Below are 46,925 nucleotides of genomic sequence, written 5' to 3'. Positions count from 1 at the left end.
GGATGCCGCCGGCCATCCGCTGCTGAACCGCGTCGACCCGGCGCTGGGCCGACGCCTCGCGGCGCTGGGCTGCGAGCTGGTGTGGGCCACCACCTGGATGCAGGACGCCAACAGCTGCCTGGCGCCCTGGCTGGGCCTGCCCCCGCTGCCGGTCGTCGAGTGGCCGGACGAGGACGAGCCGCCGGGCCTCCTGCACTGGAAAACCCGCCCGCTGGTCGCCTGGGCGGCCGGCCGCCCCTTCGTCTGGGTGGACGACGAACTCACCGAGGCCGACCGCGCCTGGGTCGCCGCACACCATCCGGAACCGGCCCTCCTGCACCGCGTCGACCACCGCTACGGCCTGACGGACGCCGACTTCACGACCCTGCGGGAGTGGCTGGTCCGGGGCGGGTGCGGGGCCTCATAGGGCGCCGGGCCGGTGCGTCCTTGGACTGTCGGGGTGAACCCTTCGCGTGGCGTGGCGCACTCTTGCAAGCAGATGCTTGCAATTGTTAGCGGCGGTGGGGCAAGGTGGGGGGCATGGCATCGCTCAACGTCGGCAATCTCGGTGAGTACCTGCGCGAGCAGCGGCGCAACGCCCAGCTGTCGCTGCGGCAGCTCGCCGACGCCGCCGGGGTGTCCAATCCGTACCTGAGCCAGATCGAGCGCGGGCTGCGCAAGCCCAGCGCGGAGGTGCTCCAGCAGGTCGCCAAGGCGCTGCGCATCTCCGCCGAGACGCTGTACGTCCGCGCCGGCATCCTCGACGCCGAACGGGACCGGGACGAGGTCGAGACCCGCGCGGTCATCCTCGCCGATCCCACGCTCAACGAGCGGCAGAAGCAGGTGCTGCTCCAGATCTACGAGTCCTTCCGCAAGGAGAACGGATTCGGGGTCGGCGAAACGGCCGAGGACCTCGGTGAGGGGGCTGCGGAGGAACGGCCCGACGACACCGATGTCCCGAGCGACACCGCCGTACGCGGCACCCGCACGGCCGGCGGCAGTGATGCCGGTCCGCGGCGGACGGCCGGATAGCCGGACCAGGGCCCGGCCGCACACCGCGGACCACACCAACCTCAGCCGAACGCGAATCCGGGAGGACCATCACCATGGCCATCACCGACGACCTGCGCAAGACCCTCAGCGACCCGACCCCGCTCTATTTCGCCGCCGGCACCGCCGACCTCGCCCTCCAGCAGGCCAAGAAGGTGCCCGCCCTGGTCGAGCAGCTGCGGGCCGAGGCCCCGGCCCGTATCGAGGCCGTGCGCAACACCGACCCGAAGGCCGTGCAGGAGAAGGCCGCCGCCCGGGCCAAGGAGGCGCAGGCGACCCTGCAGACCAAGGTCAACGAGTTCGTCAGCACCCTCGACGTCGACCTGAAGAAGCTCGGCGAGAACGCCCAGGACCTCGCGCTGCGCGGGGTCGGCGTCGCCGCCGAGTACGCCGTCAAGGCCCGCGAGACCTACGAGAAGGTCGCCGAGCACGGCGAGCAGGCGGTGAAGACCTGGCGCGGTGAGGCCGCCGAGGAGATCGAGGAGCTGGCGATCACCGTCGAGGGCAGGTCCGAGCCGGCCGAGGGCGAGGAGGAGCCGAAGCCGGCCGAGGCCAAGGCCGAGCCCGCGGAGAAGAAGCCGGTGGCGAAGAAGGCCCCGGCCCCGCGCAAGGCCACCGGCGCGAAGAAGACGACCCCGCCGGCCAAGTGAGCATGGCCGACCAGGCAGGTACGGGCCGGGCACCTATGGGGTGTCCGGCCCGTTCTATGGGTACGGTGGCGGCGTACGGATCGGGAGAGAGCGGGCGGTGGACAGCATGCTGATGTTGGGCTTCGCGGGGTTCATGGGGATCTTGAAGATCGTCCTGATGGCCCTCGCCGCGTTCGGGCTCTTCGACGCCGCGTTCCGGCGCGAGGACGCCTTCCGCGCGGCCGACAAGCAGAACAAGGTCTTCTGGCTGATCATCCTCGGCATCGCGCTGGTGGTCAGCTATCTGTTCTCGATCCTGTCCATCCTGCCGATCGCCGGCGTGGTCGCGAGCATCGTCTACATCGTGGACGTACGCCCCGCGCTCAAGCAGGCCTCCGGCGGCAGCGGCTGGGGCCGCCGCCGCGGCGGAAGCAGCAGCGACGGCCCGTACGGGCCCTGGAACGGCGGCCGGTAACGGCGCCCCAAAGGGGCGCGGGGCTGTGTCTGATATGCGGCTCCGCCGCGTGAGCGCGATCAGCTACGGCGGACCGGCAGTCGGCCTACGGCGGATCCCTGAACGGCGGGTCTCCGCTCAGCCGGTCCGGTCCAGCAGGACCACCGCGACGTCGTCCGTCAGCTCGCCCCCGTTGAGGTCACGGACCTCGCTCACCGCGGCCCGCAGCAACTCCTCACCCCGCAGACCCTCGGAGAGCTGGCGGCGGATCATGTCCACCATGCCGTCCTGGCCCAGGCGCTCCCCGTCCGTGCCGACCCGGCCCTCGATCAGGCCGTCGGTGTAGAGCATCAGGCTCCACTCGGCACCCAGCTCCACCTGCATCCGCGGCCAGCGGGCGCCGGGGAGCAGGCCGAGGGCGGGGCCGTTGTTGTCGTACGGCAGCAGTTCGGCGATGCGGCCGGGGCGGGCGATCAGCGGGGACGGATGGCCGGCCAGGCACAGGCCCGCCCGGCGGCCGTCCGGGGCTATGTCCACCGTGCACACCGTCGCGAAGATCTCCTCGTCCGCGCGCTCGTGCTCCAGCACCTCCTGGAGCGTGCCCAGCAGCTCGTCCCCGGACAGCCCGGCCAGCGTCAGCGCCCGCCAGGCGATGCGCAGTTCCACGCCGAGCGCGGCCTCGTCCGGGCCGTGGCCGCAGACATCGCCGATCATGGCGTGCACGGTGCCGTCCGGGGTGCGGACGGCGTCGTAGAAGTCGCCGCCGAGCAGGGCCCGGGAGCGGCCGGGGCGGTAGCGGGCGGCGAAGCGCAGCGCGGAGCCCTCCAGCAGCGGCGTGGGCAGCAGCCCGCGCTCGAGGCGGCGGTTCTCCTGGGCGCGCAGCCGGCCCTCGGCCAGCCGCCGCTCGGCGGTGTCGGAGCGCTTGCGCTCGACCGCGTAGCGGATGGCACGGCTGAGCAGGCGGCCGTCCAGTTCGTCCCGGAAAAGGTAGTCCTGGGCGCCCACGCGCACGGCCTCGGCGCCGCGCTCGGCGTCGCCGGAGGCGGTCAGCGCGAGCACGGCGTGCCGGGGCGCGAGCTCCAGCACGTGCTTGAGCACGGCCAGCTCGTCGTCGCCCCCGCTGCCGCCGGGCGCCGGGAGCGCGAGGTCCAGCAGGATGCAGTGGACGTCGTCGGTGAGCAGCCGCTCGGCCTCGGTGAGGTTGCGGGCGGTGCGCACGCGGACCGGCTTGCCGGAGGGGTCCAGCAGTTCGGGCACGATCGGCGAGCCGGCCGGATCGTCCTCGATCAAGAGCAGGGTGAGAGTGGTGCCGTTGGCGGTACTGGCCGTGGCGCTCCGGTGAGCCTCTTCCTTGAGGGGGCCGCCTTGGGCGGCGGCCTGCGCCTGACCACTCTCCACGGCCGGGATGGCTCTCTGCCGCGGTATGGGTACGGGCATCGTCTTGGGTTCCTTCCCTCCCCCCGAGGGCATGGGCGGGGCGAGGGACCTCGACCCACCGTCGGGTGACCATAGCGGTACTGCCCACCCCGATGGAATGGTGTGAGCCGCGCCGCTCCCGCGCAGACCCCTGTCATATGCCGCGTTCCCTACCGCAGTTGGACAGGCTGCCCGGGGAGCGGGGATGACGAAGCTCACGTACCGCCCCGGTGGGGGCGGGGGTTGGGCGTGCGGTGGGTCACATGGCAGGGGCCGCCGCGGCGCGTGGGGGCCGTCACATGACCTGGCTCACGCGTCCGGCCGTACGAAGGTCACGCACACGGGCGCAGGACGCTCACGCGTCCGGCCGTACGACCCCCAGGATCGGCATCGAGCCTGCGCCCGCGACCGTGACCGTCCGCCCCGGTCGCGGGGCGTGGATGATCGCGCCGTCGCCCACGTACATCGCGACGTGGCTGGCGTCGTCGAAGTAGATGATGAGGTCGCCGGGGCGCATGTCCTTGATGTCGACGTGCTTGAGCTGCTTCCACTGCTCCTGCGAGGTGCGCGGGATGGGGTGGCCGGCCTTCTCCCAGGCCTGGGAGGTCAGGCCCGAGCAGTCGTAGGAGAGGGGCCCCTCGGCGCCCCACACATACGGCTTGCCCAGCTGGGCCGAGGCGAACTCGACCGCCTTCTTGCCCTGCTCGGAGGCCTTGGCGTTGATCTCCTTGAGGATGCCGGTGTCCAGCCAGGAGGTCTGCGCCTTGTAGGCGGCCTCCTGCTCCAGCTGGGCGAGCCGCTCCTTCTGCTTCTTCTCCAGCCGGGATTCGAGCTGCTCGGCCTCGGTGATCTGCTGCTCGACCTTCTTCTTGGCGGCCGCCTTGGCCTTGCGGCCCGCCTCCAGCTTCTGCCACTCGGCGGAGGCGTCGTCGGCGTAGCTCTGCAAGTCCTTCTGGGTGCGGGTCATTTCGGTGATCAGCTTGTCGGTCGCCCGCTGGCCGTTGAGCACCGTCCCGGCCCCGTCGATGAACTGCTGCGGGTCGTCGCTGAGCAGGAACTGGGCCGTGGGTGGCAGTCCGCCGCTGCGGTACTGCGCCCGGGCCGCCGCGCCCGCCTGGTCCTTGAGCTGCTCCAGCTTCTGCTGCCCCTCGACGATCTTCTTGGCCAGCGCGACGATCCGGGCGGACTGCTGCTTCGCCTTCTCCTCGGCCGCGTTGTAGGCGTCGGTGGCCACGGCCGCGTCGTGGTAGAGCTTGTCGAGCTTCTCGCGGACCTTCTCAAGATCCTTGTCGGGCGGGGGAGTCGGGGACGCGCTCGGCGTCGCGCTCGTACTCGGGGTGGGCTTCGGGGCGGCGAACGCCGTGCCGGGTGCGGCCAGCACGGTCACCGCGCAGACCACGGTCACGGCAGCCATGAGCAGGCCGCGCTTGCCCGTACCCATACGTCCCCCAAACTGATTTACCGTCAGTAACTTGTGGTCGCCTGAGGGATCGTGCCACGGACAGGCGCAAAGCGACAGAGGTCATCGGAAGTCGGATTTTCGCCCCGCCCGCTCCGCGCGCTTCCCCCTGCCCCCGCCGCCTACGACGATCACCTCGCCGATGTGACGTACCAAGCGGGGAGATCGTTCCCTCGGCTGGTGGCGGCCCCGGGTGCTCAGCGGGTGCCCGGCGCCAACGCCCCCCACGCCACGGTCACTTCCCCCTGCCGCCAGCGCGCCGGCGAGTCCGTCACCGGCCAGTCGGCCCTCAGGTCGCGCACCGCGCGGATCCAGCGCTGGCGGGCGCCGTAGGAGGCGTAGGGCGCGGCGGCGGCCCAGGCGCGGTCGAAGTCGCGCAGGAAGGTGTGCACCGGCTCGCCGGGAACATTGCGGTGGATCAGCGCCTTCGGCAGCCGTTCGGCAAGGTCCGAGGGGCGTTCCAGGGAGCCGAGCCGGGTCGCGAAGGTCACCGTCCGCGGTCCCTCCGGGCCGAGCGCCACCCACACGTGCCGCCGCCCGATCTCGTCGCACGTCCCCTCGACCAGCAGGCCCCCGCGCGAGCCGCCCGCGGCCGGGGCGAGCCGTGCGCACAGCCGCTGCCACACGGCGGCGACCTCGTCCTCGTCGTACTGCCGCAGCACGTTGGCGGCCCGCACGAGCAGCGGGCGCCCGGTGACGGGGACCTCGAAGCCACCGTGCCGGAAAGCCAGCCCGTCCCGCTCGTACGGCCGAGCCGCCGCGACCCGCTCCGGCTCGATCTCGACGCCGACCACTCGCGCGCGCGGGGCGACGGTACGCAGCCGGCCGAGCAGTTCGACGGCGGTCCAGGGCGCCGCCCCGTACCCGAGGTCGACCGCCACCGGATCCTGGGCACGCCTGAGCTCGGCACCGTGCGTGGCCGCGATCCAGCGGTCCATACGCCGCAGCCGATTGGGGTTGGTCGTCCCGCGCGTCACCGTTCCCACGGGGCGGGTCGTCGCGCGGGCTGTCATACGTACGAGGGTATGCGGACGCTGCCGGCCGGGCCGTTCGCCGGGTTTCGGCGAGGTGGGTGCAGCCGTCGACGGGCGCTGCTCGCCGCTGGTGTGGGGGCGGGCCGCCGGGTCCGTGCGGGCCGCGGGTGGATCAGTGCGAGTGGTGTGCTGCTTTGCGGCGCAGGGTGACGCCGTCGGCTGTGATCAGGGCGGCCGTGGTGCCCGCGATGGCCGGGGTGCTGTTGCCCGCGCGGGTTTCGGCGAGGTGGGTGCGGCCGGGGGCGGGTGACGGGGTGCTGCTTGCTGCCGGTGTGGGGGCGGGCCGCGGGGTCTGCGTGGGCCGTGGGCGGGTCAGCGTGTGCGGTGTGCTGCTTTGCGGCGCTGGGGGACGGCGATGCTGCCGTCGGCTGTGATCAGGGCGGCCGTGGTGCCTGCGATGGTCGGGGTGCTGTTGCCCGCGCGGGTTTCGGCGAGGTGGGTGCGGCCGCGGGCGGGTGACGGGGTGCTGCTCGCCGTCGGCGTGGGGTGGCCCGCGGGGTCTGCGTGGGCCGTGGGCGGGTCAGCGTGTGCGGTGTGCTGCTTTGCGGCGCAGGGTGACGACGATGCTGCCGTCGGCTGTGATCAGGGCGGTTGCGGTGCCCGCGATCGCGGTGGTCCGCTTTCCGGCCGGTCAAGCGACGGTCATGAGCATGCCGGTCTGTCCCCCGGCTGGACGCCTGGCGAGCCGGCCGGTCGCGTGACCCGGCATCGAACGGTTGAGCGATCAAAGGTCATGATTGAGTAAAGTCGCTTGTTCGGGAAATGGCGGGCACCCGCCCGCTGTTGCCTCCCTTCGGAGGGCGCGGACGGCCCTCCGGCCGGCATGCCCGCAGCAAGGAGGAACGCCACGTGAGCCAGTACGTCAGCAGGCTCGGGCGACGCTCTCCGGCGGCTCCCTCGCGGCTCAGGCTGCACCGCAGACCCCGCCGCGTCGCCATGCTCTCCGTGCACACCTCACCGCTCCACCAACCCGGCACCGGTGACGCCGGCGGCATGAACGTCTACATCGTGGAGCTGGCCCAGCGCCTGGCCGCGATCAACATCGAGGTCGAGATCTTCACCCGGGCGACCGCGGGCGGCCTGCCGCCCACGGTCCAGCTCGCCCCCGGCGTCCTCGTCCGGCACATCGACGCCGGCCCCTACGAGGGCCTCGCCAAGGAGGACCTCCCGGCCCAGCTGTGCGCCTTCACGCACGGCGTCATGCAGGCCTGGGCCGGCCACCGCCCCGGCCACTACGACCTCGTCCACTCCCACTACTGGCTCTCCGGCCACGTCGGCTGGCTCGCCGCCCAGCGCTGGGGTGTGCCCCTGGTGCACGCCATGCACACCATGGCCAAGGTCAAGAACGCCAACCTGGCCGACGGCGACACGCCCGAGCCCGCCGCCCGCGTCATCGGCGAGACCCAGATCGTCGCCGCCGCCGACCGGCTCATCGCCAACACCGCCGAAGAGGCCGACGAACTCGTCCGGCACTACGCGGCCGACCCCGCCAAGGTCGCCGTGGTCCATCCCGGCGTGAACCTCGACCGCTTCCGCCCCGCCGACGGCCGCGCCGCCGCCCGCGCCCGCCTCGGCCTCCCCGAGGACGCCCTGATCCCGCTCTTCGCGGGCCGCATACAGCCCCTCAAGGCCCCGGACATCCTGCTCCGGGCCGTGGCCGCCCTGCTGGACGAGCGTCCCGAGCTGCGCTCCCGGATCGTCGTACCCGTCGTCGGCGGCCCGAGCGGCAGCGGCCTCGCCAAGCCCGAGGGCCTGCAGAAGCTCGCCGCCCGGCTCGGCGTCTCGGACGTCGTACGGTTCCGCCCGCCGGTCGGCCAGGAGCAGCTCGCCGACTGGTTCCGGGCCGCGTCCGTCCTCGTCATGCCCTCCTACAGCGAGTCCTTCGGCCTGGTCGCCATAGAGGCCCAGGCGGCCGGGACACCGGTGCTCGCCGCAGCGGTCGGCGGCCTTCCGGTGGCCGTACGCGACGGCGTCACCGGCTTCCTCGTGGAGGGCCACAACCCGGCCGACTACGCGCGCGTGCTGCGCCGTCTCGCCGACGAACCGTCGTTGCCCGCGAGCATGGGTGCTGCCGCAGCCCGGCACGCGCAGTCCTTCGGCTGGGACAGGTCGGCGGCCGCCACCGCCGACGTGTACACGGCGGCGACGCAGTCGCACCGCCGTCGCGTACGCTCCCAGCATGGGTGATGTGGCGAAGGGCGCGCAGGTCGTCGAGGGTGTCCTGAAGGACGCCGAACTGGAGTGGGAGAGCCCGGAGCCCGGCAACTACGTCGTCAAACTCCCCGGCACCCGCAAGCTCTCCACGACCGTCAGCCTCCTGGTGGGCCGCCACACCCTCTCCCTGAACGCCTTCGTCATCCGCCACCCCGACGAGAACGAGGCGGGCGTCCACCGCTGGCTGCTGGAGCGCAACCTCAAGCTGTACAGCGTGAGTTACGCCGTCGACCGCCTCGGCGACATCTACGTCACCGCCCGCCTGCCTCTGACCGCCGTCACCGCCGAGGAGATCGACCGCCTCCTCGGCCAGGTCCTGGAGGCGGCCGACGGTGCCTTCAACACCCTGCTGGAGCTGGGTTTCGCCTCCGCGATCCGCAAGGAGTACGCGTGGCGGGTGTCCCGCGGGGAGCCGACGCGGAACCTGGATGCGTTCAAGCACCTGATCGAACGTCCGGCCGATCGCCCCGCGGACTGACGCGCTCCGCCCGCGCAGCCCCTCCACGGCTTTCCCCGCCTCACGGCTTTTTCACGCCGTCACGGCCTCACATCTTTCACGACTTAAACGGCTTAAACGACTTTCGCGGCCTCTCACGGCTTGGAAATCGGCCGATCGGTATGTGTGGCGTGCCGGGGCCGGCTCTTGGCCGAGATCTGGCCGACGAGTTCCCCGAAGCACACCAGAGCGGTGACCGGCGGAATTCCGTAGATCACTGACGAAAGCACGGCATGGGACGCGTTACTGACGCACAACGCCACGGCCATCGCGGAGGCGGTGACCACAACGCACCAGGAACGCCGCGCACTCCGCCGCTGAACGGTGGCCCGCAGAACGGAGAGAGCGGCCACGAACCACGGCCCGTACACCGTCAGCGGCCAGCATTGCGCCAATCTCATGGGCAGCACGGACGAGGCGATCCCGCGCAGTTGGCCGTAGGAATACGAGACGGACCATCCCAGCATGCACACCGCGCACAGCGAGACCATGGCGATCAGCAGCGTGACGTGAGCGGTGCGCCGGCCGCCGTCGAGGAGATGAGATTCCTGACGCAGGCGACGACGGCTGCTCCTGTGACGGGACGGCACGTCCGGTGGGGTGGGAGCGGGGGTCACGCTCGCCGTCGTGGACAGTATCTGGGCCAGCTCTTCGACCGGGTCCCAGTCGTTCGGCGGCGCGATGTCCGGCTCGGGGACGCTCCAGACGGGGTCGTAGAGACCGGTGTCGTCGTAAATCCTGTCCATCGATAATCCTCCGGATCCTCCGCGCTCTCCCTCAGGAGGCCCCGTACAAATCCGTCATCGCCCGCCGATATTCATTTTCCATTCTGTTGATCTTACTCAGGAAATCATGGAGCAGGTCGGAGCACGACTTGTGGTCCGCATCTCCGTCCCAGCGCAGTGCGGTCGTCGGATGATCTTCGGCTACGTGCCAGTCCAATCGCGTCACGGTCACCTAACGAAGGTGAGCGGACGCGCGGTTGTCGGGCATTCGGGGGAACATTCCATGAATATCGAAATTAAATGGTCGGTGCCGACCCGGCCTTGCCGCCCGTCAGAGTCCCCACCACCGCGTTCATGCGCTACGCCGACTCAGGCGGCTGGGGGGCTCACTGGAGGAGGCGGGGAGCGTTTCCTGCTCCCGTACGCCCCGTGCTCCTGGACGCGGATGCATCCGTGAACGGAATCTGCACAGGGTGTACGCAACTGGGCGCCGGGTGGGTTCCGTTGGTGCGGAGTTGTCCTGGTCGGCACCGCGGTGGCAAGAGCTGTGGCCTGCCTGTGTGGCGCGGCATGTAGAGGAACTGCCCCCAATACGTGAGCGTGCCCGCACGGATGAGTCACCGGACACTGCCAACTGGCCTGGAGCAAGTGGCGGTTGGCTGGATGCCCGGCGCTCTCCGTGATTTGATCGCTCGCGCCGTCGGGATCGCGCCAAGGTGTCCTGAAAAGGATGGCGCATGCCTGCGGCTGCGGCCGACCGTCTGTCCCCAGCGAGGCCGCTTCCCCTTGTGGACCACCCATGCGAAGGGCAGTTTCCCCATGAACTCCGCTCACCAGGTTCAGACCCTCGAGATCTCCGACGCCGAACTCGACAACGTCTCCGGCGGCCTGAGCCCCGAGGCCAGTGTCACCGCCGGCCCCACGACCCTCGGCAGCGCCGACCTGCTGTCCCAGCTCGACGCCGTCAAGGGCGAGGCGCTGGGCGCCCTCGGCCAGTACAACCAGGTCGGCTTCAGCGCCTCCTTCTGACCGCGCCGATCGCTGCACCGAGCCCCCTGCCGGCGGAGAATCCCCAGGCAGGGGGCTCGGTCATGTCCCATGGACGCCCTGGCTCCTCAGGTTGTGCATGAAGCCGAGCAGCGCGACGGAGCCGGCGGAGACGACCCTTCCTCCGGCGAGGGCCGCGGTGCGGGTAGCGCCATGTGCGCCGTCTATTCGGGTGCTTGTGTGCACGTCAGCGCTTCTCGCGTGTGGGCCGGCGGCATACCTCTGGCGATCACACACCGACCGACAAGGAGACGCTTATGCGTGCACCGACCGTGCTGGCCGCCATCGCTCTCGCCGGAACCGTTCTGCTCGGAGGCGCGGGCCAGGCCCTCGCCGACGGCCATGACGATACGAGTAACAGCGGATTCGATTTCGGGAGCATGTCGCCGAGCACTTCCGATTTCGGCAAGGGCATGACCAACTTCGGCCAGCCCGGGTCAGTTTTCGACCAGTCCGTCGGCCGCTGACGGCTGGCGTGCCTTCATCCCTGCCCCGCACCGTGATGGTCTCGGTGTGGGGGCAGGGGATCTTCTTCTTCACCGGTGGCACTCACAGCAGAGGTCTCGACCCAGGACCGCGCGATGAGCCACTGGCGGCCGAGGCCACCCGCGCGGGGCGGGCGGCCTCGGGTTCGGAGCGGCTTCAGACGTTCCAGGACCGGGAGGGGTCTTCCAACCATGCCCGCTGACCCTCGGGAGCGACAGTGAGCCCGAACCGCTCGACAGGGGGACGCCCTCGCTCGGTCCACCACGCGTAGACCGCCTCCACTTCGTCCCACAGGCGGCGGGGGCCGTACTGCCAGACGGTGTACAGGTCGGTGCCACAGGTGCCGTCCCAGTCGACGGCGGCCCATGACGTAGCGTCCGTGGTCGCCAGCCACAGGCGGACTTCGACACCCGGCACGTCCGGCTGCTCATGCCAGGCATGCCACACGTCCGGCAGCCGCAGCCCGACGGCGAACTGCGCTGCGGCGTCCTGGCCGGCGACAATCCACGGGTCAAGGCTCGTACTCGACTCGGCGGGCTCGTGCTCGTCCCGTACTACGTCGCGGTAGATCCGCAGGTCTGTGCGCTGTCCGCGCATCAGCATGAATGCGGAGTGCGGGGAGAAGCGGCCCGAGGCGATCCCGTCGCCGCCCACGTGCAGGCGCAGCAGCCCGTAGCAGAACCAGGGTGTTTCCCAGGGAGTGAGAATGAGTCCACCGGGCCGGGCCTGTTCCACCCACGCGTAGGGCAGGCGGCGAACGGAACACGTGGCGATAACCCGGTCGTACGGCGCCGACGGCGGGAAACCGCCCGCGCCGTCTGCCGCTGTCACTTCCGGCTGAAGACCGACAGCCTTCAGCGAACGTGCCGCTGGATCGGTGAGCATGGGGTCCACGTCCATGGTCGTGACGTTTTCGTCCCCGAGGAGAGCGGCGAGAAGACCGGCGTTCCATCCCGTACCGGTGCCGATCTCCAGAACTCTGTGCGCGGGGTTCAGGTCGAGCATCCGCAGCATGCGGAACACGATGGACGGCGCGGACGCGGACGAAGACGGCCACAGGTCGCCGTCTTCGGGGTCCTGGCCGTCGTTGACCTGGGTGACTACCGAAGCGTTGGCGTAGGCGGCCTCCAGCCACCGCGCGGGCTCCAGCTCACGGTCGCAGGGTGTCCAGTCGCCTTCATGGTCCAGCCACACCAGGCGGGGCAGAAACGTGTGGCGCGGGGCGCGATGGAAGGCTGCCTCCAGCTCGAGCCCGAGGGGGCCGAGTTCTTCCGAAACGGCGCGGAGCAGGCCACGCGCGGCGGCCTGCTCCTCGGTGCTCATGGCGCGCATGCTGAAGGTCAGCCCTTCTTGTGCTTCGGATCGGGCTTCGGCTGGCTGGTGTCCGAGGACGGCTTCGACGTTCCCGGGTCCTTGCCGCCGGCGTGTTTGCCGTCGCCGCCCGATCCGCCCTTACCGGTTCCCCATCCCATCGGGGTCCTCCTTGTCGTCGTGTCAGTTTCTGGTGCAGCGGCCCGCAGACCGCGTTTCACCCGTTCACCGGGATCGGCTGAGAGCCCGGTCCGCCGGCCGGGGACTGGATGGCTTGGGCGGCTTCGGCGGGGGCGGCGACGGAGGCTGTTTCCCCATAAGGCGGTCTCCCTTCCTTCGGGTGGGACCCGGCCGGGGCGTGATGTTGTGAACGAGCAGCGCGCCCCGGCCGGGCGCTTGAAGGCGCCGGGGAAGCATCGGGGGACGTGATCTCCGACGCCAGTTCCGGCCGGCTCGACCCGTCCAGGGTTTTCCGGCCGGAGATCTGTAGGGCGTCAGCCGACCGCGATCCGCTCTCTCACACCTGCGCCTTCGGGTGCGTGTCGGCCGTGATCGGCGCCGGGTCGGAGAGGGCACTCGGGGACGTCGCCCACTCGACGCCACCGCCTTCCGGTTGAAGCCACGCAACCGGCGGTTTCTTCGTCAACGCGCGGGAGGGAACCAGTTGAAGGCCGTCGGGCTCCGGTGCGATGGCGCGGAGAATTCCCCGGCGGCCGGTGACCGGGTCGGTGACGACCCGGCCCAGCCACGGGTGGGAGCGGTGCATGAGGCTCGTGGTCGTCACGACAGCCTCCGCGCGACCTGCCTGCGACGATGCCCTTCGGTCAGTTGCTGAAGCAGGATCCGGCGTCGTACGGCACGGGTTACTGGACCGCGGCCGTCGGTCAGGTGGATGGCCCTGGTGTTGCCCGCGCGGTCGACATAGTCACAGTGCTTGTTGGTCTCCCAGAACGCGCGGGCCATGCCGTACGGCGAGGGAGCGCGCACGAGGACTGTGTCGCGCAGGAGGTACTCGTCATGGAACGGGGCAACGATCAGTTCATGCATCAGTTCTCCAGCGGCTCAATGCCAGTCGTTGCGGGGGAGGGGTGTCGAATGGGCTACAGCCGGTTGTCGTCTTCCGGTTCACGCTCCGGGTCGTCCCCATCGCTGTCGGGCACTGGCAGTCGGGCCCCGCGGCTTTTGGCGACGCGAAGGACGTCCCGCAGGGACTCGGTCAATCGTGTGGAGAGGTACCGGAGTTCGACGGGTCCGGTTCTGGGATGGTTGATCAACGCCCGTGCATGCCCAAGTAGTTGATCGCCCATGCCCAGATGGATGGACTCCACGCTGTCGGCGAGTCGGGAGAGACGGCCGCCCCTGCTGTCGTCGGTGAGGAGGTAGCAGGGCTTGCCCTCGGGGCCGGACCAGGGCAGGAGACGGGTGGTGCGGCGTGTGGTGGGGGTGGTGGGGTTGTCCATTACGCGGCCACCCTTACGCCGTTGATCTCTTCACCCTTGATCTTCGCGCCGTGGATCAGACGGGGGCCGAGGTCGATGCCGTACACGGCGAGCCAGAGGGGGTGCCGACGCCGGCGCTGTTGCTGCCGGTGGCGCTTGAGGCAGTTCCACTCGGTGGCGGAGAGGACGTAGGGACGTACTAGGGGAGAGTCCTCGCCTCGGAAGCAGGGTGGGGCGGGCGGCTGGAGCCGTACGCGGGGCTCTGCGTGGGTGATTGTGGTGGACGGCTCCAGTGAGGTGCCGACGGAGCACGGAGCGGCGCGGTGCCGACCGCGCGGGGGCAGCAGCAGTCTCAGCAGCAGCGCGCAGAGGAGGGCGATACAGTGCGGCATGTCTACCTGCTTTCTTCAGGTGGGCCATGCCCCCGGGCCGTGTCAGCGGTCGCGGGGGTCTGTCGTGTTGTGGCGCCCCCAAGCGGCAGACGGTGACGGGAGGACGTTCAACTGACGTGCGTCGCAGGTCAGATCACGCCTGGTAGCGGCACGACTACGAGCATACTCGCAGATTCTCTGCGAGTTAAGAAACTCTGCTATTCGTAGCTGGATTGCGTACCTGACAGACTTGGCGCCAATGGAAGGAGTGCTCATGGGTGAAGGCTTCGGGCTGGTCGTGCGCTTCGAGCTGCGCGACCAGGAGGCGGCGACTGCCTTTGATGATCTGGCTGCTGAGACCTTGGAGGGGATCAAAGAGCAGGAGCCGGGCACGCTGACGTACGTCACTCACACGCCTGTCGGCGAGCCACTGATCCGCGTCTTCTACGAGCTGTACGCGGATCGTGCCGCGTTCGAGACGCATGAGGCTCAGCCGCACACCAAGCGGTTCCTCGCTGAACGCGAGCAATACCTGAGGGGCGTCGAAGTGACGTTCCTCAACGCCGTTGCGGGGAAGGTGGCGGCGTAGCAATGCCATTGGAGGGGCGCCGGGCCTTCGGGGCGCGCGTGGCCGAGCTGCGACGACAGCGTGACCTCACCCAGAGCGAACTGGCCGCAGCGATCGGGCGGACGGCGAGTTGGGTGTCGCAGGTCGAACGAGGCATCCAGCCGGTGAACCGGCTGGATGTTCTGCGGTTGCTCGCCGAAGGACTCGGCGTTCCTTTGCAAGTCCTCCAGCCCGAGGCTCCCGGTGCGGCGAGACCTGACATGGGGGTTACGGACGAGGCACTGCTCAATGATCTGGACCAAGCACGGCTAGTCATCTCCGGGCACTCGGCGCTGGACGTCGTCCTCGAGCCCCGGGAGGACTTCCGTGCTGATCTGCTCCACGAGCTGCGAGACGAGGTGGAGCGGGTCTGGAGGCTCGCTCATGGAGATCAGTTCGCAGAGCTGGGCAAGGCCCTGGGGACGTTGTTGCCTCGCTTGGAACGCGCCGCGCGAACCGCCCCCGGCGAATTCCGGCCGGAGATCCACCGGCTGTTGGCCCGCAGCTACCAAGCCCTGTCGGCAGCCTTTGTCCGGCAGGACGAGGCAGATGCCGCATGGCTGGCGGCAGACCGGGCGATCCGCGCAGCCGAACTCGCCGGCGACCGTCTTGGGGTCTTCGTCGGGGTCTTCCGGCTGGTCCACGCGTTCGTACGGCTCAAGCGTCTGGACCAGGCCGAGCACGCTGCCGCCACGGCGCTCAACACGCTTGCAAGGCACGCCGAAGCGGCGTCGACCCCCGTGGAGGAATTGTCGGTTGTCGGCTCACTTCACCTCGCGCTGGCGTCGGTGCATGCACGCGCTGGCGAACGATCCGCCGTTCGCGAGCAGATCGACAGGGCTCGAAACGTAGCTGCCCGCATGGGAGTTGACCGCAACGACTTCAATCTGGAATTCGGCCCTACGAATGTCGAGGTCCAGGCGGTCTCCACGGCGGTCGACCTCGGTGATGCAGGGGAAGCCCTTGACACGGCCAAGGATTTGGACATCGGCGCAATGTCCGTCGAGCGACAGGCCAGGCTGCTGATGGATCTCGGCCGTGCTCACCTGCAACGTCGGCAGTTCGGCGACGCGCTTGCGTGCTTGCTCAGAGCTGAAGAGATCGCGCCCGACCTGGTCAGAAGCCATATCGCGGCGCGCGGTGCCATCCGTGAGCTGATGCTGATGGGTGGACGCTCAGCCTCGCCTGAGCTGCGTGGTCTGGCTGAGCGCGCGGATGCCATGGGGTAGCGCGCGGATCGAATGGCTGAGGTTCGAGATGCTCCGGGCGGTGGGACACGGGAGCGTGAACACTGGTCAGGCGGCCTGCTCCGACGCGCGCGGCTGCAGTTCCGGCGCGGGGGCGGACGGATCCTCCTTCGGCAACCCCCGCATGAGCACCCCGTACCCGACCCCCGCGGCCGTCCCCACCACCGCGCACATCCCCCACAGCCACTCCGCCCCGAACCGGTCGATCACGGCGCCGGACATCAGCGGCGCGACCAGAGAGGCCACGGACCACGACAGCGTGTACACGCCCTGGTAGCGCCCGCGCCCGTGCGCGGGCGACAGCCGGACGGCGAGCCCGGTCTGTGTCGGTGCGCTGACGATCTCGGCGAGGGTCCACACGCACACGGTGAGCGCGAAGACGCCGACCGACCCGGCGACGGCGGTGAGCGCGAAGCCGTAGCCCGCGAGCAGGGAGGAGGCGACCAGGAGGGTGCGCGGATCGCGGTGTTCGATGAAGCGGGTGACCGGGATCTGGAGGGCGACGATCAGGATGCCGTTGACGGCGATGGCCAGGCCGTAGTCGGCCGGCGAGAACCCCGCCCGTCCCATGGCCACCGGCAGTCCGACCGAGCCCTGCTGGAATACGAGGGCGACGAGGAAGGACAGCCCTACGACGGCCATGTACCGCCCGTCGCGCAGCACGGTCCCGAGGCTGATGTCGGCCTCCGCCTGCTTGGCGTCGGCCGTGGGCCGTGACTCGGGCAGCTTGAGGAAGACGACGATCGCGCACGCCAGCGTCATCCCGGCCTCGATCAGGAACCCGGCGAGATAGCTGAACTCGGCGATGAACCCGGCGGCCATGGAGGAGACGGCGAAGCCGAGATTGATGGCCCAGTAGTTCAGCGAGAAGGCCCGCACCCGGTCCTCGGGCCGGACGATGTCGGCCATCATCGCCTGCACGGCGGGCCGGGAGGCGTTGGAGGCCATGCCGACGAGGAAGGCGACGGTGGCGATGGCGACGGGGTCGTGCATGAAGCCGAGCAGTGCGACGGAGCCGGCGGTCGCGGTCTGCGCGATCAGCAGGGTGGGCCGCCTGCCGAGCCGGTCGGCCATCACCCCGCCGCCCAGCGAGGAGACGACCCCGCCGAGCCCGTTCAGGGAGGCGACGAGACCGGCGTACGAGGCCGAGTAGCCGCGGTCGAGCGTCAGGTAGAGCGCCATGAAGGTGGCGACGAAGGCGCCCAGCCGGTTGACGAGGGTGCTGGTCCACAGCCACCAGAACTCACGGGGGAGCCCGGAGACGCTCTCCCGGGCGGCTCGTCTGAGACGGGCGACGGACATTTCAGGACCCCCACGGATGCACGGCGACGTAAGCAGCTCAAGCGGCATGCGCAACTTACAAGCGTGGAGTTGACCGAGGCCACTCAATTAACAGATGCCGTCAACTGTCCGGCTGCTGGGCGTGTGCTCCGGGGGGCCGAATGCGTCGATTACGCTCTGAGGCATGGCCGACGCATCGTACAAGCTGATCCTCCTCCGCCACGGCGAGAGCGAGTGGAACGCGAAGAACCTGTTCACCGGCTGGGTGGACGTCAACCTGAACGAGAAGGGCGAGAAGGAGGCGGTCCGTGGCGGTGAGCTGCTCAAGGACGCCGGCCTGCTCCCCGACGTAGTCCACACCTCGCTCCAGAAGCGCGCGATCCGCACGGCCCAGCTGGCCCTGGAGGCCGCGGACCGCCACTGGATTCCCGTCCACCGTTCGTGGCGCCTGAACGAGCGCCACTACGGCGCCCTGCAGGGCAAGGACAAGGCGCAGACCCTCGCGGAGTTCGGCGAGGAGCAGTTCATGCTGTGGCGTCGTTCGTACGACACCCCTCCGCCCCCGCTCGAGGACGGCACAGAGTTCTCCCAGTCGGACGACCCGCGCTACGCGACCATCCCCCCGGAGCTCCGCCCCCGCACGGAGTGCCTGAAGGACGTCGTCGTCCGCATGCTCCCGTACTGGTACGACGGCATCGTCCCCGACCTCCTGACCGGCCGCACGGTCCTGGTCGCGGCCCACGGCAACAGCCTGCGCGCCCTGGTCAAGCACCTGGACGGCATCTCGGACGCGGACATCGCGGGCCTGAACATCCCGACAGGCATCCCGCTGTACTACGAGCTCGACGCCGACTTCAACCCGGTCACCCCGGGCGGCAAGTACCTCGACCCGGAGGCGGCCGCGGCGGCGATCGAGGCGGTCAAGAACCAGGGCAAGAAGAAGTAGCTTTCTCGATCATGCCCCCGACCTGCGCTTATAGCGCGGATCGGGGGCGTTTTTACGGCCTGGGCCCACTGTGGGCCCAGGCAGCCTGTGTGAGAGCCGAAGTGGTCCCTGCTTGAAGAGTGCAGGCATCGTGTGGTGCTGCACCGCATGGCGCAGCACCAGGGGAGGGGATACACGGGTCATAGGCTGGATGTCCCGGCTCGCCGCCCGTTCCAGCACGTACGCACCGAGACACCGTCCCACAGGCGCTCAGGGTGGCTCGCTCAGCGCCGGGCCGGTGAGGTGGCCCTGCCGCATGACCTCTTGCCGGTTGGGTCCCGCGGGGCCAACGACGACTTGACCAGCGGAAACGGGATGACACCCTGACATCAACGCCGCTTGGCTGCTCAGCAAGGCAGACGCCCCGTCAGACCGGTGGCCCGACGGGGCGATGTGCGCCTACTTGACGTTCAGTGCGACTGTGTCACCTTCGGTGAGGTTGTCCTGTGTGATCGTTCTGGAGAACGTTTGGGCCTTCTTCCCCGGTGCTTTGCACGTGACGTCGACCGCGAGGGCGAATGACGAGTCCAACGGCGCGTCGAGGCTGATCGGACCGAACGTCGCCCTGCGGTTGGTCGGGTTGTTGGTGGGGCCCGACGCATCGTCCTCACCGCTGTCCAGCGACACCCGGGTGGGGACAGAGTTGTTGGGGGCCGGGAATGCGTTCTTGCAGGTCACCTTGCCGCTGAAGGACACCGTCCCGACTGGAGGCGCTGCCGAGGCAGGAGGGGCCGACAGGAGACCTCCGGCCAGCACTGCGGTGATGATCGGGGCCATGGCCGCGAGAGAACGATGCCTCCGAGACATGCGCGTAGGCATGGGAATCACCTGCTCGTTGGTGTATGCGTAGTTCTGGGCGGACCGACCCGGATGCCGGAATGACAGGCGTGGCTCAGAGAGCGCTGGGTTTCGCGAGGTCGTCCGTGAATGGGCCGGGAGCCAGCCGCCGCGCTTTCACCAGCGATTCGGCAGCCCAGAGACCCTTCACCATCACGCTCCTACAGTGCCTGCCGGCCCGCAACCGGAACGGATTCCTTGTGTACCGCGTGCGCCCCCCCATGAGGCTGCTCAGCGTCCAACACGTCCCGCAGAGCACGGTTTCACGGACGGAACTCGCAAGCCGGGCGAAGGCTGCTCCACGTCGTGAGTGAGGCCGGGGCGACACCGCCGGGCCCTCTCTGGGCCCTCCGAAGTCGACTGACGGCGACCGACAACGACCGACAACGACGGCCCGGCCGCAGGTCAGTTGAGGTGCGCGGCCCGCTGACCAGGGGCGAAAAACGGGCCCCCAGACCCGGGGCAAGAAGAAGCAGGCTTTGTGATCAAGCCCCCGACCTGCGCTTACGGCGCGGATCGGGGGCGTTTTCACAGATGTCTGACCAAGTGGTGAGTGTCGTTGACGGCCTGCACCGTGGCGGTGCCGTCCTCGTCGTACGTCACCGTCGACAGGGAGGCCGCTGCGACTTCCATGCGGAACAAGCTGTGTGGTGGGGCCTGGAGGGCGAGGCGGATCAGGGTTCTGAGGGGGCCGACGTGGGAGACGACCAGAACCGTGGCGCCGGCGTACTGGGCCAGCAGGCCGTCTCGTACGGCGGCGGCCCGGCGGGCGACCTGTTGCATGGTCTCGGCTGCTCCCGAGGGAGGAACCTCGGGCGAGGCGAGCCATGCGCTCAGGTCGTCCGGGTAGCGTTCGCGGACTTCGGTGAAGGTCAGGCCCTCCCAGGCGCCGAAGTCCGCTTCCCGCAGGTCCCGGTCGACCCGGACGCTCAGGCCGAGGCGCGCGGCCACGGACCGAGCGGTCTCCTGGCAGCGCCGCATCGGTGACGTGACGACCGCCGCGATGTCGCCGCGGTGGGCGAGAGCCTCTGCTGCCGCTTCGGCCTGGCGGCGTCCGGCCGGTGAGAGTCCCGGGTTGGATCCTCCGCTGCCGGAGAGCCGCCGCTGGGGGGTGAGCAGGGTTTCGCCGTGCCGCAACAGTACGAGCGTCGTCACGTCACTCACTTCGCGGTCTGCGCGAAGTGGTCGCGTACGGCGTCGGTCTGCTTCTCCATGATGTCGATGATGCCCTCGACCACGCTCAGATCGGCGTCCTCGGCGATCTCCAGGGTCCGCGACCAGTCGAAGAAGCTGCGGGACGGGTCGTTGGTGATGGGGAATACGCGGATGGTGGCCTCGTAGCTGGCAACTCCGCTGGTGGGCGCGACGGCCCGGTAGGACTGGGTTTTGTTGATCTCGTCGCGGGCGGCGATCTCCTGCTGGACGACCTTGCCGCTGAGGGTGAGCCGGAAGTCGTAGCGGGCCGGGACCGTTTCGACCGAGCCGCCCTCCACCCAGCTGACGTCCCGGTGGACGTCCAGGTCGCCGGGGGACACGATCTCCAGGATCTGCATGGCGTCGCGGATGGTCGCCCACACGGTGTCCGGGTCGGCGTCGAGGATGGTCGAGTGGTACATGGTGTGCTTGCGCTGGATCGGCACGGGGTGCTCTTTCTACTGGTGCTTGACGCTGTCGGTCTTGGCGATGAGGTGGTTTCCGAGGACCAGATAGTCGATCTCGGTGCCCATGAAGCAGTTCAGGGCGTCGGCAGGGGTGCAGACGATGGGTTCGCCGGCGACGTTGAACGAGGTGTTGATCAGGCATGGGGTGCCGGTGAGTCCGATGAACTTCCGCAGCAGCGCCGTGAGCCGTGGGGTTCCCTCGTCGGTCAGGGTCTGGATACGGGAGGTGCCGTCCACGTGTACGGCGCCGGGGATGCGGTCCTTGTACTCGTCGCGGACGGGGAAGACGAACGTCATGTACGGGGAACTGGTCTTACGCCCCATGTCGAAGATCTCCGGTGCCTGCTCCTCGAGGACGAGGGGAGCGAACGGGCGGAAGGGTTCACGGTGCTTGACCCGGGTGTTGATGATGTCCTTGATGTCGGTGAAGCCGGGGTTGGCGAGGATGCTGCGATGCCCCAGCGCGCGTGGCCCGTGCTCGATGCGGCCTTCGAACCAGCCGATGACGACCTTCTTCGTCAGCAGCTTCGCCACCTGCTCGATGACCTCGTCGTCGTCCAGGCGTGAGACGACGACGCGGCCGGTGAAAGCCTGAAGGGCCTCCTCGATCGCGGCCTCGTCGTAGGCCGGGCCCAGATAGGGGGTGACGGGTTCGGAGGCGGCGGCGCGGATGTCCGCGGGGGCGGTGTCGGGGTGGTTGAGCCAGGCGTGGGCTGCGGCTCCGATGGTGATGCCGGTGTCGGAGGCGCCGAAGCTGACCTGCATGTCCTCGAAGCGGGAGCCTTCGAACATCGGGGTGTTGTTCAGGCAGTTCAGGGCGACGCCGCCTTCGAACAACAGCCGGTCGAGATCCGTCCTCTTCTCCAGGTGGCGGACCTGGTGGGCGGTGGCGACGTTCAGCATCTGCTGCGCGGCGGCGGCGACGCGGGACGTGTAGGCGAGGGTGTCCCCGAAGGGCCCGAAGTACTCCTCGAACAGGGCGTCGTGACTGTGCAGGTTGTCGGTCTGAAGGGGCTTGGTGAAGCTGTAGCGCCCGTCGTCGTGCAGCGTCAGGAGCTTGTCGATGAACGGGTTCGGCGTCGGCGGGGCGGCGTATCCGGCCAGCCCCATCACCTTGTACTCGTCGTTGTTGGGGACGAAGCCGAGGAAGCGGGTGATCGCGGAGAACAGGGTACCGATGGAGTACTGGGCGCCGGTGACGGTGTCGTCGAAGACGGTGATCCGGCCGTCGCGGATCTCGCCCGTCAAGGTCGAGAAGCGTTCGGCGCGGCCGTCGCTGACGAGGAACGCGGAGTCCTTCATGCCGGCGAGGTAGTAGCCGGTCGTGGCGTGGGCCAGGTGGTGAGGAACGAAGCGGACCTTGGCCGGGTCGGGGCGGTGTCCGGTGCGGGCTTCGAAGTCCGCGAGGATCGCTTCGTGGCTGACGACCTGGTCGAACAGGTCGGCCATGTCGCACATGAGGCGGGTCTTCGCGGCCTGCGGCATCGACGAGGTACGGATGCCGTCCAGGATCTCGTTCAGAACCTGGGGGGACCAGTTCCAGGGGAAGGCGAACAGGTCGACGTCGTCGAACGTGATCCCGGCTTCCTTCAGGCACCAGTCGATCGCGTTCGCGGGGAAGTCGGTGGTCTTCTTTTCCCGGTTGAGGCGTTCTTCCTCCACCGCGGCGACCAGGCGGCCGTCGATCAGGAGTGCGGCGGCGGCATCGTGGCCCAAGAGGTAGTGCTTGTTGATGCCGGTCGCGCCGAGGCGTTCGGAGAAGAACTCCGACACCCGACTGAAACCATTACATCCGAGAACAATCACGGCATTCTTTCCTGTTATGGACTGTTATGGGGCTACTTGGCGATCAGCAGGTCGCGGAGCCTCTCCCCGGCCGCGGGTGCCTGGCACAGGCCCGCGCCGGTGAATCCGGCCGCGTACAGGAAGCGGCGGGTGGAGTGTTCGCCGATGAAGGCGGTGTTGTTGGGGCTGGCGTCGAAGTCGCCGCTCCACGCGCGATGCAGGCCGATGCCGTCCAAAGCGGGGAACAGGGTGCCGAGATGGCCGGCGATGCGGCCGAGCCAGGCTTCGCGCGACTCGCCGGCCTTGGGTACGCCCATGGCGAGGAGGATGCGGTCCTTCCATGAGCGGATCCGCAGGCCGGATGCGGCGTGCATCGTCATGGGCATCTCGCGGTGCGGGGAGGGCGGGATGTCGGTGAACAGCATCTCGATCGCGTGGGGTTTCATCGGCAGGTCGACCGACGCCATGGATGCCACCTCGCCGGACCAGGGCCCGGCCGTGCACACAATGCTGTCCGCCTTGATGCTGCCCTGCGGGGTGTGGACGGTGTTGTCGTCGTCGATGCCTGTAACGGGTGTGTGGGTGAACAGGCGGGCGCCGTGATTGCGGGCGGCGGCGGCGTAGCCGCGGACGATGTCGAGGCCGTCCACGTGGTACGCCTCAGGAGACCAGGCGGCGGCCAGGACGGCACGCTCGTTGATCAGCGGGTTGAGTCCGGCCGCCTCGCGGGCACTGATCAGGCCGACTTGGACGCCGGCGGCCTGCTGGGCCTGATGGCCTGCCTCGAAATCGGCGATCTGCCGTTCGTCGGTGAACAGCACCATGAAACCGAGCCGCTTCAGGGCCAGAGGGGCTGCGGTGTGGCGGGCGAAGTCGTGATAGGCGTTCAGGCTGCGCACGGCCATCTGCCCGGTAGAGGGGTCGCCGGGGAAGTAGGTGCGGACCATGCCCGCCGTGTGCGCGGATGCCCCGCCGCCGAGGCTTCCGCGTTCCAGCAGCACGGTGTTCACGCCGGCTTCGGCGAGGTGGTAGGCGGCGGAGGTTCCGATCACTCCCCCGCCGATGACGACGGCGTCAGCGCGGGCAGGCAGGGCGCTCAAGGTCTTCCTTCTCCTCTGGTGCGGGTTTCAGGCGGCGGGGATGAGCGCCGGTGTCGTCATCTCCTCGGAGGACTTCGCTCCGGGCATGGCTACGCGCCGACCGTGGCGTCCTGCTGACGCAGGTGGTCTCCGGTCTCCCACGGGTACAGCTGGAGGTTCCAGCCGCCGAGGCAGTTGATGTAGAGGGCCATCTGGCTGGTGACGGCGTAGAAGTCGTCTCGGTCGAGGCGGTCGAGGACGCCGAGGAAGCGCTGGGTGAACGCCCACAGCTTCTCCAGACCGCAGTAGCCCAGGAACTCGGCGGGCACTCCCACCAGGAGGCGGGCCATGTGGACGAGGGAGGCCATGGGCATGTCCTGCACGGCGGCGCGGACGAGTCCGCCGTAGGCGGCGTAACCCAGGGGCCGGGTCTCGCCGTTGACGAACAGCAGGGTGGGAAGGACGGTGCCGAAGTTGCCTGCCTGGGAGGGGATGATGCCCTGGTGGAGGTCGTCCAGCTCGGCCGGGGGCGCGAGCCAGATCTTCTCGGTCTCGGCGACGATGTCGGCGATCAGGTGACTGGCGGCCGTGTTGGTGGCGTGGAGCATCGGGATGCGGTGGCCGCCCGGCTCGCCTGCGCGGCGGACTTCGGCGATGATCTGCTTCTTCGTGGAGTAGACGGCGTCCCAGATCGCGGCCCCGGCTTCCAGCAGGGCGGGCATGTCCGCCGCACGGATCTGGCCGACGGGGGTGGCGGGCATCGGCTCCGTCAGGGTGCCGTACTTGATGCCCAGGTGCTGCAGACCGGAGCAGAACACGGTGCCGTTGGGGGCCTCGCGCCGGTCGGGGATACGGGTCGTGTGGGGGGTGTGCAGCAGAGTGGGTATCGGCGCTACGTGGTAGAGGTGTTCTCCCGCGATGAGGGCGTGTCCCTGGAGGCTCTGGTAGGGCAAGGACTCCCACAGGGCGTCGGCGAGTGCCGGGTTGCGGTCGTCAAGGTCGGCGGTGACCGTGATGCCGAGGTCGGGCCAGGAGATCTCGATCTGACGGCCAGGCAGCTTCTCGGACAAGGCTTTCCCCGTTCGTTGGTTCGGCTTGTCCGAGAAGTCCATCGCCAACTGGCCTGTTCCGGGCAGGCGTTGAAAGTATGAAACCTTGATCGGCCCGGGACCCGCAGTTTGTGCGTTTCTACGGAACCGCAGCTCAGGCGGGCTTGGGTAAGCACACAAAGGCAGAAAGCCGACGAGGCCCCCAGGTCGCTGTGTTGAGGCGTCGGATGTCTCAACACGGCGGCCCAGAGGCCTCGTTCAAGCGGGTTCTCAGTAGTCGACGCGGTCGGACTTGGCCAGCCACGCGTCGAACGGTGCCGTGCGGTTCGGCATGTCCACTCGCTCGATCGCCAGCGGCCACAGCTCCGCGGGCCGCTTTTCGAACAGGTCGTAGAACTTGCGGTCGTCGAAACCGGCCACCGCGGCGTCATCCCGGTCGGCGGCGAAGATGATCCGGTCGACTCGCGCCCACAGCGCGGAGGAGAGACACATCGGGCACGGCTCACACGAGGTGACCAGGACGCAGCCCTCGAGCGAGAAGGTGCCCAGCTTCTGGCAGGCGGCACGGATCGCGCTCACCTCGCCGTGTGCCGTCGGGTCCAGGTGCGACGTGACCTTGTTGTTCCCGATCGCGACGATCTCTCCGGCCTTGGCGATCAGTGCGCCGAACGGACCGCCGCCGTTCCTCACGCTCTCGGTGGCAAGGCCGATGGCCTCGTCCATCCAGGCGCGCTCGATCTCCTGGACGCTCGCTTCTTGGGTGTACGCGGTCACGGTCACTCCTCTTTTGCAGACGGCGGGAACTCCCCGTTGCTGTTTGTGCGGAACAGCGCAAGTACACCCGTCGGGCCCCGTCGAGGGTCAGTCACCGAAACCATGAAGGAGTTGGCTGGTCGGCTGGCCCCTCTTGTAGATTCACATGAATGGCAGGACGCGGTAATGCCAGCGCCTTCTGCCCGAAACATCCGGTCGGAGGGTCAGCTCTCCTCGGTCTCGAAAGTGCGCAGCAAATCGGCAGCGACGCTCACGGCAATGGTCGCGGGTTCCTTGCCGGTGATGTCGGCCAGCCCGATCGGGGTCTTGATCCGATCGATGGTGGCTTCGTCGTGACCGCCCTCGGTGGCGAGGCGTTTGCGGAACCGCACCCACTTGGCCGCCGACCCGATCAGCCCGATGGAGCCGAGATGGGGGGTGCGCAGGGCGGCGTCGCACAGGGCGGCGTCCTCGGCGTGATCATGAGTCATGATCAGGATGTGGGTGCCGCGCGGCAGCTCCTCCAGCACCTCCTCGGGCAGCAGCGGCGTGTGATGCGTGTGCACCTGCGCCACCGCGTCCGCCAGCACGTCGAGCCGCTCCTTGGTGAGGATGTCGGAGCGGGTGTCGATCAGGTGGAGGTCGAGGTCCTGACGTGCCAGGATGCGCGCCAGTTCAAGGCCGACGTGCCCGACGCCGAAGATCGCCACGGCCCGTACCACCGGCAGCGGTTCGAGCAGCACCTGGACCGTGCCGCCGCAGCACTGCACGCCGTGCTGGTTGGTCACCTTGTCGTTCAGCGCGAAATCCATCAGCTCGGGCTCCGGCTTGGACGCTGCGATCATCTCTCGGGCCCGATCGATCGCGACGGCCTCGACATTGCCGCCGCCGATCGAGCCCCACGTCGCACTCTGCCCCACGACCAGCTTCGCACCGGCGTCACGCGGGGCGTGGCCGCGCACGGTCGCGACGGTCACCAGCACACCGGGCTCCCGGCGTGCTCGCAACCGTGCGACCGCGGCGACCCACGTCATGTCAGGCACTGCTCAGCGCTTCTGCGTCGGTGCGGACCTTGCCGTTCGCGGAGTGACCGTTCACGGCGTGCCCGTTGACGGCATGACCGAGCCGCGAGGCGTCGCCCTGGCGAGCCTCCTGGATCGCCCAGTACACCGCCTCCGGCGTCGCGGGCGAGGCCAGATCGACGCTGACCCCGCTCGGCCCGAACGCGGCTGCGGCCTGCCGCAGCGCCTCGCGCACCGAGAACGCCAGCATCAGCGGAGGCTCACCCACCGCCTTGGAGCCGTAGACCGCGCCCTCCTCGGTGGCGTTCTCCAGCAGCCTGACGTTGAACTCCTCGGGCATCTCCGAGAAGCTCGGCAGCTTGTAGGTGCTCGCCGCCTGGGTCAGGAGCCGGCCGCGGTTCGGGCCGTCACTGGTGTCCCAGCGCAGGTCCTCGAGCGTCAGCCAGCCCGCACCCTGCACGAAACCGCCCTCGACCTGACCGATGTCGATCATCGGGGAGAGGCTCTCGCCGACGTCGTGCACGATGTCCACGCGCCGGATCCGGTACGCGCCGGTGAAGCCGTCGACCTCCACCTCGGCCGCCGCGGCGCCGTAGGCGAAGTACTTGAACGGCGTGCCGCGGAAGGACTTCGCGTCCCAGTGCAGCCCCTCGGTCCGGTAGAAGCCGGACGCCGACAGCTGCACCCGCTGGAAGTACGCGGAGTGCACCAGGTCGTCCCAGGCCAGCTCCTTGTCGCTGCCCAGGGCGCGCGCGACGCCCTCGACGATGCGCACGTCCGAGGCGTTCGCCCCCAGCTGGGTGGCGGCGACCTGCAGCAGCCGCTCGCGCAGCTGTTCACAGGCGTTCTTGATCGCCCCACCGTTGAGGTCCGCACCGGAACTGGCCGCGGTCGCGGAGGTGTTGGGCACCTTGTCGGTACGCGTCGGGGCGAGGCGCACCTTGTGCAGCGGGATGCCCAGTGTGGTCGCGGCCACCTGCATCATTTTGGTGTGCAGGCCCTGGCCCATCTCGGTGCCGCCGTGGTTGATCAGGACGGAGCCGTCCTTGTAGATCAGCACCAGCGCCCCACCCTGGTTGAAGGCGGTGAGGTTGAACGAGATGCCGAACTTGATGCCGGTGATCGCGAGCGCCCGCTTGGTGTTCGGGTGCGCGGCGTTGAAGGCGGCGATCTCGCGCCCCCGGTCGGCGATGCCGGCGTCGTCCCGCACCTGCTGCCAGACGGTGGAGATCCGTTCGGCCTGGGTGACCGGCTGCCCGTACGGCGTCGTCTGGCCCTGGCCCGGCTGGTAGAAGTTGCGCTCCCGCAGCTCCATGGGGTCCAGGCCGAGCTGCGGCGCGCAGCGGCCCAGGATGTCCTCGATCACCAGCATGCCCTGCGGTCCGCCGAAGCCGCGGAAGGCGGTGTTGGAGACCGTGTTGGTCTTGGCGATGCGTCCGGCGACGCGCGCGTTGGGGATCCAGTAGGTGTTGTCGATGTGGCACAGCGCGCGGGCGAGGACCGGCTCGGACAGGTCCAGGCTCCAGCCGCCGTCCGCGGTCAGGGTGGCGTCCAGGGCCTGGATACGGCCCTCGGCGTCGAAGCCGATCTTCCAGGTGGCGTTGAATCCGTGCCGCTTGCCGGACATGGTCAGGTCCTGGGTCCGGTTGAACCGGAACCGGACCGGCCGGCCGGTCAGCTTGGCGCCGAGCGCGGCGATGGCCGCGAACCCGTGCGGCTGCATCTCCTTGCCGCCGAAGCCGCCGCCCATCCGCAGGCACTGCACGGTCACCTCGTGGGCGGGCACGCCGAGCACGTGGGAGACGATTTCCTGGGTCTCCGACGGGTGCTGGGTGCTGCTCTGGATGAACACCTGCCCGTTCTCGTCGAGCTGGGCGAGGGCCGCGTGCGTCTCGAGGTAGAAGTGCTCCTGACCGGAGAACTGGAACTCGCCGGTGATCACGTGCGTGGAGTCGGCGAAGCCGGCGTCGATGTCGCCGTGCACCATCAGCGGCCGGGCGCCGTGGAAGCTCTCGGCCGCGATCGCGTCCTGCAGCGTGATCACGGAGGGCAGTTCGTCGAGTTCCACCTCGACGGCCGCCGCACCGAGCCGGGCCGCCTCCAGGGTCTCGCCGAGCACCCATGCGACCGCGTGGCCGTGGAACATGACCTCGTCGGGGAAGAGCGGCTCGTCGTGCTTCATGCCGGCGTCGTTGACGCCGGGCACGTCGGCACCGGTCAGCACGCGGACCACGCCGGGCACGGCGAGCGCGGGCTCGGTGCGCAGTGCGGTGATCCGGCCGCGGGCCTTCATGACCTGGACCGGGTAGGCGTGCAGCACGTCCTTGGTGCGCTGGACCAGGTCGTCGGTGTAGAGCGCGGTGCCGGTGACGTGCTGGAAGGCACTCTCGTGCGGCAGGGAGACGCCGACGACCGGCTTCTCGGGGCGCTCGGACAGGTGACTCATGACGACACCGCCTCGGTGGTCTGTGCGTGCAGCTTCTTGAGGCTCTGGCCGAGCATCGCGGAACGGTAGAGGGAGCTGGCGCGATGGTCGTCCATCGGCGTGCCCTCGCCCCGCAGCACCCGGGCCGCGGCCTCTACGGTCTCCGCCGACCAGGGCTTGCCTTCCAGGGCGGCCTCGGTGGCGAGGGCGCGGATCGGGGTGGCGGCCACGCCGCCCAGGCCGATCCGCGCCTTGCGGACGACCCCGTCCTCGATGTCGAGCGCGAAAGCGACCGCCACGCTGGAGATGTCGTCGAAGCGCCGCTTGGCTATCTTGTGGAAGGCCGCGACCGGCGACAGCGGCAGCGGGATGCGCACCGCGCGGATCAGCTCGCCGGGACGGCGCACGCTCTGCCGGTAGCCGGTGAAGTACTCCGCCAGCGGGACCACGCGCTCGCCGTCGGCGTCGGCGAGCACCAACGACGCCTCGAGGGCGAGCAGCACCGGCGGACTGTCACCGATGGGCGAGCCGGTACCCAGGTTGCCGCCGAGGGTCCCGCTGTTGCGGATGAGCCGGGAGGCGAACTGCGGGAACAGCTCCGCGAGGAGCGGGACGTCGCCGTCGAGGCGGCGCTCGATCTCGGTGAGCGTCAGCGCCGCACCGATCTCGATGTGGTCGGACTCGACGCGCAGCTCCCGGAGTTCGGGCAGCCGGTCGATGGCGACCACGCAACCCTCGCGGCGGGAGCGGATGTTCACCTCGACGCCGTAGTCGGTGGAGCCGGCGACCACCACCGCGTCGGGCCGCTCGCGCAGCAGTCGCAGCGTTTCGGCCAGCGTTTCCTTCCGCAGGAACGTGCTGTCGTCCTGGGTGTATTCGGTGGCGACCGGTGCGGGCGGGGCCTGCTCGCGGCGCTGCGCCAGCGGGTCCTCGTCCGTGGGCTCACCAACGGCGAACGCGGCATCGCGAATCGGGCGATAGCCGGTACAGCGACACAGGTTTCCGCTCAGCGCGTGCAGGTCGAAACCGTTCGGACCGTGCTCGTGGTCGGTGCTGTCGGCCGAGTCGGAGTCCGCGTGCGAGTCCGAGTGCGCGCAGCGGTCGGGCCGGTAGTACTCGGAGGCCATGCTGCAGACGAAGCCCGGTGTGCAGTAACCGCACTGGGAGCCGCCGCGGACCGCCATCTCCTCCTGCACCGGGTGCAGGGTGGGCGGCGTGCCGGGTTCGCCGACGGTGGCGAGACCTTCGGAGGTGATGACCTCCTGACCGTCGAGCGCCGCAGCCGGGACCAGGCAGGCGTTGACCGCCACCCAGTCGGTGGGCTTGTTCACCCCGGGACGGGCCACCAGGACCGAACAGGCGCCGCATTCACCCTCGGCGCAGCCCTCCTTGGTACCGGTGAGGCCACGCTCGCGCAGAAAATCCAGCACGGTGGTGTGGGGCGCAGCCGGTGAAATCGGTGTTTCTTTCCCGTTGACCTTGATCCGCGCCTCTGTCATGACAGGCCTTCGTTTCTGTGCGTGACAGGTCGATTCATGATGTTCGCCAATTTCAGGCAGCTTTCTGTGTTCAGAGGCGCCACGTGAGAGGAGCGGGCGCAAAACGGCACGCAACAGCGTCGTGCCGGAAAATGGTGACGGGAAACCCGGAATGTGCCACGGACGGGCACATCAGAACGGCGTGCTCAGCAGCCGTGCGCGATCCGACCCGGAACCCAGACCGTGCGCTGGGCGAGGCGACCAAGATCAGAGCTGGTGTTCATCCGCTGGTCGCCTCCTTTCGGTGGTTATGGGTCGACGTCTACCGCAAAATAGTGGCCGGGGCCACCGAGGTCAAGGGGTTGACCTCGGGATCTCGAACGCCTTCTCCCGTGGCACGGCCTGTTCCCATTTGATCAGGACGATCCACTCTCGACGATGACCCGGCGCCTTGGTCTCGGTTCTGGTCTCATTCATCCCCGTCCAGCACCGAAAGCGTGTGGGAGGTCTGAGCTTCTGGCCCGGCCCCACCCCTTGGCAGGGCCGGCCCACAGCTCTACGGAGCAGGTTCGTAGGTCACGTTCGTGTCGGGGCAGGAGCCCGTGAGTTGGGTGAGGGCTTCCTGTTCGACGGCGTCGACGGTGAGCCCCCAGCGGAGCTTGGTCGCGGTCCACTCCGAGAGGTAGCGGCACGTGACGGAGATGGTCGGCGGCAGCCACTGGGCCGGGTCCTGGTCGGCCTTGCTGCGGTTCGAGGCTGCGGAGACCGCGACGAGGGAGGACTCGGCGTTCAGGTCGTTGGCGTAGGCCTCGCGCCGCGCCGCGGTCCACTGCGATGCCCCGGAGTCCCAGGCCTCGGCGAGCGGCACCATGTGGTCGACGTCCAGGGCGGAGGCGGAGGTCACCCACTTGGAGTCGTAGTACGACCACCACCGGCCTCCGGTCAGCTTGCAGCCCGGGAGGATCTGGGGCGGGTCGACCGCCTCGTGGATGAGCACCTCGGCTCGGGTGTTGCAGCCGTCGGTGGGGTTCTTGCCCGCGTTCCAGTGTTTGAAGCTCGTGCGCTGGTAGCCGTCCCGTACCTCCGCGGCGAGCGGGAGGAGGCGGACCGCGGCCGAGATCGGGAGTGTGCGCCTCGGGACGGAACGATCATGCGCGTGGGCCGGAGTGGGTGCCGCGATGGGCACGACGAGGAGCGCGGCCGCGATCGCGGCGCGCCTGAGGTTGTTGATCACGCATCGCAGAGTTGACCGCGCGTACTTCGTTCGAGGGGTTCAACTCGAATGAATGATCCAAATGGACGTCCAAGTTCACCGGACAGGTGTGCTACCCATCGCCCAAGAGGGTGCCTGGTGTATCGGGACGTGCAGGCGGGCCGTGCTGTGCAGTGTGTCGCGCAGGGTGCACCGGCCGGTCAGGCACAGGAGCGCGTGATGGTCGGCCACCAGGACGGCTCCGAAGCCGAGCACGAGCGAGGCCAGGTGGACGAAGAGCGCGGCGGCACCGACCGTCCACCCTGTGTCGTACATGCCCAGCCGCTGGGCGGGTGGGCATCGTCCATCCCTCAACGACAAGGGCCGGTGTGAACCCGGTTCGGATTCACACCGGCCCTCGGCGGTCGTACGTTCAACCGCACTGGCAGGGGGCGCCTGACTGGCACCCGCAACCGCAGCCCGAACCGCAGCCGCACGCTGCTACGAGCGGCAGGCTCCTGATCTCGGCGGGCTGGTCGGTCTCGCGCTCCTGGGTGGGGTCGGGCGTGGTGCTGGGGGATTCGGCCATGGGTCCCTCCTTGACACGGGGGTGCTGGTGCCCTCGCCCATTGCATGCCCCTTCCGCTGGGCGCATCAACGGCGCATGGATGCGCCCGCACGCCCCGCCCGGCATTCCACGAGCCCCCCGGACGGCCCGGCGGGCTTACGCCCCCTCGACCCCGGTCGCCGGCTGGATGTCCGGCTGGAGTTCGTCCGCGTGCTCGCCGGTGACCAGGAAGACGACGCGCTTGGCGACGGCCACGGCGTGGTCGGCGTACCGCTCGTAGTAGCGGCCCAGCAGGGTCACGTCGACGGCCGTCTCGATGCCGTGCTTCCAGCGCTCGTCGATCAGGTGCTGGAAGAGGGTGCGGTGCAGCAGGTCCATCTCGTCGTCGTCCGCCTCCAGCTGGAGGGCGAGGTCGACGTCCTTGGTCACGATCACCTCGGCGGCCTTCGCCATCAGGCGCTGCGCGAGCTGGCCCATCTCCAGGATGGTCGCGTGCAGGTCGTGCGGGATCGTGCGCGCGGGGAAGCGCAGCCGGGCGAGCTTCGCCACGTGCTGGGCGAGGTCGCCGGAGCGCTCCAGGTCGGCGGACATGCGCAGCGACGTGACGACGATACGGAGGTCCGTCGCCACCGGCTGCTGGCGGGCGAGCAGGGCTATGGCCCGCGCCTCCAGGTCGTGCTGGAGCTCGTCGACCTTCTGGTCCGCCTCGATCACGCTCTCGGCCAGCTTCAGGTCGGCGTCGAGGATGGCGGTCGTGGCGCGCCCGATCGCCGACCCGACCAGCCGCGCCATCTCCACCAGACCGTCGCCGATCGAGTCCAGTTCCTCGTGGTACGCGTCCCGCATCAGGGTTCCCTCTCCTACGTGTGCTTCGGGGGTTCCGGGGGCTGTGACACCACGCGCCCCGTGGCTGAAACCAGCGGTGTGAACCCCACGCTCCCACGTTCTGCCCCGCACGCGACCGTTTCTGCCACCCCAAATGAACCAATACTGGCTCCAAGGTGAACTCTGGGCGACGAGTGGCCGAGGTCGCACTCCGACGGCTGTGGTCATGTCGTACCCCATGCCTAACCTGGATGCATGGACGTGAACGCGGCGGTCGCCGCAGCGGCAGCGATCGCCGGGGTGCTCACCGGTGTCATCGCCATGCTGGCGTTCCGCTGGAGCGAACGCGACCAGAAGCGACCGACCAGGACTTCTTTGCACACCGATCCCGTACTCCCGCCCGGCGTGGACACCGTACTGTCCGTGCTCCGCTCCTCGGCCGTCGTCCTCGACGAGGCCGACGCCGTCGTCAAGGCCAGCTCCGCCGCCTACGCCCTCGGGCTGGTCCGCGGCGGCAAGCTCGCCATCGAACCCATGCTCCAGATGGCCCGGGACACCAGACGGGACGGGGAGATACGCCAGGTCGAGCTGGATCTTCCCCGGCGCGGTACGGGGCGCGGCGAGGCGCTCGCCGTCTCCGCGCGCGTGGCCCCGCTCGGCTCCCGCCTGGTCCTGCTGCTGGTCGAGGACCTCACCGAGGCCCGCCGGATCGAGGCCGTACGGCGGGACTTCGTGGCCAATGTGAGCCATGAGCTGAAGACACCCGTCGGCGCGCTCTCCCTGCTCTCCGAGGCCGTCATGGACGCCTCCGACGACCCCGAGGCGGTCCAGCGCTTCGCCGGCCGTATGCAGATCGAGGCGACCCGGCTGACCAACCTGGTCCAGGAGCTGATCGACCTCTCCCGGGTGCAGAACGACGACCCGCTGGAGGACGCCGAGCCCGTCCGGGTGGACGAGCTGGTCGCCGAGGCCATCGACCGCTGCCGCCACCAGGCCGGTACGAAACAGATCACGATGGCCGCCGGCGGCACCGCCGACCTGCACGTCTGGGGCAACCGCGGCCAGCTCGCCGCGGCCCTCGGCAACCTCGTCGAGAACGCCGTGAACTACTCCCCGGCCCGCACCCGCGTCGGCATAGCCGCCCGCCGGGTCAACGCCCCCGGCGGCGACCAGATCGAGCTCGCCGTCACGGACCAGGGCATCGGCATCTCCGACAAGGACAAGGAGCGCATCTTCGAGCGCTTCTACCGCGTCGATCCGGCCCGCTCCCGGCAGACCGGAGGCACCGGTCTGGGGCTCGCGATCGTCAAGCACGTGGTCGCCTCGCACGGCGGGGAGGTCACGGTCTGGAGCGCCGAGAACCAGGGCTCCACCTTCACCCTCAGGCTGCCGGAGGCGGGTATGGCCCGCGACCGCGCACAACAGCACCCCGACCTCGACGACGAGGCCGGCGGCACCGCCGACTCATCCCCGTACGAACCGCTTCCCGCCCCGGAGGTCCTTCCGTGACCCGAGTGCTCGTCGTCGAGGACGAGGAGTCCTTCTCCGACGCCCTGTCGTACATGCTCCGCAAGGAGGGCTTCGAGGTCGCCGTGGCGGCGACCGGCCCCGACGGACTCGACGAGTTCGAGCGCAACGGCGCCGACCTCGTCCTCCTCGACCTGATGCTGCCGGGGCTGCCCGGCACGGAGGTGTGCCGTCAGCTGCGCGGCCGCTCCAACGTCCCCGTGATCATGGTGACGGCCAAGGACAGCGAGATCGACAAGGTCGTCGGCCTCGAAATAGGAGCCGACGACTACGTCACCAAGCCCTTCTCGTCCCGCGAGCTGGTCGCCCGTATCCGGGCCGTGCTGCGCCGCCGCGGCGAGCCGGAGGAGGTGACCCCGGCCGCGCTGGAGGCGGGCCCGGTCCGTATGGACGTCGACCGCCACGTGGTGACGGTCTCCGGCTCCAAGGTCGACCTGCCTCTCAAGGAGTTCGACCTCCTGGAGATGCTCCTGCGCAACGCGGGCCGGGTCCTGACCCGTATGCAGCTGATCGACCGCGTCTGGGGCGCCGACTACGTGGGCGACACCAAGACCCTCGACGTCCACGTCAAGCGCCTGCGCGCCAAGATCGAGCCGGACCCGGGCGCACCGCGCTACCTGGTGACGGTCCGCGGGCTGGGCTACAAGTTCGAGCCGTAGGCCGACCCGCACACTCCGAGCCGCAGGCCGGCCCGCACGGTCGTCCGCTTCGAGCCGCTAGCCGAGCCGCACGGTCCACGACGAAGGGCGGCACCCCGCATGGGGTGCCGCCCTCGTGTGTACGGCTGCGCCGCGGCCGCTCAGTGGCCGGCGGCCGACTGGGACGCGGAGTCGCTCGGGGTGGCGCCGGTGGTCGCCGTGTCGGTGGCGGTCGCGGTGGCGGTCGCCGACGGGGTGGTCTTGCCGTGCTTGCCCGGCTTGCCGTTGGCGGCGGCCCCGGTCGCGCCCGGGGCCGCGGAGGTACCGGCCGAGGCGGACGGGATCTCGCTCGGGCCCCAGCCGCTGAAGTAGCTGGTGGCCGGGACCACGAAGGCGCGCAGGTTCACCGGACCGGTCTGGCTGAAGGTGAAGGTGACCTTCTGGGCGTTGCCGTCCTGGACCGCCTCACGGCCGCTGGCGATCACGGCGGAGGCGTTGTCCTTGCCGCCGATGAGCAGCGAGCCGTGGGCCGGGATGGTGAGGCTCTGGCCCTTGGCGGGGGACAGCTTGACGGGCTCGCTGCTGCCCGCGACGGTGATCGACTGCAGGGTCTGGTCCGTCTTGCCCGAGTTGAAGACGGTCGCGGAGATCACGGCCGGGCCCGCGGCCTTCAGGTCGGGCTGCGTGATGATCGAGGCGTTCTGGATCTTGATGGCGCCGACGCTGGTCGCCGCGTTGTCCGGCTTGATCTCCAGGGTCTGGGAGTTGTTGCCGGCGCCGCAGGCGGCGAGCGAGGCGATCGAGAAGACGATGGCGGAGGCGGCGAGGGCGCCGCGTCGAAGGCTGCTGCTCACGGCGGCGGCAACTCCTTGAACGCACGGGCGGCTCCCGAATAAAGCCACCCTAAGTGTCTGTCAGCGGCCTTAGGTTACCGAGCCGTTCCCGCGCGTCCGCACCCGACCCTCCCCCAAGCACCCGCCTTCCCTCCGGCTGGCCGTACACCGTCCGTCCGCCACCCGTGCCCCACCCGCCACAAGTGACCCATGAGTCACTTTGGCGAGGTACTCGTCCGCCATTCACATAACGCGTCCGCAACACCGCAGTCCGCATCCCCGCAACACGCCCCGCAGATTTTCCGTGAGGGAATGCAGGACCACCCCGGATATTGATCACCGACGGCCCATCGGGCCGCCTGTGATCAATTCCGGATTCGTCCCGTACCCGACTCGGGTCACCGAACGGAGTAGCGGAAGTCGTACGCTTGGAAGCAGACAAATCGGGACGTTCAGCCACTTGGAGACGGTTCGGCAGGCCTGTAACGTGCGCGTTTCACCCCGCCCGAAGAGCCCCTCCGACCTGCGAATTCCTGCTTCCGCAGGCCCCTCGCAGCACGTTCCTGTTGCTGTTGTCAAGCCCCGAGATATGCCCTGACCTGCGAAAACGCCATTCAGAAGACGCCGTATCCGTGTTACCCTGGATAGCCACGGAAGGGGTACCTGTCACATGACGTTCAAGGTTGGCGACACCGTGGTCTATCCCCATCACGGGGCCGCGCTGATCGAGGCCATCGAAACTCGTCAGATCAAAGGCGTGGACAAGACCTACTTGGTGCTGAAGGTCGCCCAGGGTGACCTGACGGTGCGTGTGCCAGCGGACAATGCTGAGTTCGTGGGCGTGCGTGATGTGGTCGGTCAGGACGGGCTCGACCGGGTCTTCGAGGTGCTGCGCGCACCGTATGCAGAGGAGCCCACGAACTGGTCCCGTCGCTACAAGGCAAACCTGGAGAAGCTTGCCTCCGGCGATGTCATCAAGGTCGCGGAAGTCGTGCGTGACCTGTGGCGTCGCGAGCGCGAGCGCGGACTCTCCGCCGGTGAGAAGCGCATGCTCGCCAAGGCCCGCCAGATCCTGGTGAGCGAGCTCGCGCTCGCGGAGAACACGAACGAGGACAAGGCCGAGGCCCTGCTCGACGAGGTGCTCGCCTCCTGAGGCGCAGCAGGCGGCATCCGCCGCCCTCAGCACGCTCAGCACAGTGAAATGCCGCGGTGCCCGATGACACTGACCCTGTCGCCGGGCGCTGCGGCATGTTCGTCCCCGGAAATCCCGGTTGCCGTTCGGCCGCCTCGACGGGCCGCCGTACCGCCTGTCGTTCACCTCGGGGGAAATCCCCCGATACTTGGTGTGCCGGGCCCGGGCAGATGGCTCGACCAGGGTCACGGAAGGGTCCGGTCAAGGCGTCGCGCCCGGCACTCCTCCAGGCCATACCCACGTAGGTCGAGCACACAAACCTGACAGGAACCGATGTCTGACGATTCGCGCCCTTCACCCGCGCAGATCCCCGTCGCCGCCGTGATTCCCGCCGCCGGCCGGGGCGTACGCCTTGGCCCGGGCGCCCCCAAGGCGCTCCGCGCGCTGAACGGCACGCCCATGCTGATCCACGCGGTCCGCGCCCTCGCCGCCTCCCGCCACGTCTCCCTGGTGATCGTCGTCGCCCCGCCCGACGGCGCCGCCGAGGTCAAGTCCCTGCTCGACGCGCACGCGCTGCCCGAGCGCACCGACTTCCTGGTCGTTCCCGGCGGGGACAGCCGCCAGGAGTCGGTCCGGCTCGGCCTCGACGCCCTGCCGCCCGAGTACGGCGTGGTCCTCGTGCACGACGCGGCCCGCCCGCTCGTGCCCGTCGACACGGTCGACGCGGTCATCGAGGCCGTCCGCGACGGCGCCCCCGCCGTCGTCCCCGCGCTGCCGCTGGCCGACACCGTCAAGGAGGTCGAGCCCGCGGCCGCCGCCGGCGAGCCCGAGCCGGTCGTGGCCACGCCCGAGCGGGCCCGGCTGCGCGCCGTGCAGACCCCCCAGGGCTTCGACCGGGAGACCCTGGTCCGCGCCCATGAGACCGTCACCGAGGACGTCACCGACGACGCGAGCATGGTCGAGCAGCTCGGCCTGAGCGTCGTCACCGTGCCCGGCCATGAGGAGGCCTTCAAGGTCACCCGCCCCCTCGACCTGGTCCTCGCCGAGGCGGTCCTGGCCCGCAGGAGGCTCAACGATGGCTTCTGAGCGGCCCCTGCTGCCCCAGGTCGGCATCGGCACCGACATCCACGCCTTCGAGGAAGGCCGCGAGCTGTGGTGCGCCGGCCTGAAGTGGGAGGGCGAGGGAGCCGGGCTGGCCGGACACTCCGACGCCGACGTCGTCGCGCACGCCGCCTGCAACGCGCTCTTCTCCGCCGCCGGGCTCGGCGACCTCGGCCAGCACTTCGGCACCGGGCGCCCCGAGTGGTCCGGCGCCTCCGGGGTCACCCTGCTCACCGAGGCCGCCCGGATCGTCCGCGAGGCCGGGTTCACCATCGGCAACATCGCGGTCCAGGTCGTCGGCCCCCGCCCGAAGATCGGCAAGCGCCGGGACGAGGCCCAGAAGATCCTCACCGAGGCGGCCGGCGCCCCCGTGTCGGTCTCCGGTGCCACCACCGACGGACTCGGATTCCCCGGCAGGGGTGAAGGACTGATGGCCGTCGCCACCGCGCTGGTGGCCCGCACGGCCTGAAGACGGCCCGAAGGCGGCCCGAAGAAGGTGCCGGGATGTGACCGGACCGGTGCAACCCACTACGCCCGGCCCACTACCCTGGAGTGGTGACGATTCGCCTGTACGACACCAGCGCCCGGCAGATCCGTGACTTCGCCCCGATCAAGCCGGGTTGTGTCTCGATCTACCTGTGTGGCGCCACCGTGCAGGCCGCACCGCACATCGGGCACATCCGCTCGGGCCTCAACTTCGACATCATGCGCCGCTGGTTCGAGTACCGCGGCTACGAGGTGACGTTCGTCCGGAACGTCACCGACATCGACGACAAGATCATCGCCAAGGCCGCCGACCAGGGCCGCCCCTGGTGGGCCATCGGCTACGCGAACGAGCGCGCGTTCGACGACGGCTACACGGCGCTCGGCTGCCTGCCCCCGACGTACGAGCCGCGGGCCACCGGGCACGTCCCCGAGATGATCGAGATGATGCGCGGGCTCATCGAGCGCGGGCACGCCTACGCCGCCGACGGCAACGTCTACTTCGACGTGCGCTCCTTCCCGGAGTACCTCCAGCTCTCCAACCAGGAGCTGGACAACCTGCGCCAGCCCGAGGGCGAGGGCGAGACCGGCAAGCGGGACCGGCGCGACTTCGCGCTGTGGAAGGCCGTCAAGCCCGGCGAGCCCAGCTGGGAGACGCCGTGGGGACGCGGCCGGCCGGGCTGGCACCTGGAGTGCTCCGCGATGGCGCACAAGTACCTGGGCGAGGCCTTCGACGTCCACGGCGGCGGCCTCGACCTGATCTTCCCGCACCACGAGAACGAGATCGCCCAGGCCAAGGCGTTCGGCGACGACTTCGCGAAGTACTGGGTGCACAACGCCTGGGTCACCCTGAGCGGCGAGAAGATGTCGAAGTCGCTGGGCAACAGCGTCCTCGTCTCCGAGATGGTCAAGCACTGGCGCCCCATCGTGCTCCGCTACTACCTCGGCACCCCGCACTACCGCTCGATGATCGAGTACAGCGAGGAGGCGCTGCGCGAGGCCGAGTCGGCGTTCGCGCGCATCGAGGGCTTCGTGCAGCGCGTCACCGAGCTGACCGGGAAGACGGTCGAGCCGACGGCCGAGGTACCGCCCGCCTTCGCCGAGGCGATGGACGACGACCTGGGCGTCCCGCAGGCGCTCGCCGTCGTGCACACCACCGTCCGGCAGGGCAACAGCGCGCTGGCCGCCGACGACAAGGACGCGGCCGTCGCCCGGCTGGCCGAGGTGCGGGCCATGCTCGGCGTCCTCGGCCTCGACCCGCTGGACGAGCGCTGGACCGGCGAGGGCGCCGACCGCGGTGAGGACCTGCACGGCGTGGTCGACAGCCTCGTACGCCTCGTCCTCGACCAGCGCGAGTCCGCCCGCGCCCGCAAGGACTGGGCCACCGCCGACGCCATCCGTGACCAGCTGAGCCAGGCCGGACTCGTGATCGAGGACAGCCCGCAGGGACCGCGCTGGACCCTGGGTCCGCGCTAGTCCCCCTTGATCGATTGTGCCGCCCGGCCCTCCGGGCGGCACACTGCATAAGACGTACGTACGAAGACTCACGAAGACAGGTAGGTCATGGCCGCGAACAACCGCCGCATGTCCGGCAAGAAGGGCGCGCAGGTCGGCAGTGGCGGCCAGCGACGCAAGGGCCTCGAGGGCAAGGGTCCGACCCCGCCCGCCGAGATGCGCAAGGGTCACAAGAAGAACCGCATCGCCAACGCCAAGGCGAAGCAGGCCGTACGCCGCCCCGTGGCCCGGGGCCGCGGCGGCAAGTCGTCCTCCGAGCTGGTCGTCGGCCGCAACCCGGTGGTCGAGGCCCTGCGCGAGGGCGTGCCCGCGAACACCCTCTACGTCCAGCAGTTCATCGACAACGACGAGCGCGTCCGCGAGGCCCTCCAGCTCGCCGCCGAGCGCGGCGGCATCAACCTCATGGAGGCCCCGCGCCCCGAGCTGGACCGGATGACCAACGGCCTGAACCACCAGGGCCTGGTCCTGCAGGTCCCGCCGTACGAGTACGCGCACCCGGAGGACCTCACCGCAGCCGCCTACGACGAGGGCGAGGACCCGCTGATCGTCGCGCTCGACGGCGTCACCGACCCGCGCAACCTCGGCGCGGTCGTCCGCTCCGTCTCCGCCTTCGGCGGCCACGGCGTCGTCGTCCCCGAGCGCCGCTCGGCCGGTATGACCGCCGGCGCCTGGAAGACCTCCGCCGGTACGGCCGCCCGCACCCCGGTCGCCCGCGCCACCAACCTGACCCGGGCCCTGGAGGCGTACAAGAAGGCCGGCCTCACGATCGTCGGCCTGGCCGCCGACGGCGAGGCCGAACTCGGTGAGCTGGCTGCCCTGCAGGGCCCCGTCGTGATCGTGGTCGGCAGCGAGGGCAAGGGCCTGTCCCGCCTGGTCGGCGAGACCTGCGACTTCCGGGTGCGGATCCCGATGCCGGGCGGCGCGGAGTCGCTGAACGCCGGTGTGGCGGCGGGGATCGTGCTGTACGAGGCGGCCCGTCGGCGCCCCTGAACACACGTCCGTAACCTCACCCGTGCGGGGTAATTCCGGCGCTCTGGGCGGCTTTGACGCGGTCCGGACACATCCGCCCGGTCAAACGCCAGTGTCCTAACTCCACGTCACTCGGTTAGATACGTGTGGACACCAGAACACCCCGCACACCACCGGGGGATCGCGCGTCGGGATACGACGACGCTCCCGCGCTGAGCATGGTGAAGGTGCCGAGCGATCCGGCGCAGGTCATCGTCAATCACGCCAGCTTCCGCGTGCAGCTGGGCGCGACGGCGAAGCGCAGCCAATCCCCGCGGATCGCCCGGCACCTGAGCGCCACCCAGGACACCGCCCGCATGCCGGTCGTGGGCACGGCGGGCCGGGCCGGTGCCGCCGCGCCCGGCCGCCGCCGCCCCGTCGTGTGGAGCGGCAAGTCCGCCCCCGACGACACCGGCGCCCACCGCCTCCTCCAGGCCGTACGGGGCAGCAGCGTCCGCCACGCCGACGAGCCCGCCGAATCCGGCGCCACCCAGGTCATCCCGCGCGTCGAGACCGGCTACGGCGACGGATACGGCGATGGCTACGACGACCTCGACCAGACCGTCGAGACCCCCGTCGTCGGCCACCAGCGCACCCCCTCCGACGACGGCACGCGGCTCCTGCCGCACATGCGCACGGTCTCCGACGCCTACGACGAACCGGCCTACCCGGCCGACGGCTTCGAGTCGTACGACGACGAGGACTACGAGGACCCCGCCGAAGAACTCCGCGAACGCGTCGCGACCCGTCACGGCGACGACCCGGCCCGGCACGCCTACTACCCGGGCCGCCGACTGAACCTCGGCGTGGTCCTCCTCCCGCTGCGCGTCTTCCTCGGCTTCATTTCCATCTACGCCGGCATGGGCAAGCTGTGCGACCCCGTCTACTTCGACGGCGGCAAGCGCGGCTCCATGGTCAAGTGGCTCAACACCCTGCACCCGTGGGAGGTCGCCGAGCCGCTGCATCAGTGGGCCCTGCACCACCCGGTCGGCTCCGGCCTGGTCATCGCCTTCCTCCAGGTCGTCGTCGGCGTCCTGACGGTCCTCGGCTGCTGGCAGCGCGTCGCCGCGGTCGTCGGCGCCCTGCTCTCCGCCGCCCTCATCGTCACCGTCAGCTGGAAGACGGTCCCCGCCTACGACGCCCCCGACATCATCTACCTCGCCGCCTGGTCCCCGCTGATCATCGCCGGCGCCCCCGTCTACTCCGTCGACGGCCGCCTCGCGGGCAGCGCCTGGCGCACGCTCGGCCCCCGCTCCGAGATCTGGGAACTGCGCCGCTACGTCCTGCGCCGCGGCGCCCTCGTCACGGCCGTCACCGTCGGCCTGACCCTGCTTGTCGGCTCCCTGCTGGGCGGCGCCGTACGCGACTCCAGCCGCGTGGTCGTCCCCGGCCCCGGCGAGGCCCCCCGCAACAACCTGCCCGGTTCGCCGGTGCCCCAGGAGCCCGGCCAGCGGCACCGCAAGGCCCCGTCGGCCTCCAGCTCGCCCACGGGCGGCGCCACGGCCGGCGCGAGCCCCTCCGGGGCGGCCACGACCCCGGGTGCGAGCCGCAGCGCCGGCGCCACCACCACGACGCCCAGCCAGACCCAGGGCACCGTGGGCCAGGTCCCGCCCCGCCGCTCTTCCCCGACGGGCGGCGCCCCCAGCACGACGGCGGGCCCGACCAGCACCGGCAGCGCCTCGACAGGGGGCACCACCTCCTCCGGCGAGCCGGGGTTGGTGGGCGGTTTGCTGGGATAGCCGACCTCAGACAGGAAAGGCCCCGTACCAGGAAGGTACGGGGCCTTTTCGGCTTGCGGGACTGCGAGTACTCAAGGGGCGCGGCGCTGTATCAATATGCGGCTCCGCCGCGTGGGCGCGATGAACCCCCACCCACCAGCACCCGGCTACCGCCCCAAAGCCGCCAATTCCTTAGCCGCTTCAGTCAGGTCCTTGGCGGTGTCAATGGCCCGCCAGTAAGCCCCCTGCGGAATGGGGAACCCCGCCAGCTTCCGCTCCCGGGCCAGCCGGGGAAACGTGGTCCGCTCGTGATCCCCCCGCTCGGGCAGCATCGAGGCGAACTCGGGCGTGAACACGTACACACCCGCGTTGATCTCAAAGGTGGACGGCGGCGCCTCGATGAAGTCGGTGATGTGCCCGAAGCCGTCCGTCTTCACCGCACCCCAGGGAATCCGGGGCCGGGCCAGCGCCAGCGTGGCGACAGCGTCCCGCTCGGTGTGGAAGTCGGCCATGTCCCGCAGGGAGAAGCGGGTCCAGATGTCGCCGTTGGTGGCGTACCAGGGCCGGTCGGGGCGGGGGAGGTGCGCGGCGGCGTACTTGAGGCCGCCGCCGCGGCCGAGGGGCTCGGTCTCCACGACGGTGGTGACGGACACGGGCAGGTCGGTCGAGTCCAGCCACTTCTGCAGGACCTCGGCGAGGTGGCCGCAGGAGACCACCACGTCCGTCACGCCCTCTTCGGCGAGCCAGGCCAACTGGTGGCCGATGATCGGAGTACCCGTGCCGGGGATCTCGACCATCGGCTTGGGCCGGTCGTCGGTGTAGGGACGCAGCCGTGAGCCCTGGCCACCGGCCAGGACGACGGCTTGAGTGGGGCGCGACGCCGCGTTCGGATGGGTCATGCCCCGAACTGTACGTGGCGCCCCGGCCGGGATTCCGACCGCAACGGGCTCCTTAAGGAGCCGTTACCTACTTCCCAACCGCGCTTAGCTATGGGCGGCCAGCACCCCGGAGGCGAAGGACGTGTCACAGACCGGGCGGGCGTACGACTGGGCGCGCGAGGCGCCGTAGATGCGCTCGGCGGCCTTGCCCAGGGCGTGGGCGATGGAGGCGCAGTGCCTCGCCAGCGAGGGGCGCCCGTTGACCGCCTCCTGGAGGTGGGTGAGGACCACCCCCGGGTTCCTGTGCTGCAGCTCGGACATCAGCTGTTCGCGCAGCACGTCCTGGGGGGCCTGGGGGACCGCCTTGCTGGAGACCTCCGCCGAGGAGACGTCCGAGGCGGTGAGCACCGAGCCGGAGGGGCTTCCCGTCCAGTTGACCCGGGTGACCGCGAGGGTTCCGGAGAGCACCAGGACGACGGGCAGGACGAGGGCGAGAGTGCGGCCGATCCGGCGGGCAGGGCCGCCCCGATGGCCGCGTCGCGTCTGAGGGTTGGTGGAGTGCTTCACGCGTGTGAGGGTAGCGCCCGGTGATGATTTGGCGACATTTAGTCACCCTTATGGGCGATGAAGTGACGTCTCTTTCTGGGTAAGGGGTTGACGCACGCCGCCCGAAATGATCGCTGTGCCGGGGTATATGTCGGCAACGAAAGGGGCCCCGCGGCGGTCCGCGGGGCCCCTTTCGTCAACCTGGGCGCATGCGCGCTGGTCAGGCTGCTCAGTCGGAGAGGCGCTCGCCCGTGGAGGTCGAGAACACGTGGATCTCGCCCGGCCGCGGCACGACGTGCAGGGTGGAGCCCTTCTCCGGCACCTGGCGGCCGTTGACGCGGACGACCAGGTCCTTGACCTCGTCGCCGACCTCGGCGGTGCCGTAGACGTAGCCGTCGGCGCCCAGCTCCTCGACCACGTTCACCGAGACGGCGAGACCGGCCGGGGCGTCCTCGGTGTCCTTGGTGAGGGAGGCGGCGGCACCGCCGCCCAGCTCGACCACGTCGAAGTGCTCGGGCCGGACACCCACGGTCACCGTGCGGTCACCCTTGTCGGAGGCGGCCGTCAGGGCGTCCCGGTTGACGGGGACGACGCTGTTGCCGAACTTCACACCACCGTCGGTGATCGGGACCTCGACCAGGTTCATGGCCGGGGAGCCGATGAACCCGGCGACGAAGAGGTTCGCGGGCTTGTCGTACATGTTCCGCGGCGAGTCGACCTGCTGGAGCAGACCGTCCTTGAGCACGGCCACCCGGTCGCCCATCGTCATGGCCTCGACCTGGTCGTGGGTGACGTAGACGGTGGTGATGCCGAGGCGGCGCTGGAGGGACGCGATCTGCGTACGCGTCGACACACGGAGCTTGGCGTCCAGGTTGGACAGCGGCTCGTCCATGAGGAAGACCTGGGGCTCACGCACGATGGCGCGGCCCATCGCGACACGCTGGCGCTGACCGCCGGAGAGGGCCTTGGGCTTGCGGTCCAGGTACTCGGTGAGGTCGAGGATCTTCGCGGCCTCCTCGACCTTCTGCCGGATCTCCGCCTTGTTGACGCCGGCGATCTTGAGCGCGAAGCCCATGTTGTCGGCGACCGTCATGTGCGGGTAGAGGGCGTAGTTCTGGAACACCATGGCGATGTCCCGGTCCTTGGGCGGCAGGTGCGTGACGTCGCGGTCACCGATACGGATGGCGCCGCCGTTGACGTCCTCCAGGCCCGCGAGCATCCGCAGCGAGGTGGACTTTCCGCAACCCGACGGGCCGACCAGGACGAGGAACTCGCCGTCCTCGATCGCGATGTCGAGCTGGTCGACGGCGGGCTTGGTGGAACCCGGGTAGATCCGGGTCGCCTTGTCGAACGTGACAGTGGCCATGGTGAATGGGCCCCCTTCTACCGGCAGGAACGTGCCGGACGATCCGTTGTAGGAAGGTGGTTGGTGTAGTCCACATGGGTGGACTGGGTCAGGACGGTACCTGGCGTTCACGTCGTATGTCAGTACCTGGAGCCCGGTGAACTTCGCGGAAATTTTCGACAGGGGCCGCCCGGGTCGTGGGTACACTGCACAGGCACACACCCCCGGTGTGTGCACGCCTCCTTAGCTCAGCTGGTCAGAGCGCCGCTCTTGTAAAGCGAAGGTCGTCGGTTCGAATCCGACAGGGGGCTCGGCAGGACGAAGGCCACCCGCACCTCGATGTGCGGGTGGCCTTCGTCGTTTGCGCAGGTCAGGCTGTTCGGAGCAGGGTCCGGAGCGCCTGCCGCAGCGTCTCCTGCGGATCGGGTACGGCTCCCGTCGCCCGCCACGCCACGAACCCGTCCGGCCGGACCAGAACCGCCCCGTCGGCGGTGGTGCCGTGGAGCTTGGCCCAGTCGCCGTCCTCGGTGTCGTACGTCAGGTCCGCGTCGGCGCCCGGGCCGATCCGGTAGGCGTCGAGCCGTACGCCGTCCGTGTCGGCGATGCGGCGGGCCGCCTCGTGCCAGCCCGCGTCGTCCGGGGCGTCGGTGAGCAGGACCAGGGAGCGTTCGTACAGGTCGAGGGTGGACAGGCGCTGTCCGGCGCGGCGCAGCCACAGGTGGGGGGCGCGGGTGCCGGGCTCGCCGGTCAGGTTCAGGCCCTCGGGCACGACGGGCTGCTCAGGACCGGAGCCGTGGGGGTAGCGGTAGCCGAGGACGACGTTGAGGATGCCGCCGCGCTTGCCGCCGCCGACGCCGGGGGCGGGTGCGAAGCCGGGGTGGCTGTGTTCGACGGAGCGGGCGGAGGCGCGGGCGCTGGTGGCGAGGGCGACCGGGCGGCGCTCGGTGTCGTAGGAGTCGAGCAGGCCCGGGCCGGCCCAGCCGGCCAGGACGGCGGCCAGCTTCCACGCCAGGTTGTGGGCGTCCTGGATGCCGGTGTTGGAGCCGAAGGCGCCGGTCGGGGACATCTCGTGGGCGGAGTCGCCGGCGAGGAAGACCCGGCCCGAGGAGTAGCGGTCGGCGACCCGTTCGGCGGCGCGCCAGGACGCCTTTCCGGTGATTTCCACGTCGAGGCCGGGGACGCCCACGGCCCGGCTGATGTGGCGCTGGAGGCGTTCCTCGGTGAATTCGTCCAGGGTTTCGCCGTGCTCGGGGTGCCAGGGGGCGTGGAAGACCCAGCGTTCCTTGTTGTCGACGGG

General features: G+C 69.8%; 48 protein-coding genes and 1 tRNA gene (1 of these 49 running past the window's edge). 20 read left to right on the top strand and 29 right to left on the bottom strand.

Annotated features, from left to right (window positions below):
* From AQI88_RS30330 to AQI88_RS30315, 4 genes are all read left to right on the top strand, one after another.
* Window positions 1-406: HAD domain-containing protein (locus AQI88_RS30330; RefSeq protein ID WP_067005230.1), on the top strand; the 406-nt coding region annotated here is incomplete at its 5' end.
* Between the two features lie 113 nt (window positions 407-519).
* The gene (locus AQI88_RS30325; protein WP_067005228.1) at window positions 520-1,011 is read left to right on the top strand and encodes a helix-turn-helix domain-containing protein; all 492 of its coding nucleotides are present in this window, start codon (window positions 520-522) and stop codon (window positions 1,009-1,011) included.
* Window positions 1,012-1,085: 74 nt separating this feature from the next.
* Window positions 1,086-1,679, top strand: a complete 594-nt coding sequence (locus tag AQI88_RS30320; protein ID WP_067005226.1) for a hypothetical protein — start codon at window positions 1,086-1,088, stop codon at window positions 1,677-1,679.
* Between the two features lie 106 nt (window positions 1,680-1,785).
* Window positions 1,786-2,133, top strand: a complete 348-nt coding sequence (locus AQI88_RS30315; protein ID WP_067005368.1) for a DUF2516 family protein — start codon at window positions 1,786-1,788, stop codon at window positions 2,131-2,133.
* Window positions 2,134-2,250: 117 nt separating this feature from the next.
* On the opposite strand, the gene AQI88_RS30310 is transcribed toward AQI88_RS30315, so the two are convergent.
* The 3 genes from AQI88_RS30310 to AQI88_RS30300 form a co-directional block, all read right to left on the bottom strand.
* Entirely contained in the window at window positions 2,251-3,549 is a 1,299-nt protein-coding gene (locus AQI88_RS30310) for a PP2C family protein-serine/threonine phosphatase (RefSeq protein WP_067005224.1), read from the bottom strand.
* Window positions 3,550-3,883: 334 nt separating this feature from the next.
* On the bottom strand, window positions 3,884-4,969 hold the full coding sequence (locus tag AQI88_RS30305; RefSeq protein ID WP_067005222.1) for a C40 family peptidase: 1,086 nt from the start codon (window positions 4,967-4,969) through the stop codon (window positions 3,884-3,886).
* A gap of 215 nt (window positions 4,970-5,184) precedes the next feature.
* On the bottom strand, window positions 5,185-6,000 hold the full coding sequence (locus tag AQI88_RS30300; protein ID WP_079057894.1) for a class I SAM-dependent methyltransferase: 816 nt from the start codon (window positions 5,998-6,000) through the stop codon (window positions 5,185-5,187).
* 870 nt (window positions 6,001-6,870) lie between these two features.
* Between AQI88_RS30300 and mshA the strand changes: the two genes are divergently transcribed.
* Both mshA and AQI88_RS30290 read left to right on the top strand, forming a co-directional pair.
* Window positions 6,871-8,208, top strand: coding sequence for a D-inositol-3-phosphate glycosyltransferase (gene mshA, locus AQI88_RS30295; protein WP_208615940.1), 1,338 nt, complete (start codon window positions 6,871-6,873; stop codon window positions 8,206-8,208).
* Window positions 8,201-8,713, top strand: a complete 513-nt coding sequence (locus AQI88_RS30290; RefSeq protein WP_067005218.1) for a type III secretion system chaperone family protein — start codon at window positions 8,201-8,203, stop codon at window positions 8,711-8,713. The genes mshA and AQI88_RS30290 overlap by 8 nt, the downstream gene beginning before the upstream one ends.
* A gap of 113 nt (window positions 8,714-8,826) precedes the next feature.
* Here AQI88_RS30290 and AQI88_RS30285 read toward each other — a convergent pair whose 3' ends face one another.
* The gene (locus AQI88_RS30285) at window positions 8,827-9,477 is read right to left on the bottom strand and encodes a DUF2637 domain-containing protein (RefSeq protein ID WP_067005216.1); all 651 of its coding nucleotides are present in this window, start codon (window positions 9,475-9,477) and stop codon (window positions 8,827-8,829) included.
* Window positions 9,478-10,275: 798 nt separating this feature from the next.
* Here AQI88_RS30285 and AQI88_RS30280 point away from each other — a divergent pair.
* Together AQI88_RS30280 and AQI88_RS30275 are read left to right on the top strand one after the other, a co-directional pair.
* Entirely contained in the window at window positions 10,276-10,485 is a 210-nt protein-coding gene (locus tag AQI88_RS30280; protein WP_067005214.1) for a hypothetical protein, read from the top strand.
* Between the two features lie 275 nt (window positions 10,486-10,760).
* Entirely contained in the window at window positions 10,761-10,970 is a 210-nt protein-coding gene (locus AQI88_RS30275; RefSeq protein ID WP_067005212.1) for a hypothetical protein, read from the top strand.
* Window positions 10,971-11,145: 175 nt separating this feature from the next.
* Here AQI88_RS30275 and AQI88_RS30270 read toward each other — a convergent pair whose 3' ends face one another.
* From AQI88_RS30270 to AQI88_RS30250, 6 genes are all read right to left on the bottom strand, one after another.
* Window positions 11,146-12,312 carry a methyltransferase domain-containing protein gene (locus AQI88_RS30270; RefSeq protein ID WP_067005365.1) on the bottom strand — a complete coding sequence of 389 codons (1,167 nt, stop codon included), beginning with the start codon at window positions 12,310-12,312 and terminating at the stop codon, window positions 11,146-11,148.
* Between the two features lie 17 nt (window positions 12,313-12,329).
* Window positions 12,330-12,461 carry a hypothetical protein gene (locus AQI88_RS48595; protein ID WP_279616581.1) on the bottom strand — a complete coding sequence of 44 codons (132 nt, stop codon included), beginning with the start codon at window positions 12,459-12,461 and terminating at the stop codon, window positions 12,330-12,332.
* 356 nt (window positions 12,462-12,817) lie between these two features.
* Window positions 12,818-13,084: a hypothetical protein gene (locus AQI88_RS30265; RefSeq protein ID WP_079057892.1), complete on the bottom strand. Its 267-nt coding sequence runs from the start codon at window positions 13,082-13,084 to the stop codon at window positions 12,818-12,820.
* Entirely contained in the window at window positions 13,081-13,347 is a 267-nt protein-coding gene (locus AQI88_RS30260; RefSeq protein WP_067005210.1) for a hypothetical protein, read from the bottom strand. Before AQI88_RS30260 ends, AQI88_RS30265 begins: the two co-directional genes overlap by 4 nt.
* 53 nt (window positions 13,348-13,400) lie before the next feature.
* Window positions 13,401-13,760 (bottom strand): hypothetical protein, encoded by a 360-nt coding sequence (locus AQI88_RS30255; RefSeq protein WP_067005209.1) that lies wholly within the window; start codon window positions 13,758-13,760, stop codon window positions 13,401-13,403.
* Entirely contained in the window at window positions 13,760-14,131 is a 372-nt protein-coding gene (locus tag AQI88_RS30250) for a hypothetical protein (protein WP_067005207.1), read from the bottom strand. The genes AQI88_RS30255 and AQI88_RS30250 overlap by 1 nt, the downstream gene beginning before the upstream one ends.
* A gap of 253 nt (window positions 14,132-14,384) precedes the next feature.
* On the opposite strand from AQI88_RS30250, the gene AQI88_RS30245 reads away from it, so the two are divergent.
* Together AQI88_RS30245 and AQI88_RS30240 are read left to right on the top strand one after the other, a co-directional pair.
* Window positions 14,385-14,699, top strand: a complete 315-nt coding sequence (locus AQI88_RS30245; protein WP_067005204.1) for a putative quinol monooxygenase — start codon at window positions 14,385-14,387, stop codon at window positions 14,697-14,699.
* A 2-nt stretch (window positions 14,700-14,701) separates the two neighbouring features.
* Window positions 14,702-15,946: a helix-turn-helix domain-containing protein gene (locus AQI88_RS30240; RefSeq protein ID WP_067005202.1), complete on the top strand. Its 1,245-nt coding sequence runs from the start codon at window positions 14,702-14,704 to the stop codon at window positions 15,944-15,946.
* Between the two features lie 66 nt (window positions 15,947-16,012).
* Here AQI88_RS30240 and AQI88_RS30235 read toward each other — a convergent pair whose 3' ends face one another.
* The gene (locus AQI88_RS30235) at window positions 16,013-17,266 is read right to left on the bottom strand and encodes an MDR family MFS transporter (protein ID WP_067005200.1); all 1,254 of its coding nucleotides are present in this window, start codon (window positions 17,264-17,266) and stop codon (window positions 16,013-16,015) included.
* Window positions 17,267-17,429: 163 nt separating this feature from the next.
* Here AQI88_RS30235 and AQI88_RS30230 point away from each other — a divergent pair, with 163 nt between their 5' ends.
* A complete protein-coding gene (locus AQI88_RS30230; protein ID WP_067005199.1) occupies window positions 17,430-18,191 on the top strand; it encodes a phosphoglyceromutase in 762 nt (253 codons plus the stop codon).
* A gap of 438 nt (window positions 18,192-18,629) precedes the next feature.
* Here the strand turns inward: AQI88_RS30230 and AQI88_RS30225 are convergent, their stop codons facing one another.
* The 13 genes from AQI88_RS30225 to phoU all read right to left on the bottom strand — a co-directional run bounded on the left by AQI88_RS30225 (window position 18,630) and on the right by phoU (window position 32,925).
* Window positions 18,630-19,007: a hypothetical protein gene (locus AQI88_RS30225; RefSeq protein WP_067005198.1), complete on the bottom strand. Its 378-nt coding sequence runs from the start codon at window positions 19,005-19,007 to the stop codon at window positions 18,630-18,632.
* Between the two features lie 588 nt (window positions 19,008-19,595).
* Window positions 19,596-20,222, bottom strand: coding sequence for a histidine phosphatase family protein (locus AQI88_RS30220; protein WP_067005197.1), 627 nt, complete (start codon window positions 20,220-20,222; stop codon window positions 19,596-19,598).
* A 5-nt stretch (window positions 20,223-20,227) separates the two neighbouring features.
* The gene (locus AQI88_RS47960) at window positions 20,228-20,707 is read right to left on the bottom strand and encodes an SRPBCC family protein (protein ID WP_067005196.1); all 480 of its coding nucleotides are present in this window, start codon (window positions 20,705-20,707) and stop codon (window positions 20,228-20,230) included.
* A 12-nt stretch (window positions 20,708-20,719) separates the two neighbouring features.
* Window positions 20,720-22,501, bottom strand: a complete 1,782-nt coding sequence (locus tag AQI88_RS30210; protein WP_317934080.1) for a carbamoyltransferase family protein — start codon at window positions 22,499-22,501, stop codon at window positions 20,720-20,722.
* Between the two features lie 65 nt (window positions 22,502-22,566).
* Entirely contained in the window at window positions 22,567-23,613 is a 1,047-nt protein-coding gene (locus AQI88_RS30205) for an NAD(P)/FAD-dependent oxidoreductase (protein WP_067005194.1), read from the bottom strand.
* Between the two features lie 89 nt (window positions 23,614-23,702).
* The gene (locus AQI88_RS30200; protein ID WP_067005363.1) at window positions 23,703-24,662 is read right to left on the bottom strand and encodes a cucumopine synthase-related protein; all 960 of its coding nucleotides are present in this window, start codon (window positions 24,660-24,662) and stop codon (window positions 23,703-23,705) included.
* 249 nt (window positions 24,663-24,911) lie between these two features.
* Window positions 24,912-25,364 (bottom strand): nucleoside deaminase, encoded by a 453-nt coding sequence (locus AQI88_RS30195; RefSeq protein ID WP_107118711.1) that lies wholly within the window; start codon window positions 25,362-25,364, stop codon window positions 24,912-24,914.
* Window positions 25,365-25,618: 254 nt separating this feature from the next.
* Window positions 25,619-26,428: a xanthine dehydrogenase accessory protein XdhC gene (xdhC, locus tag AQI88_RS30190; RefSeq protein WP_107118703.1), complete on the bottom strand. Its 810-nt coding sequence runs from the start codon at window positions 26,426-26,428 to the stop codon at window positions 25,619-25,621.
* Between the two features lies 1 nt (window position 26,429).
* Window positions 26,430-28,862: a xanthine dehydrogenase molybdopterin binding subunit gene (gene xdhB, locus AQI88_RS30185; RefSeq protein ID WP_067005191.1), complete on the bottom strand. Its 2,433-nt coding sequence runs from the start codon at window positions 28,860-28,862 to the stop codon at window positions 26,430-26,432.
* A complete protein-coding gene (locus tag AQI88_RS30180) occupies window positions 28,859-30,340 on the bottom strand; it encodes a xanthine dehydrogenase small subunit (RefSeq protein WP_067005185.1) in 1,482 nt (493 codons plus the stop codon). The genes xdhB and AQI88_RS30180 overlap by 4 nt, the downstream gene beginning before the upstream one ends.
* A 535-nt stretch (window positions 30,341-30,875) precedes the next feature.
* Entirely contained in the window at window positions 30,876-31,553 is a 678-nt protein-coding gene (locus AQI88_RS30175) for an HNH endonuclease family protein (RefSeq protein ID WP_067005175.1), read from the bottom strand.
* Window positions 31,554-31,628: 75 nt separating this feature from the next.
* Window positions 31,629-31,847 (bottom strand): hypothetical protein, encoded by a 219-nt coding sequence (locus AQI88_RS30170; protein WP_067005173.1) that lies wholly within the window; start codon window positions 31,845-31,847, stop codon window positions 31,629-31,631.
* A gap of 388 nt (window positions 31,848-32,235) precedes the next feature.
* Window positions 32,236-32,925, bottom strand: coding sequence for a phosphate signaling complex protein PhoU (gene phoU, locus AQI88_RS30165; protein ID WP_067005171.1), 690 nt, complete (start codon window positions 32,923-32,925; stop codon window positions 32,236-32,238).
* Between the two features lie 234 nt (window positions 32,926-33,159).
* On the opposite strand from phoU, the gene phoR reads away from it, so the two are divergent.
* Both phoR and phoP read left to right on the top strand, forming a co-directional pair.
* Window positions 33,160-34,413: a two-component system sensor histidine kinase PhoR gene (phoR, locus tag AQI88_RS30160; protein ID WP_067005168.1), complete on the top strand. Its 1,254-nt coding sequence runs from the start codon at window positions 33,160-33,162 to the stop codon at window positions 34,411-34,413.
* Between the two features lie 5 nt (window positions 34,414-34,418).
* On the top strand, window positions 34,419-35,090 hold the full coding sequence (gene phoP, locus AQI88_RS30155) for a two-component system response regulator PhoP (protein WP_018568744.1): 672 nt from the start codon (window positions 34,419-34,421) through the stop codon (window positions 35,088-35,090).
* A 140-nt stretch (window positions 35,091-35,230) separates the two neighbouring features.
* Here the strand turns inward: phoP and AQI88_RS30150 are convergent, their stop codons facing one another.
* Window positions 35,231-35,923 (bottom strand): copper chaperone PCu(A)C domain-containing protein, encoded by a 693-nt coding sequence (locus tag AQI88_RS30150; protein ID WP_067005167.1) that lies wholly within the window; start codon window positions 35,921-35,923, stop codon window positions 35,231-35,233.
* Between the two features lie 649 nt (window positions 35,924-36,572).
* Between AQI88_RS30150 and AQI88_RS30145 the strand changes: the two genes are divergently transcribed.
* The 6 genes from AQI88_RS30145 to AQI88_RS30120 all read left to right on the top strand — a co-directional run bounded on the left by AQI88_RS30145 (window position 36,573) and on the right by AQI88_RS30120 (window position 42,880).
* The gene (locus AQI88_RS30145; protein WP_003953493.1) at window positions 36,573-37,055 is read left to right on the top strand and encodes a CarD family transcriptional regulator; all 483 of its coding nucleotides are present in this window, start codon (window positions 36,573-36,575) and stop codon (window positions 37,053-37,055) included.
* Between the two features lie 312 nt (window positions 37,056-37,367).
* Entirely contained in the window at window positions 37,368-38,120 is a 753-nt protein-coding gene (gene ispD / locus AQI88_RS30140; RefSeq protein WP_067005164.1) for a 2-C-methyl-D-erythritol 4-phosphate cytidylyltransferase, read from the top strand.
* Window positions 38,110-38,604 carry a 2-C-methyl-D-erythritol 2,4-cyclodiphosphate synthase gene (gene ispF, locus AQI88_RS30135; RefSeq protein ID WP_067005163.1) on the top strand — a complete coding sequence of 165 codons (495 nt, stop codon included), beginning with the start codon at window positions 38,110-38,112 and terminating at the stop codon, window positions 38,602-38,604. The genes ispD and ispF overlap by 11 nt, the downstream gene beginning before the upstream one ends.
* An 86-nt stretch (window positions 38,605-38,690) precedes the next feature.
* The gene (gene cysS / locus AQI88_RS30130) at window positions 38,691-40,094 is read left to right on the top strand and encodes a cysteine--tRNA ligase (RefSeq protein ID WP_067005161.1); all 1,404 of its coding nucleotides are present in this window, start codon (window positions 38,691-38,693) and stop codon (window positions 40,092-40,094) included.
* 87 nt (window positions 40,095-40,181) lie between these two features.
* A complete protein-coding gene (gene rlmB, locus AQI88_RS30125) occupies window positions 40,182-41,123 on the top strand; it encodes a 23S rRNA (guanosine(2251)-2'-O)-methyltransferase RlmB (protein ID WP_067005159.1) in 942 nt (313 codons plus the stop codon).
* A 197-nt stretch (window positions 41,124-41,320) separates the two neighbouring features.
* Window positions 41,321-42,880, top strand: a complete 1,560-nt coding sequence (locus AQI88_RS30120; protein ID WP_067005157.1) for a DoxX family membrane protein — start codon at window positions 41,321-41,323, stop codon at window positions 42,878-42,880.
* A gap of 146 nt (window positions 42,881-43,026) precedes the next feature.
* Here AQI88_RS30120 and AQI88_RS30115 read toward each other — a convergent pair whose 3' ends face one another.
* The 3 genes from AQI88_RS30115 to AQI88_RS30105 form a co-directional block, all read right to left on the bottom strand.
* Window positions 43,027-43,758, bottom strand: a complete 732-nt coding sequence (locus AQI88_RS30115) for a nucleotidyltransferase family protein (RefSeq protein WP_067005155.1) — start codon at window positions 43,756-43,758, stop codon at window positions 43,027-43,029.
* A gap of 84 nt (window positions 43,759-43,842) precedes the next feature.
* Entirely contained in the window at window positions 43,843-44,304 is a 462-nt protein-coding gene (locus tag AQI88_RS30110) for a hypothetical protein (protein ID WP_067005153.1), read from the bottom strand.
* 208 nt (window positions 44,305-44,512) lie between these two features.
* Window positions 44,513-45,649 (bottom strand): ABC transporter ATP-binding protein, encoded by a 1,137-nt coding sequence (locus tag AQI88_RS30105; protein WP_067005151.1) that lies wholly within the window; start codon window positions 45,647-45,649, stop codon window positions 44,513-44,515.
* Window positions 45,650-45,865: 216 nt separating this feature from the next.
* Here AQI88_RS30105 and AQI88_RS30100 point away from each other — a divergent pair.
* Window positions 45,866-45,939 (top strand) — tRNA-Thr (locus AQI88_RS30100).
* Between the two features lie 59 nt (window positions 45,940-45,998).
* On the opposite strand, the gene AQI88_RS30095 is transcribed toward AQI88_RS30100, so the two are convergent.
* On the bottom strand, window positions 45,999-46,925 hold the 3' portion of the coding sequence (locus AQI88_RS30095; protein WP_067005149.1) for an FAD-dependent oxidoreductase. Its footprint extends 702 nt past the window's final position; only the last 927 of its 1,629 coding nucleotides appear in the window; its start codon lies off the right edge, out of view; its stop codon occupies window positions 45,999-46,001.

It is taken from the genome of Streptomyces cellostaticus, assembly GCF_001513965.1.
Classification (GTDB): Bacteria; Actinomycetota; Actinomycetes; order Streptomycetales; family Streptomycetaceae; genus Streptomyces; species Streptomyces cellostaticus.
Note: the sequence above shows the minus strand (reverse complement) of the source record. Positions and strands in the feature narration are given on the sequence as shown.

Bases quoted from the DNA above. Each gene is read 5' to 3' on its own strand.
- AQI88_RS30105 (WP_067005151.1), bottom strand. From the start codon at position 45,649: ATGGCCACTGTCACGTTCGACAAGGCGACCCGGATCTACCCGGGTTCC.
- AQI88_RS30230 (WP_067005199.1), top strand. From the start codon at position 17,430: ATGGCCGACGCATCGTACAAGCTGATCCTCCTCCGCCACGGCGAGAGC.
- AQI88_RS30260 (WP_067005210.1), bottom strand. From the start codon at position 13,347: ATGCATGAACTGATCGTTGCCCCGTTCCATGACGAGTACCTCCTGCGC.
- AQI88_RS30240 (WP_067005202.1), top strand. From the start codon at position 14,702: ATGCCATTGGAGGGGCGCCGGGCCTTCGGGGCGCGCGTGGCCGAGCTG.
- ispD (WP_067005164.1), top strand. From the start codon at position 37,368: ATGTCTGACGATTCGCGCCCTTCACCCGCGCAGATCCCCGTCGCCGCC.
- AQI88_RS30245 (WP_067005204.1), top strand. From the start codon at position 14,385: ATGGGTGAAGGCTTCGGGCTGGTCGTGCGCTTCGAGCTGCGCGACCAG.
- AQI88_RS30195 (WP_107118711.1), bottom strand. From the start codon at position 25,364: ATGGACGAGGCCATCGGCCTTGCCACCGAGAGCGTGAGGAACGGCGGC.
- AQI88_RS30145 (WP_003953493.1), top strand. From the start codon at position 36,573: ATGACGTTCAAGGTTGGCGACACCGTGGTCTATCCCCATCACGGGGCC.
- xdhC (WP_107118703.1), bottom strand. From the start codon at position 26,428: ATGACGTGGGTCGCCGCGGTCGCACGGTTGCGAGCACGCCGGGAGCCC.
- AQI88_RS30275 (WP_067005212.1), top strand. From the start codon at position 10,761: ATGCGTGCACCGACCGTGCTGGCCGCCATCGCTCTCGCCGGAACCGTT.
- AQI88_RS30170 (WP_067005173.1), bottom strand. From the start codon at position 31,847: ATGTACGACACAGGGTGGACGGTCGGTGCCGCCGCGCTCTTCGTCCAC.
- AQI88_RS30300 (WP_079057894.1), bottom strand. From the start codon at position 6,000: ATGACAGCCCGCGCGACGACCCGCCCCGTGGGAACGGTGACGCGCGGG.
- AQI88_RS30315 (WP_067005368.1), top strand. From the start codon at position 1,786: ATGCTGATGTTGGGCTTCGCGGGGTTCATGGGGATCTTGAAGATCGTC.
- AQI88_RS30310 (WP_067005224.1), bottom strand. From the start codon at position 3,549: ATGCCCGTACCCATACCGCGGCAGAGAGCCATCCCGGCCGTGGAGAGT.
- AQI88_RS30320 (WP_067005226.1), top strand. From the start codon at position 1,086: ATGGCCATCACCGACGACCTGCGCAAGACCCTCAGCGACCCGACCCCG.
- phoU (WP_067005171.1), bottom strand. From the start codon at position 32,925: ATGCGGGACGCGTACCACGAGGAACTGGACTCGATCGGCGACGGTCTG.
- AQI88_RS30255 (WP_067005209.1), bottom strand. From the start codon at position 13,760: ATGGACAACCCCACCACCCCCACCACACGCCGCACCACCCGTCTCCTG.
- AQI88_RS30325 (WP_067005228.1), top strand. From the start codon at position 520: ATGGCATCGCTCAACGTCGGCAATCTCGGTGAGTACCTGCGCGAGCAG.
- phoR (WP_067005168.1), top strand. From the start codon at position 33,160: ATGGACGTGAACGCGGCGGTCGCCGCAGCGGCAGCGATCGCCGGGGTG.
- xdhB (WP_067005191.1), bottom strand. From the start codon at position 28,862: ATGAGTCACCTGTCCGAGCGCCCCGAGAAGCCGGTCGTCGGCGTCTCC.
- AQI88_RS30285 (WP_067005216.1), bottom strand. From the start codon at position 9,477: ATGGACAGGATTTACGACGACACCGGTCTCTACGACCCCGTCTGGAGC.
- AQI88_RS30305 (WP_067005222.1), bottom strand. From the start codon at position 4,969: ATGGGTACGGGCAAGCGCGGCCTGCTCATGGCTGCCGTGACCGTGGTC.
- AQI88_RS30250 (WP_067005207.1), bottom strand. From the start codon at position 14,131: ATGCCGCACTGTATCGCCCTCCTCTGCGCGCTGCTGCTGAGACTGCTG.
- AQI88_RS30235 (WP_067005200.1), bottom strand. From the start codon at position 17,266: ATGTCCGTCGCCCGTCTCAGACGAGCCGCCCGGGAGAGCGTCTCCGGG.
- AQI88_RS30280 (WP_067005214.1), top strand. From the start codon at position 10,276: ATGAACTCCGCTCACCAGGTTCAGACCCTCGAGATCTCCGACGCCGAA.
- AQI88_RS30225 (WP_067005198.1), bottom strand. From the start codon at position 19,007: ATGGCCCCGATCATCACCGCAGTGCTGGCCGGAGGTCTCCTGTCGGCC.
- AQI88_RS30115 (WP_067005155.1), bottom strand. From the start codon at position 43,758: ATGACCCATCCGAACGCGGCGTCGCGCCCCACTCAAGCCGTCGTCCTG.
- AQI88_RS48595 (WP_279616581.1), bottom strand. From the start codon at position 12,461: ATGGGATGGGGAACCGGTAAGGGCGGATCGGGCGGCGACGGCAAACAC.
- AQI88_RS30270 (WP_067005365.1), bottom strand. From the start codon at position 12,312: ATGAGCACCGAGGAGCAGGCCGCCGCGCGTGGCCTGCTCCGCGCCGTT.
- rlmB (WP_067005159.1), top strand. From the start codon at position 40,182: ATGGCCGCGAACAACCGCCGCATGTCCGGCAAGAAGGGCGCGCAGGTC.
- AQI88_RS30180 (WP_067005185.1), bottom strand. From the start codon at position 30,340: ATGACAGAGGCGCGGATCAAGGTCAACGGGAAAGAAACACCGATTTCA.
- ispF (WP_067005163.1), top strand. From the start codon at position 38,110: ATGGCTTCTGAGCGGCCCCTGCTGCCCCAGGTCGGCATCGGCACCGAC.
- AQI88_RS30290 (WP_067005218.1), top strand. From the start codon at position 8,201: ATGGGTGATGTGGCGAAGGGCGCGCAGGTCGTCGAGGGTGTCCTGAAG.
- AQI88_RS30120 (WP_067005157.1), top strand. From the start codon at position 41,321: ATGGTGAAGGTGCCGAGCGATCCGGCGCAGGTCATCGTCAATCACGCC.